Source organism: Xanthomonas sp. NCPPB 2586, from assembly GCF_041475775.2.
GTDB lineage: Bacteria > Pseudomonadota > Gammaproteobacteria > Xanthomonadales > Xanthomonadaceae > Xanthomonas > Xanthomonas campestris.
The window spans coordinates 2,248,632-2,304,717 of sequence record NZ_CM192981.1; the positions used below are offsets into that span (position 1 = coordinate 2,248,632).

The 56,086-nt window shown below is 66.3% G+C and carries 49 protein-coding genes, 1 other RNA gene and 3 pseudogenes (1 of these 53 running past the window's edge); 29 read left to right on the plus strand and 24 right to left on the minus strand.

The window, feature by feature from the left end; translation table 11 throughout:
• Positions 1–646, plus strand: partial view of a virulence factor gene (locus ACCQ09_RS09560; protein ID WP_228427817.1) — the 3' portion only. 608 nt of this gene lie to the left of the window's left edge; the window shows 646 of its 1,254 coding nt (coding positions 609–1,254); its start codon lies off the left edge, out of view; its stop codon occupies positions 644–646.
• Between the two features lie 48 nt (positions 647–694).
• Here the strand turns inward: ACCQ09_RS09560 and xseA are convergent, their stop codons facing one another.
• Both xseA and queG read right to left on the minus strand, forming a co-directional pair.
• Positions 695–2,035 carry an exodeoxyribonuclease VII large subunit gene (gene xseA, locus ACCQ09_RS09565; RefSeq protein WP_011037447.1) on the minus strand — a complete coding sequence of 447 codons (1,341 nt, stop codon included), beginning with the start codon at positions 2,033–2,035 and terminating at the stop codon, positions 695–697.
• Positions 2,036–2,152: 117 nt separating this feature from the next.
• Entirely contained in the window at positions 2,153–3,220 is a 1,068-nt protein-coding gene (queG, locus tag ACCQ09_RS09570; protein ID WP_040941196.1) for a tRNA epoxyqueuosine(34) reductase QueG, read from the minus strand.
• A 24-nt stretch (positions 3,221–3,244) separates the two neighbouring features.
• On the opposite strand from queG, the gene ACCQ09_RS09575 reads away from it, so the two are divergent.
• From ACCQ09_RS09575 to ACCQ09_RS09600, 6 genes are all read left to right on the plus strand, one after another.
• Entirely contained in the window at positions 3,245–4,732 is a 1,488-nt protein-coding gene (locus ACCQ09_RS09575; protein ID WP_040941197.1) for a bifunctional ADP-dependent NAD(P)H-hydrate dehydratase/NAD(P)H-hydrate epimerase, read from the plus strand.
• A complete protein-coding gene (gene tsaE, locus ACCQ09_RS09580; RefSeq protein WP_011037444.1) occupies positions 4,729–5,229 on the plus strand; it encodes a tRNA (adenosine(37)-N6)-threonylcarbamoyltransferase complex ATPase subunit type 1 TsaE in 501 nt (166 codons plus the stop codon). The genes ACCQ09_RS09575 and tsaE overlap by 4 nt, the downstream gene beginning before the upstream one ends.
• Before the next feature lie 70 nt (positions 5,230–5,299).
• On the plus strand, positions 5,300–6,973 hold the full coding sequence (locus tag ACCQ09_RS09585) for an N-acetylmuramoyl-L-alanine amidase (RefSeq protein ID WP_162866377.1): 1,674 nt from the start codon (positions 5,300–5,302) through the stop codon (positions 6,971–6,973).
• A 151-nt stretch (positions 6,974–7,124) separates the two neighbouring features.
• Entirely contained in the window at positions 7,125–8,999 is a 1,875-nt protein-coding gene (gene mutL / locus ACCQ09_RS09590) for a DNA mismatch repair endonuclease MutL (protein ID WP_011037442.1), read from the plus strand.
• Positions 8,999–9,937, plus strand: coding sequence for a DUF1684 domain-containing protein (locus tag ACCQ09_RS09595; protein WP_012438136.1), 939 nt, complete (start codon positions 8,999–9,001; stop codon positions 9,935–9,937). Before mutL ends, ACCQ09_RS09595 begins: the two co-directional genes overlap by 1 nt.
• A gap of 8 nt (positions 9,938–9,945) precedes the next feature.
• Positions 9,946–10,902, plus strand: a complete 957-nt coding sequence (locus ACCQ09_RS09600) for a TraB/GumN family protein (RefSeq protein ID WP_040941199.1) — start codon at positions 9,946–9,948, stop codon at positions 10,900–10,902.
• Between the two features lie 46 nt (positions 10,903–10,948).
• Here ACCQ09_RS09600 and phaR read toward each other — a convergent pair whose 3' ends face one another.
• The 3 genes from phaR to gluQRS all read right to left on the minus strand — a co-directional run bounded on the left by phaR (position 10,949) and on the right by gluQRS (position 13,395).
• Positions 10,949–11,512, minus strand: coding sequence for a polyhydroxyalkanoate synthesis repressor PhaR (phaR, locus tag ACCQ09_RS09605; RefSeq protein WP_040941200.1), 564 nt, complete (start codon positions 11,510–11,512; stop codon positions 10,949–10,951).
• Between the two features lie 159 nt (positions 11,513–11,671).
• Complete coding sequence (locus tag ACCQ09_RS09610) at positions 11,672–12,412, minus strand: beta-ketoacyl-ACP reductase (RefSeq protein WP_014507974.1); 741 nt, start codon at positions 12,410–12,412, stop codon at positions 11,672–11,674.
• A gap of 89 nt (positions 12,413–12,501) precedes the next feature.
• Positions 12,502–13,395 (minus strand): tRNA glutamyl-Q(34) synthetase GluQRS, encoded by an 894-nt coding sequence (gluQRS, locus tag ACCQ09_RS09615; RefSeq protein WP_040941201.1) that lies wholly within the window; start codon positions 13,393–13,395, stop codon positions 12,502–12,504.
• A gap of 100 nt (positions 13,396–13,495) precedes the next feature.
• Between gluQRS and htpX the strand changes: the two genes are divergently transcribed.
• Positions 13,496–14,374: a protease HtpX gene (gene htpX, locus ACCQ09_RS09620; protein WP_012438140.1), complete on the plus strand. Its 879-nt coding sequence runs from the start codon at positions 13,496–13,498 to the stop codon at positions 14,372–14,374.
• Between the two features lie 147 nt (positions 14,375–14,521).
• Here the strand turns inward: htpX and ACCQ09_RS09625 are convergent, their stop codons facing one another.
• The 4 genes and pseudogenes from ACCQ09_RS09625 to ACCQ09_RS09640 form a co-directional block, all read right to left on the minus strand.
• Positions 14,522–16,591, minus strand: coding sequence for an EAL domain-containing protein (locus ACCQ09_RS09625; RefSeq protein ID WP_011037435.1), 2,070 nt, complete (start codon positions 16,589–16,591; stop codon positions 14,522–14,524).
• 85 nt (positions 16,592–16,676) lie between these two features.
• Positions 16,677–17,858: a BaiN/RdsA family NAD(P)/FAD-dependent oxidoreductase gene (locus ACCQ09_RS09630; protein ID WP_012438142.1), complete on the minus strand. Its 1,182-nt coding sequence runs from the start codon at positions 17,856–17,858 to the stop codon at positions 16,677–16,679.
• On the minus strand, positions 17,855–18,403 hold the full coding sequence (locus ACCQ09_RS09635) for a YaeQ family protein (protein WP_011037433.1): 549 nt from the start codon (positions 18,401–18,403) through the stop codon (positions 17,855–17,857). The genes ACCQ09_RS09630 and ACCQ09_RS09635 overlap by 4 nt, the downstream gene beginning before the upstream one ends.
• A gap of 58 nt (positions 18,404–18,461) precedes the next feature.
• Positions 18,462–18,945 (minus strand): annotated as a pseudogene (locus tag ACCQ09_RS09640) (YaiI/YqxD family protein).
• 268 nt (positions 18,946–19,213) lie between these two features.
• Between ACCQ09_RS09640 and ACCQ09_RS09645 the strand changes: the two are divergent.
• Positions 19,214–19,423 (plus strand): cold-shock protein, encoded by a 210-nt coding sequence (locus tag ACCQ09_RS09645; protein WP_011037431.1) that lies wholly within the window; start codon positions 19,214–19,216, stop codon positions 19,421–19,423.
• A 200-nt stretch (positions 19,424–19,623) separates the two neighbouring features.
• Positions 19,624–20,322, plus strand: coding sequence for a glutathione S-transferase (locus ACCQ09_RS09650; protein WP_040941202.1), 699 nt, complete (start codon positions 19,624–19,626; stop codon positions 20,320–20,322).
• Between the two features lie 58 nt (positions 20,323–20,380).
• Here ACCQ09_RS09650 and ACCQ09_RS09655 read toward each other — a convergent pair whose 3' ends face one another.
• On the minus strand, positions 20,381–21,256 hold the full coding sequence (locus ACCQ09_RS09655; RefSeq protein WP_228427816.1) for an alpha/beta hydrolase: 876 nt from the start codon (positions 21,254–21,256) through the stop codon (positions 20,381–20,383).
• 161 nt (positions 21,257–21,417) lie between these two features.
• On the opposite strand from ACCQ09_RS09655, the pseudogene ACCQ09_RS09660 reads away from it, so the two are divergent.
• Together ACCQ09_RS09660 and ACCQ09_RS09665 are read left to right on the plus strand one after the other, a co-directional pair.
• Positions 21,418–22,974: pseudogene (locus ACCQ09_RS09660) on the plus strand (protein adenylyltransferase SelO).
• Between the two features lie 84 nt (positions 22,975–23,058).
• The gene (locus tag ACCQ09_RS09665) at positions 23,059–23,619 is read left to right on the plus strand and encodes an adenine phosphoribosyltransferase (RefSeq protein ID WP_040941204.1); all 561 of its coding nucleotides are present in this window, start codon (positions 23,059–23,061) and stop codon (positions 23,617–23,619) included.
• An 89-nt stretch (positions 23,620–23,708) separates the two neighbouring features.
• Here the strand turns inward: ACCQ09_RS09665 and dbpA are convergent, their stop codons facing one another.
• A complete protein-coding gene (gene dbpA / locus ACCQ09_RS09670; RefSeq protein WP_011037426.1) occupies positions 23,709–25,085 on the minus strand; it encodes an ATP-dependent RNA helicase DbpA in 1,377 nt (458 codons plus the stop codon).
• Between the two features lie 109 nt (positions 25,086–25,194).
• On the opposite strand from dbpA, the gene ACCQ09_RS09675 reads away from it, so the two are divergent.
• Positions 25,195–27,102, plus strand: coding sequence for an ATP-binding cassette domain-containing protein (locus ACCQ09_RS09675; protein ID WP_040941205.1), 1,908 nt, complete (start codon positions 25,195–25,197; stop codon positions 27,100–27,102).
• 66 nt (positions 27,103–27,168) lie between these two features.
• On the opposite strand, the gene ACCQ09_RS09680 is transcribed toward ACCQ09_RS09675, so the two are convergent.
• Both ACCQ09_RS09680 and ACCQ09_RS09685 read right to left on the minus strand, forming a co-directional pair.
• Entirely contained in the window at positions 27,169–27,594 is a 426-nt protein-coding gene (locus tag ACCQ09_RS09680) for a barstar family protein (protein WP_040941206.1), read from the minus strand.
• The gene (locus ACCQ09_RS09685; protein ID WP_011037423.1) at positions 27,591–28,040 is read right to left on the minus strand and encodes a ribonuclease; all 450 of its coding nucleotides are present in this window, start codon (positions 28,038–28,040) and stop codon (positions 27,591–27,593) included. Before ACCQ09_RS09685 ends, ACCQ09_RS09680 begins: the two co-directional genes overlap by 4 nt.
• A gap of 286 nt (positions 28,041–28,326) precedes the next feature.
• Here ACCQ09_RS09685 and ACCQ09_RS09690 point away from each other — a divergent pair, with 286 nt between their 5' ends.
• Entirely contained in the window at positions 28,327–28,938 is a 612-nt protein-coding gene (locus tag ACCQ09_RS09690; RefSeq protein WP_011037422.1) for a superoxide dismutase, read from the plus strand.
• 347 nt (positions 28,939–29,285) lie between these two features.
• Here the strand turns inward: ACCQ09_RS09690 and ACCQ09_RS09695 are convergent, their stop codons facing one another.
• Complete coding sequence (locus ACCQ09_RS09695) at positions 29,286–30,119, minus strand: inositol monophosphatase family protein (RefSeq protein ID WP_228427815.1); 834 nt, start codon at positions 30,117–30,119, stop codon at positions 29,286–29,288.
• A gap of 116 nt (positions 30,120–30,235) precedes the next feature.
• Here ACCQ09_RS09695 and ACCQ09_RS09700 point away from each other — a divergent pair, with 116 nt between their 5' ends.
• From ACCQ09_RS09700 to ACCQ09_RS09710, 3 genes are read left to right on the plus strand one after another with little or no spacing between them, the layout of a single operon-like run.
• Entirely contained in the window at positions 30,236–31,012 is a 777-nt protein-coding gene (locus ACCQ09_RS09700) for an RNA methyltransferase (protein ID WP_011037420.1), read from the plus strand.
• A gap of 60 nt (positions 31,013–31,072) precedes the next feature.
• On the plus strand, positions 31,073–31,990 hold the full coding sequence (locus tag ACCQ09_RS09705; RefSeq protein WP_011037419.1) for a phosphate/phosphite/phosphonate ABC transporter substrate-binding protein: 918 nt from the start codon (positions 31,073–31,075) through the stop codon (positions 31,988–31,990).
• Entirely contained in the window at positions 31,987–34,104 is a 2,118-nt protein-coding gene (locus ACCQ09_RS09710) for a putative bifunctional diguanylate cyclase/phosphodiesterase (RefSeq protein ID WP_070691231.1), read from the plus strand. Before ACCQ09_RS09705 ends, ACCQ09_RS09710 begins: the two co-directional genes overlap by 4 nt.
• Before the next feature lie 447 nt (positions 34,105–34,551).
• On the opposite strand, the gene epmB is transcribed toward ACCQ09_RS09710, so the two are convergent.
• Complete coding sequence (epmB, locus tag ACCQ09_RS09715; protein ID WP_011037417.1) at positions 34,552–35,580, minus strand: EF-P beta-lysylation protein EpmB; 1,029 nt, start codon at positions 35,578–35,580, stop codon at positions 34,552–34,554.
• Between the two features lie 101 nt (positions 35,581–35,681).
• On the opposite strand from epmB, the gene efp reads away from it, so the two are divergent.
• From efp to ACCQ09_RS09745, 6 genes are all read left to right on the plus strand, one after another.
• The gene (efp, locus tag ACCQ09_RS09720; RefSeq protein WP_011037416.1) at positions 35,682–36,248 is read left to right on the plus strand and encodes an elongation factor P; all 567 of its coding nucleotides are present in this window, start codon (positions 35,682–35,684) and stop codon (positions 36,246–36,248) included.
• A 5-nt stretch (positions 36,249–36,253) separates the two neighbouring features.
• The gene (locus ACCQ09_RS09725) at positions 36,254–37,099 is read left to right on the plus strand and encodes a PA3715 family protein (protein ID WP_011037415.1); all 846 of its coding nucleotides are present in this window, start codon (positions 36,254–36,256) and stop codon (positions 37,097–37,099) included.
• Between the two features lie 17 nt (positions 37,100–37,116).
• The gene (locus tag ACCQ09_RS09730; RefSeq protein WP_040942304.1) at positions 37,117–38,454 is read left to right on the plus strand and encodes a TRZ/ATZ family hydrolase; all 1,338 of its coding nucleotides are present in this window, start codon (positions 37,117–37,119) and stop codon (positions 38,452–38,454) included.
• A gap of 28 nt (positions 38,455–38,482) precedes the next feature.
• Entirely contained in the window at positions 38,483–39,202 is a 720-nt protein-coding gene (gene ubiG / locus ACCQ09_RS09735; RefSeq protein ID WP_016944066.1) for a bifunctional 2-polyprenyl-6-hydroxyphenol methylase/3-demethylubiquinol 3-O-methyltransferase UbiG, read from the plus strand.
• 112 nt (positions 39,203–39,314) lie between these two features.
• Positions 39,315–39,980: a phosphoglycolate phosphatase gene (locus tag ACCQ09_RS09740; protein WP_011037412.1), complete on the plus strand. Its 666-nt coding sequence runs from the start codon at positions 39,315–39,317 to the stop codon at positions 39,978–39,980.
• A gap of 28 nt (positions 39,981–40,008) precedes the next feature.
• Complete coding sequence (locus ACCQ09_RS09745) at positions 40,009–40,698, plus strand: isoprenoid biosynthesis enzyme family protein (RefSeq protein ID WP_011037411.1); 690 nt, start codon at positions 40,009–40,011, stop codon at positions 40,696–40,698.
• Positions 40,699–40,760: 62 nt separating this feature from the next.
• Here the strand turns inward: ACCQ09_RS09745 and ACCQ09_RS09750 are convergent, their stop codons facing one another.
• The gene (locus ACCQ09_RS09750; RefSeq protein ID WP_011037410.1) at positions 40,761–42,431 is read right to left on the minus strand and encodes a glycoside hydrolase family 28 protein; all 1,671 of its coding nucleotides are present in this window, start codon (positions 42,429–42,431) and stop codon (positions 40,761–40,763) included.
• Positions 42,432–43,192: 761 nt separating this feature from the next.
• Positions 43,193–44,331, minus strand: a pseudogene (locus tag ACCQ09_RS09755) (putative acyl-CoA thioester hydrolase).
• A gap of 475 nt (positions 44,332–44,806) precedes the next feature.
• On the opposite strand from ACCQ09_RS09755, the gene ACCQ09_RS09760 reads away from it, so the two are divergent.
• On the plus strand, positions 44,807–45,295 hold the full coding sequence (locus ACCQ09_RS09760; RefSeq protein WP_011037408.1) for a pyridoxamine 5'-phosphate oxidase family protein: 489 nt from the start codon (positions 44,807–44,809) through the stop codon (positions 45,293–45,295).
• 13 nt (positions 45,296–45,308) lie between these two features.
• On the opposite strand, the gene ACCQ09_RS09765 is transcribed toward ACCQ09_RS09760, so the two are convergent.
• Positions 45,309–45,382, minus strand: a non-coding RNA gene (locus tag ACCQ09_RS09765) — sX9 sRNA.
• A 179-nt stretch (positions 45,383–45,561) separates the two neighbouring features.
• Between ACCQ09_RS09765 and ACCQ09_RS09770 the strand changes: the two genes are divergently transcribed.
• Positions 45,562–46,437, plus strand: coding sequence for an MBL fold metallo-hydrolase (locus tag ACCQ09_RS09770; protein WP_040942305.1), 876 nt, complete (start codon positions 45,562–45,564; stop codon positions 46,435–46,437).
• 93 nt (positions 46,438–46,530) lie between these two features.
• Complete coding sequence (locus ACCQ09_RS09775) at positions 46,531–46,821, plus strand: hypothetical protein (protein ID WP_012438158.1); 291 nt, start codon at positions 46,531–46,533, stop codon at positions 46,819–46,821.
• 75 nt (positions 46,822–46,896) lie between these two features.
• On the opposite strand, the gene eutC is transcribed toward ACCQ09_RS09775, so the two are convergent.
• From eutC to yidD, 6 genes are all read right to left on the minus strand, one after another.
• Entirely contained in the window at positions 46,897–47,715 is an 819-nt protein-coding gene (gene eutC, locus ACCQ09_RS09780; RefSeq protein ID WP_011269658.1) for an ethanolamine ammonia-lyase subunit EutC, read from the minus strand.
• On the minus strand, positions 47,712–49,121 hold the full coding sequence (locus tag ACCQ09_RS09785; RefSeq protein ID WP_040941212.1) for an ethanolamine ammonia-lyase subunit EutB: 1,410 nt from the start codon (positions 49,119–49,121) through the stop codon (positions 47,712–47,714). Before ACCQ09_RS09785 ends, eutC begins: the two co-directional genes overlap by 4 nt.
• Positions 49,118–50,482: an ethanolamine permease gene (eat, locus tag ACCQ09_RS09790; protein WP_040941213.1), complete on the minus strand. Its 1,365-nt coding sequence runs from the start codon at positions 50,480–50,482 to the stop codon at positions 49,118–49,120. The genes ACCQ09_RS09785 and eat overlap by 4 nt, the downstream gene beginning before the upstream one ends.
• Before the next feature lie 819 nt (positions 50,483–51,301).
• The gene (locus ACCQ09_RS09795) at positions 51,302–52,147 is read right to left on the minus strand and encodes a M23 family metallopeptidase (RefSeq protein WP_012438160.1); all 846 of its coding nucleotides are present in this window, start codon (positions 52,145–52,147) and stop codon (positions 51,302–51,304) included.
• Positions 52,147–53,496, minus strand: a complete 1,350-nt coding sequence (locus ACCQ09_RS09800) for a dihydroorotase (RefSeq protein ID WP_116670768.1) — start codon at positions 53,494–53,496, stop codon at positions 52,147–52,149. The genes ACCQ09_RS09795 and ACCQ09_RS09800 overlap by 1 nt, the downstream gene beginning before the upstream one ends.
• The gene (gene yidD, locus ACCQ09_RS09805) at positions 53,493–53,774 is read right to left on the minus strand and encodes a membrane protein insertion efficiency factor YidD (RefSeq protein ID WP_011037400.1); all 282 of its coding nucleotides are present in this window, start codon (positions 53,772–53,774) and stop codon (positions 53,493–53,495) included. Before yidD ends, ACCQ09_RS09800 begins: the two co-directional genes overlap by 4 nt.
• 90 nt (positions 53,775–53,864) lie before the next feature.
• Here yidD and dksA point away from each other — a divergent pair, with 90 nt between their 5' ends.
• The 3 genes from dksA to ACCQ09_RS09820 are packed head-to-tail and all read left to right on the plus strand — an operon-like array spanning position 53,865 to position 55,805.
• Entirely contained in the window at positions 53,865–54,890 is a 1,026-nt protein-coding gene (gene dksA, locus ACCQ09_RS09810; RefSeq protein WP_011037399.1) for an RNA polymerase-binding protein DksA, read from the plus strand.
• 57 nt (positions 54,891–54,947) lie between these two features.
• Positions 54,948–55,193, plus strand: coding sequence for a hypothetical protein (locus ACCQ09_RS09815; protein ID WP_230433816.1), 246 nt, complete (start codon positions 54,948–54,950; stop codon positions 55,191–55,193).
• Positions 55,194–55,226: 33 nt separating this feature from the next.
• Positions 55,227–55,805, plus strand: a complete 579-nt coding sequence (locus tag ACCQ09_RS09820; RefSeq protein WP_228422154.1) for a S41 family peptidase — start codon at positions 55,227–55,229, stop codon at positions 55,803–55,805.
• The last annotated feature ends 281 nt before the right edge of the window (positions 55,806–56,086 follow it).

Here is a 56,086-nt window from a genome sequence, read left to right on the forward strand (position 1 = left end):
GGCGCAGGGCCTGGCCGACCTGCCGCTGGTGGAACTGCACGCGCCCGGCAGCGATCGTCTGGTCGTGCTGCTCTCCGGCGACGGCGGCTGGCGCGAGATGGACAAAGGCATCGCCGCACGCCTGCAGCAACAGGGCGTGTCGGTGGTCGGCTTCAACAGCCTGCGCTACTTCTGGGGCAGCCGCACGCCGCAGCAGGTGGGTGTGGATCTGGACCGGATCATCGCCACCTACCAGCAGCGCTGGCATGCGCATCACGTGGCCTTGGTGGGCTATTCGTTCGGTGCGGATGTGTTGCCGTTCGCATTTCCCGAACTGCCGGCGGCGCGCCGCGATGCGGTGCAGTTTGTCGGCTTGCTGGGCCTGGCCCATCAGGCCGACTTCAAGGTGCGGGTGGGCGGTTGGCTGGGCTGGCACAACGAGGCCGAGCGCCCGATCGCCCCCGCGCTGCAGGCGCTCGATGCGCATCGGCTGCAATGCATTTATGGCGAACAGGAGAAGGACACCTTGTGCCCGGAGCTGCGCGCGCGCGGCGTAGAGGTCATTGCACGTCCTGGCGGCCACCACTTCGACCGTGACCCGGGTGCGCTGGCCGACATCCTGCTGCAGGGCTGGCAGCGCGCAGCGCAACTGCCTGGGCATGCGTGACGCCCGCGCAGCGGCAGGCAGGTTGCACAGCGTGCCTGGATGAGCGCGTCAGCCGGTCTCGCTGGTGTCGACCACCACCGTCACGCTGCCATCGGCCAGTTGTGCGCGCAGGCGATCACCCTGGGTCAGTTCGGCGGCACTGCGCACCACGCTGCCATCGGCCTGGCGGGTGACGATGGCATAGCCGCGTGCCACCGTGGCCAGCGGGCTGACGGCTTCCAGCGAACGCACCAGGCCGCGCAGATGCAGGTGATCCTGTTGCAGGCGCCGCTGCATTGCCGCTTGCGGATGTGCAGCGCGCAGGCGTTGCTGCAGGGGTGCCAGGTGGCGCTGCGGGCTGTGTGACTGCACACCGGCCTGCGCGCGCTGCACACGTGCCTGTAGCCGCTCCAGGATATGCTGCATGCGCGCACGCAGATGCCGCGCGGCGTCTTCCTGGCGGCGTTGCAGCAGCTGCAGGCGTGCCTGCGGGCTGCGCGCGCGCAGGCGTAGCGCCAGCCGGTCCGCGTGTTGCATCGCCTGGCCAAGCGTGTGCTGCTGCAGCTGGCTGAGCCGGGCCTGCGCGCGCCGCACACGTGCCACCAGTTCGCGTTGATCGGGCACCAGCAACTCGGCGGCGACCGAGGGCGTGGGGGCGCGCACATCGGCGGCGAAGTCGCTCAGGCTGACATCGGTCTCGTGACCGACCGCCGACACCACGGGCGTGTGTGCTGCGGCGATCGCCCGCGCCAGGCGCTCGTCGTTGAACGCCCACAGGTCTTCCAGCGAACCGCCACCGCGGGTGATCAAAATGACGTCGTAGCGGCCGGAGGCATCGGCGCGTTGCAGCAGCGAAGTGATCTGCGCGGCCGCGCTGTCGCCTTGTACCAGCGACGGCAAAATATCCACCTCCAGCAGCGGGAAGCGACGCGCCAGCACGCTGAGCACGTCGCGCACGGCCGCACCGCTGGGCGAGGTGATCACCGCCAGGCGGCGCACATGCGCGGGCAGCGGCTGCTTGCGCTCTGCGTCGAACACGCCCTCGGCTGCCAGCCGCGCGCGCAGTTCCTCGAACGCGCGCCGCAACGCGCCTTCGCCGGCTTCTTCCATGTGGTCCAGCACCAGCTGGTAATCGCCACGTGCCTCGTACAAGGTGAGGCGCCCGCGCGCGAGCACGCGCAGCCCCTCGCGCGGCTGGAACTTCAGCCAGGTGCTCTTGGGCTTGAACATCGCGCAGCGGATCTGTGCACGCGCATCCTTGAGCGTGAAATACAGATGGCCGGAGGCGGGGCGGGTCACATTGCCCAGTTCGGCCTCCACCCACACCAGGGGGAAACTGCCTTCGAGCAGGTCGCGCGCCAGCGTGTTGAGCTGGCTGGGAGTGAGGATCTGTTCGGTGCGGTCGGCCATCGCCGCATTATCCCGCAGCGGGGCACGCAATGCGTGAGCGGTTGATGCGGCGAACGATCTGGTGTGGACGGTGAAGCAAGTGCGGCGCCCACGTGCAGCAGCGCTCCGCTGACGCAGCTACAGGCCGTGTTGCGCCAGCGCCCAGCCCACATGCTCGCGCACCAGGGCGGAGTCGTCATGGCGCCGTGACTCCAGCGCGGCGAGCACGTCTTCGCTGCCGGGGGCATTGCCCAGGCCAACGGCGATGTTGCGCAGCCAGCGTTCGTGGCCGCTGCGGCGGATCGGGCTGCCTTCGGTACGGCGCAGGAACTCGGCCTCGTCCCAGGCGAACAGCTGCGGCAGGGTCGCCACATCCAGATCGTTTCGCGCGCGGAAATCCGGCTCGTCAGTGCGCTGGGCAAACTTGTTCCAGGGGCAGATCAGCTGGCAGTCGTCGCAGCCGAAAATGCGGTTGCCGATCGGCTTGCGCATGTCTTCGGGAATTGCGCCGTCGTGCTCGATGGTGAGATAGGCAATGCAGCGGCGTGCATCCAGCCGGTGCGGCGCGATGATGGCCTGGGTCGGGCAGATGTCGATGCAGCGCGTGCAGGTGCCGCAATGCGCAGTGGCCGGCGTGTCGATGGGTAGCGGCAGGTCCAGGTAGATCTCGCCCAGGAAGAACCACGAGCCGCCGCGGCGGTCGATCAGGCAGGTGTGCTTGCCGATCCAACCCAGCCCGGCATTGCGGGCGAGGGCGCGTTCGAGCACCGGCGCCGAATCCACGAACACGCGGTAGCCGAACGGCCCGACCTCGGCCTGGATGCGCTCGGCCAGTTTCTGTAGCCGGTTGCGCATCAGCTTGTGGTAGTCACGCCCCAGCGCATAGCGCGCCACGTACGCGCGGCGGCCGTCGTGCAAGGTGTCCCAGGCCTCGGTGTCGTCCTCGCGGCCGTAGTCCATGCCCACCGACAGCACCCGCAAGGTGCCCGGCACCAGTTCCTGCGGACGCGAGCGCTTGTCGCCGTGCTGCGCCATCCAGTGCATGGTGCCGTACAGGCCTTCGGCCAGCCAGCTGCGCAAGTGCGCTTCGTCCTCGCCCAGCTCGATGCCGGTGATGCCGCAGCGCTGAAAGCCGGCCTCGCGCGCAAGCGTGCGGATGCGCGCAGCGGCATCGGTCGGGTCGGGGCGGGCAAGGACGGCGGACATGGCGACAAGTATAGAATTCCCGGCATGTATGCACCGCTCGCTCTTTACGACACCGCTGCCGCGCGCATGCTGGACGCGCAGGCCACCACGCTGCTCGGCGGCGACGGCTACACGCTGATGCAGCGCGCCGGGCAAGCCGCCTGGCAGTGGTTGCAGGAACGTTTGCCGCGCGCACGCCGCATCGTGGTGATGTGCGGCAGCGGCAACAATGGCGGCGACGGCTATGTGCTGGCGCGGTTGGCTCACCGGGCCGGGCGTCAGGTGCAGGTCGTGCATCTGCCCGAACAAGGGCCGGCCAGCGAACTGGCGCAGCGCGCCTGCACGGATTACCTGGCCGTGGGCGGCGCGATCACGCTGTTCCCGTGTGCGCTGGCGCATGCGGATGTGCTGGTGGATGCGGTGTTCGGTATCGGTCTCAATCGCGCGCCCGGTGCGCAGATGGACGCTTTGTTCGATGCCATCAACGCCGCCGGCGTGCCGGTCCTGGCGCTGGACGTGCCCAGTGGCATCGACGCCGATCGCGGCATCGCACCCGGCAGCGCCGTGCGTGCCAGCGCGACCTTGCAGTTCATCGTGCCGCACGTGGGCCTGTACACCGGCGATGCGCTGGAATACGCCGGCGAGCGCGACCTTGCCACGCTGGAGGTGCCGGGCTCGGCATTCGACGGCCTGGCACCGGTTGCGCAGCGCTGGGAGCGTGATGCACTGGCCGCGCATCTGCTGCCGCGCCGACGCAACACCCACAAGGGCGAATCCGGGCGTGTGCTGTGCGTTGGCGGCAATGCTGGCAGCGGCGGCGCCATCATGCTGACCACCGAAGCGGCACTGCGCAGCGGGTCGGGCCTGGTGCAGGTGGCAACCCGCGCCGAGCATGTGGCGCCGCTGCTGGCGCGCTGCCCGGAAGCGATGGTGCGCGGGGTGCAGGAAGACGCCGACATCACCGTGCTGGCCGAGGCCGCCGATGCGGTCGCGCTGGGCCCCGGGCTAGGCCAGGACAGCTGGGCGCGCGCCTTGTGGAGCGGTGTGCTGGCATCGGCCACGCCCACCGTCATCGACGCCGACGCCTTGAATCTGCTCGCATCCACTGCCGTGCCTGCGCGCGGCCCGCGCGTGCTCACGCCGCATCCGGGCGAAGCGGGGCGTTTGCTTGGTCAATCCACCGCACAGGTGCAGCGCGACCGCCTGGGCGCTGCGCATGCGCTGGCCACGCGCTTTGATGCGGTGGTGGTGCTCAAGGGCGCCGGCACCGTGGTGGCCGCGCCTGATCGCTTGCCGCGCCTGATCGACGCCGGCAATGCCGGCATGGCAGTGGGCGGCATGGGCGACCTGCTGACCGGCGTGATCGCCTCCTTGCTCGGCCAGGGCTGGGCGCCCTTCGAGGCCGCCAGCCTGGGCGCCTTGCTGCACGCCTGCGCCGGCGATGCCGCCGCCGCCGACGGCGAGCGCGGCCTGCTTCCCACCGACCTGCTGCCGGCGCTACGCCGTCTGGCCAACGCTGGAGCCATTGCATGACCACGCTGCACGCCTTTCTGGCCGACGTCGATGCCACCGAGCAGGTCGGGCAGGCCCTGGCGGCCACCCGGCCCGCCACCGCCGTGGTGCAGTTGCACGGCGACCTGGGCGCCGGCAAATCCACCCTGGCGCGTGCCTTGTTGCGTGCGCTCGGCGTCACCGGCCCCATTCGCAGCCCCACCTACACGCTTGTGGAACGGTATCCACTGACTGCCGGTGGCGAAGCCTGGCATCTGGATCTGTACCGCATCGGCCACGCGGGGGAGCTGGATTTTCTCGGACTGGACGAGGGCAGTGCCACCCTGTGGCTGGTCGAATGGCCGGAGCGCGGGGCTGGCGCTTTGCCGGCGGCGGATCTGGAGGTCGAATTGGCAGTGGCCGGGGAGGGACGCGCGCTGACCCTGCGCGGCGCGAGCCCAAGCGGGCAGGCATGGGTGAACGAGCTGGCAGCGCGGGACGAGTTGCGGGCGCTTTTTGCCGCCGAACAAGAGGAATGAACGCCAGGTTATGGATTATTAAGGGAAATTGCCTTGCAATTCGTGCGTTCGGGTGATTGAATCCGGCTCCATGACCAAGGGGAGCCACCATCGCTTTGCTTTCGCCCTGACCGCCGGCCTGAGCCTGGCGGTTTTTAGTGCGCGGGCAGGCGAAATCAAGCAAGTGGATGTCAGCACCGGGGCCACGGGCACGCGTGCAGAGATCCAGCTGGCCGGCAGCGGCGGGTTCAAGACCTTGTCGCTGGCCAATCCCAATCGACTGGTGGTGGATTTCCCGGCCTCCTCGGCAAAGAGCGGCTTGAAGCTGCCGGCCGCCGCCGGGCTGGTGACGTCGGTGCGCACCGGGCAACCGGTCCCGGGGACCTTCCGGGTGGTGTTCGAGCTGGCAACGCCAGTCACTGCGCTGAAGCCGCAGATGCAGACCCTGGGCAGCGCCTCGACGCTGGTGATCGAGTGGCCCGGCGATTTCGCGCCGGCCAAGCCGGTTGCTTCAACATCAAGCGCTGTGCCAGCAGCAACAACGCCGCCAGCCGCAGTGCCTGCCACACGTCCGCTGGATGCACAGACGGAAGCTGCACGTGCCACTGCGGCGCTCGCGGCCTCCGCACAGCGCGCCTCGGCGCTTCCGCCGCCAACCCCAGCGCCAGCGCCCACGCCGGTACCCGTGCCTGCATCGGCGATGCCGACAGTAACGCCTGCCCCGGTGCCCACGACGATCGCCACTGGCGTGCCGACTCCGCGTCCCGGGACGGTTGCCGCATCAGGCGCGCCCGCCACGACCGGCGGTACCCGCGCCGCGATCGCCACGGGCACGCCGTCGCCGGCGGTCATCTTGAACGGTGGCAACGTGGCGCAGGTCGCGCCGCAGGGCGCAGCCGTGACGTCGGCCGGTGTGGCTGCCGCCGATGCGCAAAATGACGATGTACCGCCGCGCCCGCTGCTGCCAAGCGAGGCATCGCGCGTCAAGATGGCACCCGGCATGCGTCCGCTGGTGGTGGCTATCGATCCCGGTCACGGCGGCCAGGACCCCGGCGCGATGGGTCCGACCGGCAAGCGCGAAAAAGACGTCACGCTGGCCATCGGCCGCGAGCTCGCACGCCAGATCAACGCCACGCAGGGCATGAAGGCGTACATGACCCGCGATACCGACGTGTTCATTCCGCTGCCGATGCGCGCGCAGAAGGCACGCTCGGCCAAGGCCGACATCTTCATCTCCATTCATGCCGACGCCGCGGAAAACCGCAGTGCCACCGGTTCATCGGTCTATGTGCTGTCGACCAAGGGCGCGTCGTCGCAGCGTGCACGCTGGCTGGCCGACAAGGAAAACGCCGCCGACCTCGTCGGTGGCGTGCGCCTGCAGCAGACCGAAAGCACGCTGGCCAACGTCTTGCTGGACCTGGCCCAGAGCGGCCACATGAAGGCATCCGAAGACGCCGCAGGCCATGTGCTGGGCGGTTTGAAGCGCATCGGCAACAATCACAAGCCGCAGCTGGAACGCGCCAATTTCGCGGTGCTGCGCACTTCCGACATGCCGGCGATGCTGGTGGAAACCGCCTTCATCTCCAACCCGGATGAAGAGCGCCGGCTGATCGACCCGGCGTATCAACGCAAGATCGCCTCCGCGGTGCTGGACGGTATCGATACGTTCTTCACCCGTCAGCCGCCCCCGGGCACCTTGTTCGCGGCACGTGCGCAGGCAGAGGCCGACGCCGCAGTCGGCACCGTGGCCGGCGGCAGCCGTTGAGCCGCTCGGCTATCATTCCGCACTGACTCCTCGATGACGGCGCCTGGCGCCGCCGGATGGCCGTGCCGACGTTTTTCCCCTTGATTTCATCATTCGCCCATGCGGGCAGCCACTGCGTGCGCGTAGCGCATCTGCCAGGGAGCGCCCGCTGATGGCGATCCGGCAATTGCCCGAGATCCTGATCAACCAGATCGCTGCCGGCGAGGTGGTCGAGCGCCCGGCATCGGTCGTCAAGGAACTGGTCGAAAACGCCCTCGATGCCGGCGCCACCCGCGTGGATATCGATCTGGAAGAGGGCGGCGTGCGGCTGATCCGCATCCGCGACAATGGCGGCGGCATTGCGCCGGAAGAGCTGCCGCTGGCGGTGTCGCGTCATGCCACCAGCAAGATCGCCTCGCTGGATGATCTGGAAACCGTCGCCACGCTGGGCTTCCGCGGCGAAGCGTTGCCGTCCATCGCCTCGGTCAGCCGCTTTACGCTGGCCTCGCGTCGCCCGGATGCCGAGCACGGCTCCGCGCTGCAGATCGAAGGCGGGCGCCTGGGCGAGGTGATGCCGCGTGCGCATGCGCCGGGCACCACCGTTGAGGTGCGCGAGCTGTTCTTCAACGTGCCGGCACGGCGCAAGTTCCTGCGCGCCGAGCGCACCGAGTTGGGCCATATCGAAGAGTGGCTGCGTTCGCTGGCACTGGCGCGCCCGGACGTGGAATTGCGCGTCTCGCATAACGGCAAACCGTCGCGGCGCTACAAGCCGGGCGATCTGTATTCGGACGCGCGGCTGGGCGAGACCTTGGGCGAGGATTTCGCGCGCCAGGCGCTGCGCGTGGACCACAGCGGTGCCGGCCTGCGCCTGCACGGCTGGGTGGCGCAGCCGCATTACTCGCGCGCCAGTACCGATCAGCAGTATCTCTACGTCAACGGCCGCTCGGTGCGGGATCGCAGCGTGGCGCATGCGGTGAAGATGGCCTACGGCGATGTGCTGTTCCACGGGCGCCAGCCGGCATATGTGCTGTTTCTCGAGCTGGACCCTGCGCGCGTGGACGTCAACGTGCACCCGGCCAAACACGAGGTGCGCTTCCGCGAGGCGCGGCTGATCCACGACTTCGTCTATCGCACTCTGCAGGACGCACTAGCGCAGACCCGTGCCGGCGCGCTGCCCGCTGATGTTGGGGTCGGGGGGGCGGCAGCCCTCGGTATCGGCGCCGTTGCCGCGCAGGGCGGCGGAAGCTACGTTGCTGACGCCGGTGCAGGGCATCCGGGCGCTGGCAGTGGCTCAGGCTATGCAAGCTGGGCGCCGTCGCAGGCGCCGCTGGGTTTGCGCGTGGACGAGGCGCGCGCCGCCTACGCCGCGTTGTATGCGCCTGCGGCCGGCAGCGCGTTGCGCGACGACGGGCAACCGGTGCTGTCCGGCACCGGCTTGCCGGCGACCGCGCACGACAGCGGAGTGCCGCCGCTGGGCTATGCGGTGGCGCAGTTGCACGGCATCTATATCCTCGCGGAAAACGCCGAAGGCCTGATCGTGGTCGACATGCATGCCGCGCATGAGCGTATCGGCTACGAACGCCTCAAGCAGGCGCACGACAGCATTGGCCTGCATGCGCAGCCGCTGCTGGTACCGATGACGCTGGCAGTGGGCGAGCGCGAGGCCGACACCGCCGAGCGCGAGGCCGATACGCTTGCCAGCCTGGGCTTCGAGATCACCCGCAGCGGCCCGCAATCGCTGCACGTGCGCAGCATTCCGGCGCTGCTCGCCAATGCCGACCCGGAAGCGTTGTTGCGCGATGTGCTCGGCGATCTGCGTGAGCACGGCCAGAGCCGGCGCATCGCCACCGCGCGTGACGAGTTGCTGTCCACCATGGCCTGCCACGGCGCGGTGCGTGCAAACCGCCGGCTCACCGTGCCGGAAATGAACGCCTTGCTGCGCGACATGGAGGCCACCGAGCGTTCGGGCCAATGCAACCATGGCCGGCCAACCTGGGCCCGGTTTACGCTGGGCGAAATCGATCGCTGGTTCCTGAGGGGACGTTGATGACAGTGCTGCACAGGGGGAGGGGCTGGCTGCTCGGCATGCTGGTAGCGGTAGGTGTGCTCGGCTGTGGCCGCGAGGCACCACCCGCGCCGGCGCCAGTGGCGCTGGACAAGACGTTTCTGGCCGATAACGCCGCCTGGCGCGAGGCGCGCCTGACCGAGCTACGGGCGCCCGATGGCTGGACCAGTCTGGTCGGCCTGCATTGGCTGTCGTTGAAGGCGCACTACATCGGCCGCAGTGCCGACAGCGGTATCCGCCTGGCCGTGGGGCCGCCCAAGATGGGCATGGTGTCCAGCGAGCGCGATGCGGTGTGGTTCGTGCCCGAGCGTGGTGCGGCACTGACCGTCGGTGGCAAACCGCTCACCGGCAAGATCCGCTTCCAGTCCGATGTCGATCCGCAGCCGACGCTGATCGGCTTCGACGACGGCAAGGGCGTGTTGAGCCTGATCCACCGCGGCGATCGCTACGCGCTGCGGGTCAAGCATGCCGATGCGCCGTCGCGCACCGGGTTTGCGGGGCTGGAGTACTGGCCCATCGATCCGTCCTGGCGCATCCAGGCGCGCTACGTGCCCAACAATGTCGGCAAGACCATTCCCATCGTAGATATCGTCGGCATCAGCAGCGAGCAGCCCAATGCCGGTGCGATCGAGTTCGAGCGCGATGGCAAGACCTATCGGCTGGAAGCCATTGGCGAGCCGGGTCGCCCGATGTTCGTGGTGTTCGCCGATCGCACCAGCGGCCACGGCAGTTATTCGGCCGGGCGCTTTCTCGATCTGGAAGCTCCGGATGCCTCCGGGCACGTGGTGGTGGACTTCAACCGCGCCATCAACCCGCCGTGCGCGTTCACGCCGTTTGCGACCTGCCCATTGCCACCGCCGGAAAATCGCATCGACCTAGCCGTATCGGCGGGCGAAAAAGCCTACAAGGCAGCGCATTGATGCGATGGATGACACGGACGCGTCGCGCGCTGCTGCCCGCCTGCGCAGGCCTGTTGGCGATCGCTGCATTGTGGGGCGGCACAGCGGCTGCCGCCTCGGCACCTGGCATCGCTGCTGCCGCCAGCCCGCCGGTGCCGCTGTTGTGGAAGGTCGATGGCAAAGGCGGCACGCTGTATCTGCTTGGCTCGTTCCATCTGCTCAAGCCCGACGACTACCCGCTGTCGCCGGATGTGCTGCAGGCCTTTGCGCAGGCCGACCGGCTCACCTTCGAACTGCCACCGGCCGATGTGCAGTCGCCCGAATTGGCGGCCAAGATGCTGCGTGCCGCCCGCCGCGGCGATGGCAAGCGCCTGCAGGATGCGCTTGACGCCCCGACCTGGCAGGCGCTCGCCACGCAGGCGCGCAAGCGCGGCATCCCGCTGGAGAGCCTGCAGCCGATGAAGCCGTGGTTTGTCGCCCTGACGCTCAGCCTGGCCGAGATGCGACGCCAGGGCATGCAGGCCGATGCGGGACTGGACAATTACCTGATGCAGCTGGCGCAGGCACGTGGCAAACCGGCCGATGGCCTGGAGCGCGCGGACGAACAGATCGCCCTGCTCGACAGCATGACTGCGACCGAACAACAGCAACTGCTGGCCGAAACCCTCGACGAGGCCGGTGCCGCCGATCAGGTCAACGCGCTGCACGACGCCTGGCGCCGTGGTGACGTCCATCTGCTGACCACGCAAATGGCCGAAGACATGCGCAAGCAGTATCCCGCGCTGTATCAAGACATCAACGTGGAGCGCAATGCGCGCTGGGTGCCGCGTCTGGAGCAGCGGCTGGGCAAGCAGGCCGGCACCACGCTGGTGGTGGTCGGTGCCTTGCACCTGCTGGGTCACGACGGGGTGGTGGAGCGTCTGCGTGCACGCGGGTATCGCGTGGAGCGGATCTGCACGGCCTGCGCGGAGCAGGCCGGCCACTGACGTGATGACCGGGCGGCGGCGCAGGTTGCGCCACGCCGGTCAGGGCTCAGCCGCGGTTGCGGGCCTTGCCGGTGGTGCCGGTCGCGTTGCCGCTGCTGGTTCCGCTGCCTAGCCCGCTGCCCATGCTGCTGCCGGGCGGGGTGGGCGGCGTACCAGGGCCACCCGGGCGGCCGAAGCCGGCGCCGAAGTTGCGCTGGAATTCCTGCCAGAGCTCGAGATTGCGCTCGGTGAGCTGATTCATCATCGCCCAGGGCGTCTGCCCGAGCAGGTTGCCCATCTGCTGGCGGAACTGCTGCTGCTGGTCCAGGAACACCTGCATGCTGCGCTCCAGGTAATTACCCATGAAGCCCTGCAGGGAGTCGCCGTAGAAACGGATGATCTGGCTCAGCAACTGGGTGGAGAGCATCGGCTCACCGTCCTGTTCCTGGTCGGCGATGATCTGCAGCAGCACGGCGCGGCTGAGGTCTTCGCCGCTTTTTGCATCGCGGACCTCGAACTCCTCGCCGTCGATGATCAGTTGGCGCACATCCTCGATGGTGATGTAGCTGGAAATTTCCGTGTCGTAGAGACGGCGGTTGGGGTACTTCTTGATGATGCGAAGTCCGGCCATGGAACGTTCACTCACAACGATAGTGCGCGCAGGATGGCGCACCGCAGCAGCGCTTGCAACAGCCAGAACGCCTTATTTTCTTAAGCAGACGGGAAAAAAATGCTGCGCAGCATGATTTGACACGGATTTCCATGCTGCACCGCTCATCTGCAGCAAACGTTACCAGCCCATGTGGTGGCCACCATTGATGTCCAGGTTGGAGCCGGTAATCCACGCCGCCTCTTCGGCCACCAGAAACGCCACCGCATAAGCGATTTCCTCCGGCCGCCCAAGCCGGCCGGTGGGGATATCGGCCACGATCTTGGCGCGCACTTCTTCCGGCACCGCCATCACCATGTCGGTGGCCACGTAACCCGGCGACACCGTGTTGACGGTGATGCCGAAGGCCGCATTTTCGCGCGCCAGCGAGATGGTGAAGCCATGCATGCCGGCCTTGGCCGCGGCGTAATTGGCTTGGCCGTACTGGCCTTTGAGCCCGTTGATGGAGCTGATCTGGATCACCCGGCCCCAGCCGCGCTTGCGCATGCCTTCGATCACCGGGCGGGTCACGTTGAACACCGAATTGAGATTGGTGTTGATGACGTCGTGCCACTGTTCGGCGGTCATGCGATGGAACGTGGTGTCGCGGGTAATGCCGGCGTTGTTGACCAGCACTTCGATCGGCCCGAGCGCGGCTTCCACGTCGTCCACCAGCGCGCGCGCATGGTCGGACGAGGCCACATCCCCACGAAACAGGGCGAATTCGTAGCCTTGGGCCTGCATGCGCTGCTGCCACTCGCGTGCTTTTTCTTCGTTGCGGAAATTGCTGGCGACCCGGTGACCCTGGTCGGCCAGGCGCTTGCAAATGGCGGTACCGATACCGCCGGTGCCGCCGGTGACCAACGCGACGCGAGATGTCATGCGCAACTCCAATAAGCAGATAGGGCTGGCGGCGCCCGCGACGCTGCGGAGGCGTCAGGGCGAAAGCCGGTGCTGGGTCGCAATTCTAGTCAAGCCGGGGCGTCGATGCGCGTGGCAGTGTCCAGGCTGGCAACGCGCGGCAGCCGCTGCGGCGAAAAATGCTGCACAGCATGCTGCAGCACACCGGCCACCGATGCGTGCGCGGGCAGGGCCGCCGGTGCCTGGCCCAGCGCCCGCCAGGCCGCGCGCAGCGCTGGCAGCGGGTCGCTGTCGTCCACTGGTTGCGCCGCATGCGACTTGGAGAGCTTGCGCCCGTCGGCGCCCAGGATCAGCGGCAGATGCAGATAGCGCGGCGGTGCCACGCCCAGGGCCTGCTGCAACACCAATTGGCGCGGGGTGGAGTCGAGCAGGTCCGCCCCGCGCACCACATCGGTAATGCCCTGCGCCGCATCGTCGACCACCACCGCCAGCTGGTAGGCCCAGTAGCCGTCGGCACGGCGCAGGACGACATCGCCTACCTCGGCGTACACATCCTGGGTGATGCGCCCCTGCAGCGCGTCCTGAAAGCTTGCCTGGGTGTTCGGCGGCACCCGCAGGCGCACTGCGCGGCGGATGCCCAGTGGCGCCACGCAGACGTGGTGGATGCCACCCATCGCGGCCAGCTCTGCGCGGCTGCAACTGCATTCGAACGCCGCACCGCTGCGCAGCAGCCGCGACAGTGCTGCCTCGTAATACGCATCGCGGTCGGACTGATACAGCACTGGCCCGTCAGGGTGCAGCCCGAACGCAGCCAGCGTATTTAACTGGCGCTGTGAGGCGCCTGGCTCGGCACGCGGCGGGTCGATGTCTTCGATTCGCACATGCCATTCGCCACCGGCATGGCGCGCGAGCAGCCAGCTGCCCAACGCAGCCAGGAGCGAGCCGAAGTGCAGGGGGCCGGTGGGCGAGGGCGCGAAGCGGCCGCGGTAGGGGAGTGAGGACATGGGCAGCTGAATCGTCGGTCAGGTGCTTGCTTGATTTCAACCCGCCACGTCCGCAGATCCGCAGCAGTTCATCCTCTTTGCGTGCGGAGCCACTGCCTCTATGTTCAACCGTGTCGTCCTGTTTCTCTTGACCAACTTTGCGGTGCTGATCCTGGCCGGCATTGTGATGTCGGTGCTGGGCGTCAATCCGGCACAGATGAGTGGGCTGCTGGTGATGGCCGCCATCTTCGGCTTCGGCGGCTCGTTCATTTCGTTGCTGCTGTCCAAGTTCATGGCCAAGCGCAGCACCGGTGCGCAGGTGATCACCGAGCCGCGGACGCAGACCGAGCGCTGGTTGGTGGACACGGTGCGCCGCCAGGCCCAGGCGGCCGGTATCGGCATGCCGGAAGTGGCCATCTACGACGGACCGGAAATCAACGCCTTCGCCACCGGGGCCAACCGCAACAATGCGCTGGTGGCGGTTTCCACGGGCTTGCTGCAGCACATGCGCGAAGACGAGGCCGAGGCCGTGCTGGGCCACGAGATTGCCCACATTGCCAATGGCGACATGGTCACCATGGCCTTGCTGCAGGGCGTGCTGAACACCTTCGTGATCGTGCTGGCGCGCGTGGTGGGCGGCATCATCGACAGCGCGCTGTCTGGCAATCGCGACAGCGGGCGTGGATTTGCCTACTACATCATTGTGTTCGTGCTGGAGATGGTGTTCGGCCTGTTCGCCACGATGATCGCGATGTGGTTCTCGCGCCGCCGCGAGTTCCGTGCCGATGCCGGTGGCGCGCAGCTGGCCGGGCGCAACAAGATGATCGCCGCATTGGAGCGCCTATCGCTCAATCACGGCCAGAACACCTTGCCCTCGCAGGTGCAGGCGTTCGGCATTTCCGGCGGTGTGGGTGAGGGCTTGCGTCGCCTGTTCCTGAGCCACCCGCCGCTGACCGAGCGCATTGCCGCCTTGCGTGCGTCCAACGGTACGGCGATGTAAGCCAGCGGTTTGCCTTTCAACAAAAAACCCGCGTCATGCGGGTTTTTTGTTGCGGCGTGTTTCCTTGATTCTCGGCAGCGCACCGTGGCGATAAACCGCACACGGCGCCAGCCAGCAGCATGGCGCCTTACGCGGGTGGCTATGGCCTCAGCCGAACTCGTAGTTCATCAGCGGGCCGGTGGGCGCAACAAAGTCGCCTTGCACGTAATCGACCCCCGCAGTGAAGAAGCTGCTCATCGACTGCGCATCGGCCACGAACTCGGCCACCGTGAGGATGCCGGTCGGCTGCGCCCGTGAGGTGATCTCGCGGATCTTTTCCTGGCTTTCGCGGGCAGAGGCAATGTCGCCGGTGATGCTGCGGTCGAGCTTGAGGAACGCGGGCTGGAAGTGTGCGAGCAGCTGGAACGAATCCAGGCCCGAACCGAACTGCTCCAGCCCTACCTTGCAGCCCATTGCCGAGACCGAAGCCAGGAATTGCTGGGCGTTGCGCAGGTGGGTGAATACCTTCGATTCCGGTGTCTGCAGCCACAACCGCTCGCCGGGCACGCCGTACACCGCCAGCTGTTCGCGGATGGTGTCGATCATCTGTGGGTCGGAGAACGAATTGGGCCCGATGCGCACCAGCAGGTGGGTCTTGTGCCCGGCGCGCTGGCGCTCGCCCAACTGGCGGATCGCACGTGCCACCACCCAGCGGTCGATCTCGGTGATCAGGTCATGTTCTTCGGCAATGGCCATGAACGCATTCGGCGACATCATCTCGCCATTGCGCTCCAGCCGCAGGAACGCCTGATACAGCTCCAGCGGCTCGCCCTGCAGGTTGAGCACGGGCTGGTAATGCAGCAGGAAGCCGTCGCCGATCAGCGCCTCGCGCAGCTGTTCCACCCAGCGCTCGATGCGTTCTTCCTCGGCGCGATCGGCCGCGGCCGGGTCGAAGATGCTGACCGCATTGCCACCGAGCTCGGCTGTGGTGCGCACCGCCTCGGTGCCGCGGTTGAGCACCTGCCCGATGCTGGCGATCTTTTCGCCGATCTGCACACCGCCGATGCTGACCGTGACCGTGGCCGAGCGTTCGCCCACACTGAACACGTGCTGCGCAAACGCGTCACGCACCAATTCGGCCAGCGCATGCGAGCGCGCATAGTTGCCGTCCATCAACAGCGCAAAGCTGTGCTCGCCGAAGCGCGCGGCCACCACGCTGTCATCCAGCACGCTGGCCAGGTGCGCCGCCAGTGAGGCGATCAGCGCATCCGCCGAATCCAGGCCGATCTCCGGCAGGATCCGCGCGTAATGATCCGGTTCGATCAACAGGAAGCCGGACTGGCCTTCGCTGCGGCCGGCCTGTGCCACCGCCTGTTCGAGCGCCACCATGAAGGTGGGGCGGTTGAGCAGGCCGGTGACCTGGTCGCGTTGGCGCAGGTCCTCGACCTCGCGCGCCAGTTCCGGGTCGAACTCTTCGCGGCGCCGGAACACCACCTGGATGCAGGGCTCGCCCTCATAGGTGGCGGTGGCAAATTCCATGGTCGCCGGAAAGGTGTCGCCCTCCAGCCGACGCGCGTCGACCTTGTACTGCGCCGGCGGCGGCTCGCCCTTGGACAGGGCCTTGAGCAGTTGCTTGAAATCGTCCACGTATTGCGCGGCGATCATGTCCAGCAGCGACACGCCTTCCACGTCCTCGAAGGATTCGAAACCGAACATCTCCAGATACGCCTCGTTGGCACGGATATGCATGCCTTCGTGGACGTAGGCGATCGGGTCGCGCGACGAGGCAATCAGCGCATCGCAGCGGCGCTCGGTTTCGCGCATCTGCGCTTCGATGCGACGCAAGCCGCGGCGCGCCTGCAGGTCGGCCCACTCCGAGCGCACCAATGCCAGCAGATGCTCGGTGCGATGGCGCAGCGCGATCGCGCGCACGCCATGCGCGGCGGCTTCGACCAATGCGTTCTCTTCGATGCGGTCGGCCAGCTGGATGATCGGGATGTCCTTGCCGCTGCCGGCAATCTGCTGCTGCAGGGCCGACATCGGAATCTGCTGCGCCTGGCCTTGCACCGCCAGGTCGATCTGCCCGGACAACATGCTGCCGAGCTCTTCCGGTGTCTGCGGGCGTGACGGCCGCACGGCGATGCCGCCGTTGCGCAGCGCGGTCACGATGGCCTCGGCACTCTCCACGCTGTCATCGACAATCATCAGGCGGAGGGTGAGATCTTTGCCTTTCTGCATGCGCGGCTCCCTAGAGACGGGCTTTAATACACGAAGGGGTTCGGCGCGTCCATGTATGTGGACGGGCGCGCAGCGACGGTGAGACCTAGGCCACGCTTCCGGCAGCATGCCCGGACGCCCAGGCCCATTGGAAGTTGTAGCCGCCCAGCCAACCGGTGACGTCGAGCACTTCGCCAACGAAGTACAGCCCGGCTACCAGGCGCGACTCCATCGTCGCACTGGACACCTGGTCGGTGTCCACGCCGCCCAGGGTGACCTCGGCGGTGCGATAGCCCTCGGTGCCGCTGGCCACCAGCGGCCAGCCACCGAGCAGGTCGGCGGCCGCGCGCAACTGGGGTGGATCGAGCTGGCGCACCGGCTTGTCTGGCAGCCACACCTCGCACAGTCGCTGCGCAAAGCGCCGTGGCAGGACCTCGCCCAGCACGTTGCGCAGCTCGGTGGCCCCGCGCAGTTGCTTTTGTTCGCGCAGCCAGGCCTCGGCGTCATGGCCTGGCAGCAGGTCCAGGCGCAGATCATCGCCGGGCTGCCAGAACGAGGAGATCTGCAGGATCGCCGGCCCGCTGACGCCACGGTGGGTGATCAGCATGAAGTTGCGGAAACTGGCGCCATTGCAGTGCGCTTCGACCGGCACGGCCAGGCCGGACAGATCCTGCAGGCGTTCCTGATGCTTGCCGCTGAGGGTGAGCGGCACCAGCCCGGCGCGGGTAGGCAGCAGCTGATGACCGAATTGCCTGGCCAGCGTGTAGCCGAAGCCGCTCGCGCCCATGCTAGGAATCGACAGCCCGCCGGTCGCCACGATCAGCGCCTGCGCCTGCACGCGGCCTTGGCTGGTGTCCACGCTGAAGCCGTCGCTGTCGCGGCGCACCGCCTGCACCTCGCATTGGGTGCGAATCTGCACGCCGGCCGCCTCGCATTCGTCCAGCAGCATGCGCACGATCTGCTTGGACGACACATCGCAGAACAACTGGCCCAGCTCTTTTTCGTGATAGGCGATGCCGTGCTGCTCCACCATTTCCACGAACGCGCCCGGGGTGTAGCGGGCGAGGGCGGACTTGCAGAAGTGCCGGTTGGCCGAAACAAAATTGGCCGGGGTGGTGCCGGTATTGGTGAAGTTGCAGCGCCCACCGCCGGACATCAGGATCTTCTTGCCCACCTTGTTGGCGTGGTCGATCACCAGCACCTGCCGCCCGCGGCGGCCGGCCGTGAAGGCGCTCATCAGCCCGGCAGCGCCGGCGCCGATGACCAACACATCGCAACGCGTGCTCATTCCGCCGGGGCTTGTCGCACGATGGGCGTGAGCGTGACGGTGCCCTGGTCGGCCAGCATCTGCACTTCGCCGTCCTGGATGATCACGTCAAAGCGCATGCCGCGCTGAATCAGCGCTCCAAGCGCCTCGGTGGCCTGCGATTCGAGCTCCAGCACGCGCAGGTTGCGGTGCCGGCCGAGTGCGTTGGCATGCTTCTTCCACCAGGTCTCGGTGGCCTGGCCGCCGTACCCGATGACCACGACTTCCCGCGACCGGTTGCAGGCCTTGCGGACGCGGCTCTCGTCGGGCTGGCCCAGGTCGATCCACAGGTCGGGGTCGCCGGTGTAGTCGCGCCGCCACAGATCCGGCTCGTCGTCATTGCTCAGCCCGCGGCCGAACTCCAGGCGGTCGTCGGCGAACAGGGCGAAGGCCAGCAGGCGCACCATCAGGCGTTCGTCGGTTTCGGAAGGGTGCTGGGCCAGGGTCAGCGAATGGTTGGCGTAGTAGCCGCGATCCATGTCGCTGATCTGCAGTTCCGCCCTGCGGACGGTGGCGGTGAGAGCCATCGGGAAACCAGTTGCAAAGGGCGGTCATGATACGCCTGCGGGCTCCGCGCGCGGGTCTTCAAGGCCGGGCGGGTTGCCGTGCCAGCCAGCGATCCAGCTGCGCCGCGAACGCCTGGCGGTCGCGTGCGTGCAGCGCAGGCGGCCCGCCGGTGGCCACGCCGGCGCCGCGCAATTCCTCCAGAAAACCACGCACCGACAGGCGCTCGGCGATGCTGTCGCTGCTGAACGGCTCCCCGCGCGGACTGACCGCTGCGGCGCCGCGTTCCAGTACGCGCGCCGCCAAAGGAATGTCCTGCGTCACTACCAGATCGCCAGCGTTGACCCGCTCGGCGATCGCGTCATCGGCCGCATCCGGGCCGCCGGGCACCTGCAGCGCCCGCACATGGGCCAGGGTTGGCGTGCGCAGGAAATGGTTGGCGACCAAAGGTGACAGGGATGCCGGTGCGCTGGGCGGCGCGGAACAAAATGTCGCGAATGACCGCCGGGCAGGCGTCGGCGTCGACCCAGATCTGCGCAAGACCTGGCGGGAGTGGCGTATTCATCTAGGAAATCGGGAGGGAAATGGCCTGACAGGGGGTCAGAATGCGCCCGACAGCAAAACTTTTGTCCGAAGGTGTCGCTTTTTGCATAAAACACGAGTACTGTGCACCCACTGTGTTTGCAAGGGTCACCGTGAATCGTGGCCTGGTGTAGCTAGATCTCATTCGATCCCGCTCCATCGTTCCGCTTTACCAACGCCTGCAACTCAGTCTCAGCGCCGGTTTTTCGGTTGCTGCGATTTATCCATCTAAAAGTTCAGGAGTTAGTAAAATGTCAGATCGTCAGAACGGTGTCGTGAAGTGGTTCAATGATGCCAAGGGCTTCGGCTTCATCACCCCGGAAAGCGGCCCGGACCTGTTCGTGCATTTCCGTGCCATCCAGGGCACCGGCTTCAAGTCGCTGCAGGAAGGCCAGAAGGTCTCCTTCGTCGCCGTGCAGGGCCAGAAGGGCATGCAGGCTGACCAGGTGCAGGCGGTCTAATCCGTCTGCAACCGTAAGGTTGCCAAAAACGCCGGGCGCGCAAGCGTCCGGCGTTTTTTATTGTCTGCGATTTGTCGCGTTGACCGGCCTGCGCGTCCTGCCCTCCCGTGTGCACACCGGTGCTGGCGTGACGGATGCAGTGAGCACGGCAATGACGTATGCCTGGGTAGGATGTGCGTTTTCCGCACGCCGGCTCTCCCATGCTTACTGTCCACCACCTCAATAATTCCCGCTCGCAACGCGTGCTCTGGTTGCTGGAAGAACTGGCGTTGCCGTACCAGATCGTGCGCCACGAGCGCGACCCAAAGACCATGCTGGCGCCTCCGGCGTTGCGCGCGATCCATCCGCTGGGCAAGTCGCCGGTGGTGGTCGATGGTGGGCTGACCATTGCCGAGTCCGGCGCGATCCTGGAATACCTCACCGAGCGCTACGACACCGAATGCGCGCTGTCGCCGTCGGCGCGTCCAGCGGAGTCTGCCGAGCGCCTGCAATTTCGGTACTGGATGCATTACGCCGAAGGCTCGGCCATGCCGCCATTGCTGATGACGCTGATCTTTGGGCGCATCCGCTCAGCCCCGATGCCCTTTTTCGCCAAGCCCATAGCGCGCGCGATCGTCGATAAAGCGATGTCTGGCTTCGTCGGGCCGCAACTCAAGTTGCATATGGACTGGATGGAGCAATCGCTGAGCGATAGCGGCTGGTTCGCGGGTGAGCGCTTTACTGCGGCCGACATTCAGATGAGTTTCCCGGTGCAGGCGGCGGCTGCGCGGGGCGGCGGGCTGGAGGCCTACCCCAAGCTGCGCAGCTTTATCGAGCGCATTGAGGCGCGCCCGGGATATCAGGCTGCACTGAAGAAGGGCGGGCCGTTCGAGCTGCAGCGGGCCAAGCCCGCCACCTGAGTCGTTCGCAGCTAACCGGCTGACTTAGGTGTGCTGCCCGATTAGGCGGGCTCTCCCCTTAAGGAGCCTTGCAGTTACGCAGGAACTGCAGGGTGTCGCGCAGGGTTGGCGAATCGGCCGGATTTTTGCGCAGCGACAGCATCAGGCCCATGTGCCCCATGCCGGGATAAAACGTGGTGTTTGCCTGGACGCCGACGCGCCGTTCGGCAGCGGCCAGCGAGGTGCTGTTGCGTGGCTCCACGACGCGGTCGTCTTGTCCATGCAGCAGCAACATCGGCGGCTCGTCGCCGTCTGTGTGAACCACAGGCTGCGACGCGGCTTGCTGTGCAGGTGAGGTGCCGAAGACCTCGATGAGTTCGGGTTCGGTCATGGGTGAGAAATCATACGGACCGGCAAGTCCGACGAAACCGCACAGTTGTTGCGGACGCAGGCCCTGCGCCTGAAGCCACCTGCGATCCGTCACCAGCAGTCCGGCAATATGCGCGCCTGCCGAATGCCCCATCACCGCCACGCGTGTCGGGTCGCCGCCATAGGCCTGCGCATGTTGATAGCCCCATGCCGTTGCCTTTGCGGCATCGGTCATGAAGCCGTCCAGCCCGACCTGCGGATACTTGCGGTAATCGGCGACCAGCGCGACCACGCCCTGGCGCGCGAGCGAGCGGCCGACCCAGCTGTAGTTCTGGCGCGTGCCGCGCTTCCAGGTGCCGCCATAGAAGAACACCACCACCGGCGCATTGAGTGCGTTGCGCGGTTGATAAACGTCCAGCGCCAGCCCGAGGGCCGGGTCGAACACCTCGTTGCGGTGCTCGATCACACCCTCGCGACTGGTGGAGGCATTGATGCCGCTGAAGAACACGCTGCTGCAGGCGCTCAAGGTCAGCGAACCAAGTAGCACGAGGGCGGGGCGGAACCAGCGGGAAGCGCGTGAGGGCATGGGCGGTGTCGCTCAAAGAGAGTGTGCTGGGCGCGTGGTGACTGCAGGCAGGCCGAGCCTGCTTGGCAACGGTGCAGCAGGTGAAGATACGATGCCGGCGCGCGCTTGGATGCGCGCTGCGCGCATGCGAAGTTCATCGCCAGTGCCCTAGGCTTGCACGCATGACGCATCTTCAATTCGATAACCGTTTGCGCGCCCAGTTGCCGGGCGACCCGGAACAAGGCCCACGCCGCCGCGAAGTGCTGGCAGCCTGGTCTGCGGTGCGGCCGACGCCGGTCGCTGCGCCCACACTGCTGGCGTATTCGGCCGATGTGGCGCAGCGCCTGGGCCTGCGTGCCGAGGATCTTGCCAGCCCACAGTTTGCCGAGGTGTTTGGCGGCAATGCCTTGTATCCGGGAATGCAGCCGTGGGCGGTCAACTACGGTGGCCACCAGTTCGGGCATTAGGCAGGGCAGCTGGGCGATGGCCGCGCGATCTCATTGGGCGAGGCCATCGGGGTCGATGGCGGGCGCTACGAGCTGCAGCTCAAGGGTGCCGGGCCGACGCCGTATTCGCGTGGAGCGGATGGCCGTGCCGTGCTGCGTTCGTCGATCCGCGAATTCCTGTGCAGCGAGGCGATGCATTACCTGGGCGTGCCGACCACTCGCGCGTTGAGCCTGGTGGGCACCGGTGATGCAGTGGTGCGCGACATGTTCTACGACGGGCATCCGCGCCGCGAGCCGGGCGCGATCGTGTGCCGCGTGGCGCCCTCGTTCATTCGATTCGGCAATTTCGAACTGCCCGCCGCACGTGGCGACGTCGATCTGCTAAGGCAGTGGGTGGACTTCACCCTGGCGCGCGATTTCCCTGACTTGCCGGGCAGCGGTGAAGACCGTGTTGCCGCCTGGTTCGGCCACGTGTGCGAGCGCACTGCGGTGATGGTCGCGCACTGGATGCGCGTGGGCTTCGTGCATGGGGTGATGAATACCGACAACATGTCCATCCTGGGACTCACCATCGACTACGGCCCCTACGGCTGGGTGGACGATTACGACCCGGATTGGACGCCCAACACCACCGATGCGCAGGGTCGCCGTTATCGCTTCGGCACCCAGCCGCAGGTGGCGTACTGGAATCTGGGGCGGCTGGCCCAGGCGCTGTCGCCGCTGTTCGGCGATGCGGCGCCCTTGCACGCCGGGCTGGACCAGTTTCGTGACACCTACCTGGCCTGTGACCGGCGCGATACCGCGGCCAAGCTGGGGCTGGCCGAGTGCCAGGACGAGGATCTGCAGCTGATCGACGACCTGCGTGCGCTGATGCGCGAAGCGGAGATGGACATGACGCTGACCTTCCGTGGCCTGGTGGATCTGTCGCCGCAGCAGCCGGATGCTTCTGTGCTGCGTGAGGCCTTCTACGACGAGACCAAGCGTGCTGCGCAGGCGCCAGCGCTGGGCGCCTGGCTGCAGCGGTATGCCGCACGTTGCCTGCAGGACGGCGCGTCAGATGCGGTTCGCGCTTCGCGGATGCGGGCGGCCAACCCGCGCTACGTGCTGCGCAATTATCTGGCGCAGCAGGCGATCGACCAGGCCGAGCAGGGCGATCTGTCGGGCGTGCACGCGCTGCTGGAGGTCATGCAGCGCCCGTACGACGACCAGCCCAGGCGCGAGTCATTCGCAGCTAAGCGCCCGGACTGGGCGCGGGACCGCGCGGGATGCTCGATGTTGTCCTGCAGTTCCTGACGCGCTCATGTCGGCAGCGGTCGTCGGCGCCGCACAGTCGGTCCGCTCGCCTAGAATAGAGCGCTCCCACTGGCCACGACCGCCATGAACGACTGCAGCCGCTGCGCCGGTTCCACCTCTTCCGGACCGGCCCACTGGTCGGGCCGGATCCGCGACATCGCCGATTTTCCCAAGCCGGGTATCGTGTTCAAGGACATCACACCGCTGCTGTCCGATGGCCCGGATTTCGCTTCTGCGCTGGATGAAATGGCGCAGCCCTGGCGCACCACGCCGCTGGATGCGGTGCTGGGCATCGAGGCGCGGGGCTTCATTCTGGGCGCGGCGTTGGCGCGCGAGCTGCGCACTGGCTTCGTGCCGGTGCGCAAACCGGGCAAATTACCCGGGCGCACGTTGATCCAGGAATACGCGCTGGAATACGGCACCGATCGCATCGAGATGCATGAGGATGCGCTGCCGCGTGGTGCACGGGTCTTGATTGTCGACGACGTGCTCGCCACCGGCGGCACCCTGCGTGCGGCCTTGGGCCTGGCCGCGCAGCTGGAGCTGGAAATCGTCGGCGCGGCGGTGCTGGTCGAGCTGCAGGCCCTGCAGGGCCGCAGCAAATGGCTCAACGATGTGCCGCTGCTGGCGACGCTGAGCTACTGAGCAAGGGATCGCTGTACCGGTGCAGCGGCCACGCCGCTGCGCCGTCGAGCCCACCTGCGTGGGCTCCCTGATTCGGCTAGACGCGCTGCCTAGAGCTTGGTGACCCGGAAGCGGCGGCCCTTGATCTTGCCGGCCTGCAGATGGGTCAGTGCACGAGCGACCTGCGCCCGCGCAATCGCCACGTACGAGCGGGTGGGGTAGATGGCGATCTTGCCGATCGCCGCGCCTGACAACCCTGCTTCGCCGGTCAATGCGCCCAGAATGTCGCCGGCGCGCAGTTTGTCGGTCTTGCCGCCGTCGATGCGCAGCGTGGTCATCGCCGCCAGCGGCAACTGCGCCGGGCGTGCGGTGGCCAGCGGTGCGCGCGACCACTTGAGCGGCTGGCCGTGCTCGGCCTCCAGTGCCTGCGCACGGGCGCTTTCGCGCGGCGCCACCAGGCTGAGTGCCAGGCCATGTTTGCCGGCGCGCGCAGTCCGGCCGATGCGGTGGCGGTAGGTTTCGGTGTCGGTGGGCAGCTCGTAATTCACCACCGCCGCGAGGTCTTCCACATCCAGGCCGCGCGCGGCCACGTCACTGGCAACCAGTACGTTGCAGCTGCGATTGACGAAGCGCACCAGCACCTCGTCGCGGTCGCGTTGCTCCATGTCGCCATGCAATGCCAGCGCGGAGAACCCGAACTCCTGCAGCGAGCCGGCCACTTCGTCCACTTCCTTGCGGGTATTGCAGAACACCACGCTGGATTCGGGATTGAAGCGCAGCAGCAGCCCGGCCACCGCCTTCTGCCGATAAGTGGGGTCCACTTCGAAGAACTGCTGGTCGATCTCCGGTGCGTTGTCCGCACCTTCCACGGTGATTTCCACCGGGTCCTTCAACAGCTCGCGCGCCAGTGTGCGGATGATGTCGGGGAAGGTCGCCGAGAACAGCAGGCTCTGGCGGTGTTTGTCGCAGCGGCTGGCGATCTCGCGGATGGGTTCTTCAAAGCCCATGTCGAGCATGCGGTCGGCCTCGTCCAGCACCAGCGTGCGCACGCCGCCCAGATGCAGGGCGCGTTTGCGCGCCAGTTCCTGGATGCGGCCGGGCGTGCCGACCACGACCTGCGGGTCGTGCGCTTCGAGCGATGCCAGCTGCGGACCAAGCGGCATGCCGCCGGTGAGCACCAGCAACTTCATGTTGGGAATGCCGGTGGCCAGCTTGCGCAGTTGCTTGCCGACCTGGTCTGCCAATTCGCGCGTGGGGCACAGCACCAGCGCTTGCGCACGGGTCAGTGCCGGGTCGAGCTTTTGCAGCAGACCCAGCCCGAACGCGGCGGTCTTGCCGCTGCCGGTGGGCGCCTGGGCAATCACATCCAGCCCCTGGAGGATCGGCGGCAGGCTCTGCGCCTGGATCGGCGTGAGGGTGGTGTAGCCCAGGGCATCGATGCCGGGGGCCAAGGCTGGCGAGAGCGGCAGCGCGGAGAATTCGTTCATGGCGCATTTTAGCCCGGGATTGGGCATTAGGGATTTGGGATTCGTCACCGCGACAGCCGCGCTCTTGCCAATCCCGAATCCCCAATCACCAATCCCGTACAATTGCGCCATGCCTTTAATCACTCTGCAAAGCGTCGACTACAGCGTCGGCGGCCCGTTGTTGCTGGAAAAAACCGACCTGACGATCGAGCCGGGCGAGCGTATCGCCCTGATCGGCCGCAACGGTGCCGGCAAATCGACCCTGATGAAATTGATTGCCGGCGAGCTCAAGCCCGATGACGGCGAAGTGCGCGTGCAGCAGGGCGTGCGGATCGCGCGGTTGGAGCAGGAGGTTCCGCAGGGAACCGGCGGCAGCGTGTTCGACGTGGTAGCCGACGGGCTGGGTGAACTGGGTCACTGGCTGGCCGAGTTCCATCAACTCAGCCACGCCGAGGTCTTCGATGCCGAAGCCTTCGGCAAGGTGCAGGCCAAGATCGATGCGGCCGAGGGCTGGGCGCTGGATCAGCGCGTCAGCGAAACGTTGACCAAGCTCGATCTTGACGGCGATGCGGAGTTCGCGCGGCTGTCCGGCGGCATGAAGCGGCGCGTGCTGCTGGCACGCTCGCTGGTGGCTTCGCCGGACGTGCTGCTGCTCGACGAGCCGACCAACCACCTGGATATCGAAGCCATCGATTGGCTGGAAACCTTCCTCAGGGGCTGGAACGGCAGCGTGCTGTTCGTTACCCATGACCGGCGCTTTCTGCGCGCGTTGGCCACGCGCATCGTCGAGATCGATCGCGGCCAGGTCACCAGCTGGCCGGGCGACTGGGCCAATTACGAGCGCCGGCGCGAAGAGCGGCTCAATGCGCAGGCGCAGGAAAATGCGCGCTTCGACAAGATGCTTGCGCAGGAAGAGATCTGGATCCGTCAGGGCATCAAGGCGCGCCGCACGCGCGACGAAGGCCGCGTGCGACGGCTGGAATCGATGCGCAACGAGCGCGTGCAGCGCCGCGATCTCACCGGCAATGTGCGCATGGAAGTCTCGCAGGGCGAGTCGTCCGGCAAGAAGGTGATCGAAGCCAAGGAAGTCACCTTTGCGTTCGGCGCGCGCACGATGGTCAAGGACTTCTCCAGCATCATCCAGCGTGGCGACCGCATCGGCCTGATCGGCCCTAACGGTAGCGGCAAGACCACCTTGCTCAAGCTGCTGCTGGGTGACCTGCAGCCGCAGCAGGGCGAGATCCGCATCGGTACCAATCTGCAGATTGCTTATTTCGACCAGTACCGCGCCACCTTGCGCGAGGACTGGAGCGCGATCGAAAACGTGGCCGAAGGGCGCGACTTCATCGAGATCAACGGCAAGCGCAAGCACGTGCACGCGTATCTGCAGGATTTCCTGTTCACGCCCGAGCGTGCACGTGCGCCGATCACGCGCCTGTCCGGTGGTGAGCGCAATCGCTTGCTGCTGGCGCGCCTGTTCGCGCAGCCGTCTAACCTGCTGGTAATGGACGAACCGACCAACGACCTGGACGTGGAAACGCTGGAGCTGCTGGAAGAGCTGCTCGGCGAATACACCGGCACCTTGCTGTTGGTCAGCCATGACCGCGACTTCCTCGACAACGTGGTCACCTCCACGCTGGTGATGGAAGGCGATGGCCTGATCGGCGATTACGTCGGCGGATACAGCGATTCGCTGCGCCAGCGGCGCACCGCGCCCGCCAATGCGATGGCGGTGGCCAAGGCCTCGGCAACTGCAGCGGCGACCACGCCGGTGGCCGCTGCTGCACCGGTGCCGGCTGTAGCCGAGGAGGCTGCGCCCAAGCGCAAACTCAGCTACAAGGAAGCGCGCGAGCTGGAGCAACTGCCGGCGCTGATCGAGACCCTGGAGCAGCAGGTCGCCGCATTGACCGACGCCATGAACGACCCGGCGTTCTATCAGCGCGACAGCGCAGCGATGACCGCACACACTGCCGCCCTCAACGATGCGCAAGCGCAGCTGGATGCGGCCTACGCACGCTGGAGCGAGCTGGATCGCTGAACAAGTGTGCGGGGCAGGTGACGCCGATACGCACGAGCTGCGTCGGCGTAGCAGCTGTCTTGAACGTCAGTCGCAGGCGCTTGCCGGCGCGACGAAGGCGGCAAAGCTGCGTCCGCGCGCCGCCCAGGTGGTGGCAGCTTCGTCGAGGATGTCGAGCAGGCTGTCGCGGTCGGCCGGTGCGTGGGTGGCCAATGCATCGGCACCATCGAGCAACAGCGCGTAGCCGCGTGGTGCCGGCAGCCAGCTGAGATCGCGCAGGGCATCGCTCAACGCGTCCCAATTACGACCGAAGCCAGGCGGGAAATCGAGCTGGATTGCCAGGCGCATCAGCAGGGTGCGTTTGTCGGCGCAGGCCGCCAAATCCACCCGCAGGATGCGCAGCCCGGCATCGCGTGCCAGGGCGGCCATGGTGTCCAGGTCCTGGGTCTGCGCCTTATACACGCCGGACTGCTGTGGGTCGGATAGATCCAGCGCAAAGTCGCCTGCACTCATGGTGCCTGCTCCGGGGTGGGGCCCTGGAAGGATTTGAAATTGGCGTAGTGATCGTCGCTGTAGTACCAGCTCTGCGGCGGCGTGCCGCCGGTGACGATCCGGCGTGCGCCGCGATCTGCGCTGCCGGGCGTGTCCACGGTGTACTCGTGGTAATAGCCGCGCGGCCGTTCCGGCAGCCGCTGCTCACGATTGCCGAACACCGCGCCGTCCTGCGGATACGGAAACGGCCCGCCGCGTTGTATCAACACGATGGTTGCCATGGCTTCGGTCGGCAGGAATGCCGGCAGCCGCGGCACCTGGCGCGCCGACGTTACGGCTGGTGCGGCAGCCACAGGTGCCGACAGTTGCGGGGCGAACTGCGGCTTGGGCGTCTGCACGACACGCATGACCCAGAGCCCGGCCACAAGCAGGACGATGGCGACGATCAGCAAGGCGGGTTTGCGCATGGGTGGTCCGAAGCGAAAGAGGCAACCGCAGCCATGGCGGATGAGAGACCAAGTATGCCGTCGCGCGACTGTGTCGACTTTGAACGTGGCGGCGGGGAAGGGCACGCCCGGTTCACGCCGAAGTAACCGGGGCATGGTGCAAGGTGTGCAGCCGAGGAACTGCGGCACTGCGCAGGTGATGGGATGAAGTTTCCCTCGCCTCACCCTTGGTAAGCGCAGTCCAGGTCCTTACCATCTACCCCGCAACGCCCGGTCTTTTGCCGGGCGGCAAGTCCAGGAGACCCTCATGGCTTATACCCTTCCGCAGTTGCCCTACGCTTACGACGCGCTGGAACCGAACATCGATGCGCAGACGATGGAAATCCATCACACCAAGCATCACCAGACCTACATCAACAACGTCAATGCGGCGCTGGAAGGGACCGAGTACGCCGACCTGCCGGTTGAGGAGCTGGTCTCCAAGTTGAAGAGCCTGCCGGAAAACCTGCAGGGCCCGGTGCGTAACAACGGTGGTGGCCATGCCAACCATTCGCTGTTCTGGACCGTGATGTCCCCCAACGGCGGCGGCGAGCCCAAGGGCGAGGTCGCCAAGGCGATCGACAAGGACATCGGCGGTTTCGAGAAGTTCAAGGAAGCCTTCACCAAGGCCGCGCTGAGCCGTTTCGGTTCGGGCTGGGCATGGTTGAGCGTCACCCCGGACAAGAAGGTCGTGGTCGAAAGCACCGCCAACCAGGACAGCCCGCTGTTCGAAGGCAACACGCCGATCCTGGGCCTGGACGTGTGGGAACACGCCTATTACCTGAAGTATCAGAACCGTCGCCCGGACTACATCGGCGCGTTCTACAACGTGGTGAACTGGGACGAAGTCGAGCGCCGTTACCACGCCGCGATCGCCTGAGTCTGCGCTGATGCTGTAACGCAAGAAGGCCAGGAGCGATCCTGGCCTTCTTCGTTTATTGCGGTCTGTCGTGTAGGAGCGACCTTGGTCGCGAGGAGGCGTTACTCCGGGGAGGCTCCATCGCGCGCGAGCGCGCTCCTACGATTGCCGGAGCGCTGATTAAAATGTGTTGGCGAATGTAGGTGAGTAGCCAGCGTTCACGCTGTAACGCAAGAAGGCCGGGAGCGATCCCGGCCTTCTTCGTTTATTGCGGTCTGTCGTGTAGGAGCGACCTTGGTCGCGAGGAGGCGTTACTCGGGAAAGCTCCGTCGCGCGCGAGCGCGCTCCTACGATTGCCCGGGTGCCGGTCAGAACTTCGAATCGAATTCGCGTGCGTAGCCGGTGTTGACGATCACCTTCTGCAGTGCGTCGCTGATCTTGATGTTGCCCGCCACGATCTGCTGCGTTTCCGGGCCCATGTTGTCCATGCGCGGCGGGGTGGCGCCCTTGTAGTCGCAAACGCGGCCACCGGCTTCGCGCACCAGCAGCACGCCGGCCGCGATGTCCCAGGCTTTGACGCCGGCTTCGAAATACGCATCGGCACGGCCGCAGGCGACATAGGCCAGGTCCAGCGCGGCCGAGCCGGTACGGCGCACGTCTTCTGCCTGCACCAGCAGCGCGTCCACGCACTTGAGCTGGGCGCTGGCGCGTGCGCGCTCGCGCGGCGGGAAACCGGTGTGGACCATCGCGCCTTCCAGATCCTTGCGCTCGGCAATGCGAATACGGCGATCGTTGAGCACTGCGCCTGCGCCACGGTTGGCAGTGAACAGCTCGTTGCGCAACGGGTCGAAGATCACCGCGTCGGTCGGCTCGCCATTTTCCACCAGCGCAATCGACACGCAGTAATGCGGGAAGCCGCGCAGGTAGTTGCTGGTGCCGTCGAGCGGGTCGATGACCCAGGTGTAGCGGCCACTCTTGCCGCCCTGCACGCCGCCTTCTTCGCCAAACACGGCGTACTCGGGGTAGCCGCGCTTGAGTTCCTTGATGATGACCTTCTCGGCGTCGGCATCGACTTCGCTGGCGTAGTCCATGCGGCCCTTCTGCACCACGTTGAGGGCATCGAGCTTGTTGATACCGCGCAACAGCACATTGCCGGCGAGGCGGGCGGCTTTGACCATGACGGTGACGGCGGGTTTCTGCATGGTTAAAGCTCCCGTGAAGGCAGAATCGGAAATGGCGAAGGTAAAAGAGCGGTCCGGCGCGAAAGCCGGCTGCGCAGTTTACCATCTACGGTCGAACTGCTCCCCAATCTCCGTTCATGTCCGTCAGTCAGCGCATCCGTTTTGTTCTCGTCGGTACCCAGCATCCAGGCAACATCGGCGCCGCCGCGCGCGCGATGAAGACCATGGGGCTGACGCGCCTGGTGTTGGTCGCACCGGAAAAGGCACTCGATGAAGATGCCTACCGCCGCTCTGCTGGCGCCGAAGACGTGCTCAGCGATGCACCGATCTTCGAGACGCTGGCCGAGGCGGTGGCGGACTGCACGCTGGTGATCGGCTGCACGGCGCGCGCGCGCCGGGTAGCGCTGGAAGAGTTGGCGCCGGACGTGGGCGCGGGCCGCGCCTGGGCCAAGGCGGCCGAACCGGCCGAGGTGGCGATCGTGTTCGGGCGCGAGCGCACCGGGCTGACCAATGACGAATTGCAGCTCTGCCATGCGGCCGTGCATATCCCCTCCGACCCGCAGTTCAGTTCGCTCAACCTGGCTTCGGCGGTGCAGGTGCTGGCTTACGAGATGCGCCTGGCACAGCTTGCGGCAGAGGCCACGCCCGCCGCACCGGCCGCGCCGGCCGCGGACAGCGCTGGCCCACGTGAGCTGCCGGCCAGCCATGCGCAGATGGAAGGGTTGTTCGGCCAACTGGGCCAGACCCTGGACGAGATCGACTTCCATAAGGGCCGTGCGCCGGATTCGGCAATGCGCAAGTTGCGTCGGCTGCTGCTGCGCGCGGAAATGACCGAGCAGGAAGTGCGTCTGCTGCGCGGCATCCTGGCCGATGCCCAGCGCATGGCGGGGCTGGCGCGCCAGGCCGGAACCTGACGGCTGTCACAACCTGGAAGATTCGGCTAAGGTGTCGGCGACTCTAGGGGAGTAGCTGGTTTGCGCGGTCTACGATGCTGTCTGATTGCGTGGCTGCTGGCCTGCGCAAGTTTCGCCGCGACGGCTGCGGCAGCGCCTTCTTCGGTCCTGGTTCTGGGGCGTATCAGCGATGATCCGGCCACCCATTACGATCAACTCAAGCCGCTGCTGGACTATGTGGTGCCGCGCATGCGCGGGGTCGGCATCCGCAGTGGCGAGATCCTGATGGCGCCGGATGCGCGCCAGATGGCCAGTTACCTGCGCCGTGGCCGGGTGGACTGGGTCAGCGAAACCGCCGGTGCGGCGATGCTGCTGGAGCAGCGCGGCAGCGCACATCCATTGTTGATGACCGAACGTAGCGGGGTGCGCGACTTCCACACCGTGTTTTTCGTGCGGCGCGACAGCCCGATCCGTTCGCTGGCGCAGTTGCGTGGCCACACCCTGGCGCTGCAGAACGCCTCGTCCACCAGTGGCTACCTGGTGCCGATGCTGGAGCTGGTGCGCAATGGCCTGGCCTGCGATGTGCTGCTGTCGCCCGACGATACCCAGGTGCTCGGTTCGGTGGGTTACCTGTTGGTCGGCTCGAAGTTGAACATCGCCGCCTTTGTGCACAAACGGCTGATCGACGCCGGCGCTTTCAGTAACCTCGATTGGGACGACGAGCGCCACCTGCCGCCCACGTTCAAGCGTGAGTTCCGCATCGTGCACCGCAGTGCGCCGGTGCCGCGCGCGGTGGAGATGGTGCGTACCGGCATCGATCCGGCGGTGGAGAGGCGCCTGCGCGCGGTGCTGCTGCAGGCCGCCGCCGACCCACAGGCCGGCCCGGCGTTGAAGCGCTTTTTCGGCACCACGGCGTTCCATCCCGTGGACGCGCCCAGCCGCGCGCGCCTGGAGGCGTTGCGCAACGGGCTGCAACAGGTCAGGACGCAGGTGGAATGACGCAGGTGCGCTTTGGATTGCAGGCCCGGTTCCTGCTGGTGATGGCGCTGACGCTGTTGTTGGTCGGCGCCATCCTGGCTTCGCTGTTGCAGCGGCAAAGTTCGATGCAGCGCGAGGTGCGCAGCCTGAGTGCGCAGATCCTGCATGAGTTGTTCGACCGCAGCCTGCGCACGCGTGGCGAGACCCTGGCCACCGAGCTGGCCTCGGGCCTGGCCAACCCGCTGTACTACTCGGATCTGGCGGCGGTGGGCGCGCTGGTGCGCAACGCCTCGCGCCAGCAGGTGGTGAGCTACGTGCTGGTGTTCGACCGCCGCGGCCGGCTGGTGCACGACGGCAGCGCCACGCTGCAGGGCTATGGCCAGCCCATGCAGGACCCGCTCGCTGCCAAGGCGATCGCCGCGCCGGCCCTGCTGTTGCAGTCTTCGCCGGAAGTGCTGGATGTGACGGTGCCGATCAAGGTCGGCGACCAGCGCATCGGCGGCGTACGGGTGGGCATGTCGCGCGAGCGCGTGCGCAAGATCGAATCCAGCGCCAACCTCACCCTGGTGCAGAATCTCAATGCGATCGGCAAGCGCGATCTGGGCTGGCTGCTGGTACTGCTGGCAGCGCTGGTGGCGCTGGGCATCCTGCTGGCCATCTATGTGCAACGCACGCTGGTGGCACCGGTGCGCCTGCTGGCGGCGGCGGCGCGGCAGATCGAACGTGGCGACTATCTGGTGCAGCTGCCGCCGCATCCGCGCAATGACGAAATCGGCGAGTTGATTTCCGCGTTCGGGCGCATGAGCGAAAGCATTGCCCGGCACGATCGCGAGGTGCGCCACATGGCCTACACCGACGCGCTGACCGGGCTGACCAACCGCCTGGGCTTCCGCGAAGGCCTGGACCATCTGCTGCACACCGCACGCAGTACCGACAGCAAGCTGGCGCTGTTGTTCGCCGACATCGACGACTTCAAACGGGTCAACGACACCCTGGGCCACGAGGCCGGGGACGAAGCGCTGCTGCAGTTCTCCAGCCGCATCAGCCGTGCGGTGGCGGCACTGGGCGGCGATGACGCGATCCTGGCGCGGTTCGGCGGCGATGAGTTCGTGATCCTGCTGCAGAGTGGCGATGTGACCTTGCTCGCCGCGCAGCTGGCCGACCGCCTGGTGCATGAGTTGAGCCGCCCGTTGAACGTGCAGGGACGCGAGGTGTTTTTGGGCACGTCGATCGGCATCACCTTGTTCCCGGACGATGCCAACGACGCCACGGCGCTGCTGAAGAATGGCGACATTGCGATGTACCAGGCCAAGGTGGCCGGCAAGAATTGCCACCGGTTCTACAGCCGCGCAGCCGACCATGCGGTGGAGCGCCGCGTGCACATGGAGCACGAGTTGCGGGGTGCCTGGGAGCGTGATGAGTTGCGGTTGGTCTATCAGCCGATCTACCGCACCAGCGACCGCGTGCTGGTGGGTGTGGAGGTGTTGTTGCGCTGGCAGCACCCGGCGTTGGGCACGATTCCGCCGTCCACCTTCATCGACATCGCCGAGCAGAGTGGGTTGATCGAGGTGATCGGCCCCAAGGTGCTGCGTGCGGCCTGCCTGGAAGCGGCCAAATGGCCGGTGGTGGGCGAGGGCTTGTTCATTTCGGTCAATGTTTCGCCGCGGCAGCTGCGCAGTGGCGACCTGATCGACACCGTGGCCGAGTGCCTGGCCGAATCCGGCCTGCCGGCCGCGCGCCTGCATCTGGAGCTCACCGAGACCGCGGTGATCGGCGACGAGATGATGGCCGCAAGCCTGCTCGATCAATTGCACCGCACCGGGGTGAAGGTGTGGCTGGACGATTTCGGCACCGGCTTTTCCGGCCTGAGCCATCTGCGCCAGGTGCCGGTGGATGGCGTCAAGATCGACAAGAGCTTCATCGCCGATCTGCAGCGCGACCCCGACGACCTCGCCCTGACCACGGCCATCATCGGCATGGCGCATTCGCTGGGGATCACCGTGGTGGCCGAGGGCATCGAGCAGGAAGCGCAGTTCAACCTGTTGCGCGACCGCGGCTGCGACCTGGGCCAGGGCTACTGGTTCAGCCGCCCGTTGAGCCCGGCCGACATGGTCAAGCTGATCGCGGCGGGCTGACGAGTGCCTCAACCGGCTTGATGACAGCGTCTGTGCTTGGTGTCGCCTAACCGACTGCTGAGCAGTGCGGCTAGCCACGTAGGAGCGCACCTGTGCGCGATGGGGCTTTCACGGTAACGCCGGTCGCGCCCAAGCGCGCTCCTAGGGGATGGAGGGTGCCCGGTCGCACCCGGATGCGCTCCCACGAGATGGTGGTTTGGTTTATTTCCGTGCAGGCGAGCGAGTGCGCTCAACCGATGGGATTGCGCCGCATCTTGTCGGCGTTACCTAATCGATTGCAGAGCAGCGCGGCTAGCTACGTAGGAGCGCACCTGTGCGCGATGGGGCGTTCCCGGTAACGCCGGTCGCGCTCAAGTGCGCTCCTACGGGATGTGGGGGTGGTTTGTTTCCCCGCAGGCGAGCGGAAAGCTGCGCTCTACATGCCACTCCCATGCGCCACCGAGGTATTTACAGTGGCCGCTTTCCCGTATCGCCGGGAATCTCGCGCACCAGGCGCGGCACCAGATAGCCGGACAGGCGCGTTGCCAGCTCGGCATGCAGCGCACGGGCGCGTGCGTCGTCGACTTCGAAATGCGCCACGCCGGCCACGCGGTCCAGCTGATGCAGGTAGTACGGCAGCACGCCGGCGGCGAAGCTGCGCTCGCTCAGCGCCGCTAGTGCGTCCACGCTGTCGTTGACGCCGCGCAGCAGCACCGCCTGGTTGAGCAGCTGTGCGCCGGCACCACGCAGCGCGTGCAGTGCGGCGTCGACCTCGGCATCGAATTCATTGGCGTGGTTGGCGTGGATCACGAAGGCCACCGGCCACGGCAGGCTGCGCAGCCACGCCAGCAGCGGCGCATCCACGCGTTCGGGCAACACCACCGGCAGCCGGCTGTGGATGCGCAGGCGCTTGAGATGCGGGATGGCGGCCAAGGCGTCGGTGAGCTCGGCCAGCTTGGGCGTGGTCAGCGACAACGGGTCACCGCCGGAGAGCAGTACCTCGTCGATGTCCGGATCGGCGGCGATCGCCGCCACGGCCTCGCGCCAGCCATCGCGGGCGGCGGTTTCCTCGGCGTAGGGGAAATGGCGGCGGAAGCAGTACCGGCAATGCACCGCGCAGCTGCCGGTGGCGATCAGCAGAGCCCGGCCGCGGTATTTCTGGATCACCCCGGTGGTGGTGCGGGCGGCGCCATCGCCCACCGCGTCGAGCGCAAAGCCAGGCACCACGCGCATCTCCGCATCCAGCGGCAATACCTGGCGCAACAGCGGGTCGGTCAGGTCTCCCGGGCGCATGCGCGCCACGAAGCTGCGCGGCACACGCACGGCGAACTGGGCCGCGGCGTCCTCGCTGATGCCCGCCGCCTGCGCGTCCAGCCCCAGCAGCGCCAGCAGCTCACGCGGGTCGCGCACGGCCTGCCGCCACAGCTGTTGCCAGCGCGGGGGCTGCAGGGCGGGCGGTGTGGATGGCTGTAAGGCGAGAGGGGCTGCGGTTATCATGTGCGGTCACAAAAGCAATGCCCGCCGGTTGCGGCGGGCGCCCCATTCTAATCCGGCCGGCCAGGAAGTGGCGGGCCGTCGCCTTATCGAGGAGCTGCACCATGGCCACTGTTGGCATGAACGACGTCAAGAACGGCATGAAGATCCTGGTCAACAACGAACCGGCGGTCATCACCGAGACCGAATACGTCAAGCCGGGCAAGGGCCAGGCCTTTACCCGCATGAAGTACCGCTTCATCAAGTCCGGCCGCGTGGTGGAAATGACCATGAAGGCCACCGATGACGTGGAAGTGGCCGACGTGGTCGATACCGACATGCGTTACCTGTACACCGATGGCGAGTACTGGCACTTCATGGACCCGGAATCCTTCGAGCAGGTGCAGGCCGACAAGGCCGGCATGGGCGGCGCGGAGAAGTGGCTCAAGGGCGAAGAAGACTGCATCGTGACCTTGTGGAACGGCGCCCCGATCTGGGTGCAGCCGCCGAACTTCGTCGAGCTGAAGATCACCGAGACCGACCCGGGCGTGCGTGGCGATACCTCTGGCGGCGGCGGCAAGCCGGCCACCCTGGAAACCGGTGCGGTGGTGCGCGTGCCGCTGTTCGTCAACCAGGACGAAGTGATCAAGGTCGACACCCGCTCGGGCGAGTACTCGGCGCGCGTCAAGTAATCCCGATGCACCTGGGACGCCGGTCCGGCCGAGCAGTACGCAGTGCCAGTGTCCTGATGGTGCTGAGTGGCACGCTTGCGGCGTGCCCGGTGTTTGCGCAAACGGTAGCAACCGCCTGCGATGCGCAGAGCGTAGCGGCGGTGGCCGCGGTTGCCGCCTCCGGTGTGGTGGGTGGCGCTGCAGCGGCGGTGCCGGCGGAACGTGCCGTGGCGCAGACCTGCAAGCCGTGGCCGTACGATCCCTCCATCCGCTTGGCGGCAATCGCGTTTGCTGGCGATGCCACTACCCCGGCTGGCGAGCGCGACCTGGAGTTGCGTATTGCAATGCTCGATGCCGGTAGTGGCGAGGTGGTGGCGTTGTATGCCCAGGCAATGGGCGAGGATGCCAGCCTGGAACTTGCGGCCGATAGCCTGCGCCTGGATACCGCGCGCTATGACCTGGCCAAAGGCGTGCGCGCGTTTGGTGTCGTGGTGCACAGCGTCGCGCGTGGCGCCAGTTGCCCGGATTTCGACAGCGACGACGCATTGACCTTGCTGGTCCGCGAAGGGCGCCGGCTACGCCCGGTGCTGCAGCAGAACCTGACTGTCTGGCGACAGGTACAAGGCGAGCTATGCAACTGGGGGAAGGCAGGCGTGGTGACCGAGCGCGGCACCTTGACGCTGTCGATGGACACGCCGGTCCACGCCGGCTACTCCGACATCGCGCTGACCGCAAACGTGGTGACCTCCACCACGGTTGAGGGCGCACAAGACACCGAACGCACGCGCCGCCAACGCCAAGTGTTGCGCTACGACGGCATGCGCTACGTGCCTGTGTCACGCTCCACCGACTCCTGGCCGTTCGGCAACTAACTTCAATGGATCCGCTCATGACCAACGCCCCGCCCGAACCCTGCGACCTGCTGATCGAGGCCGGCTATGTGGTGCCGATCGAACCGCATGCGGTGGTGCTTGAAGACCACGCGGTGGCGGTCAGCAACGGTGTCATCGTTGCCGTGCTGCCAACGGCCGACGCACGCGTGCGTTTCGCGCCGGCACGCACCGTGTCGCGCCCCGACGCGGCGCTGATGCCCGGCCTGGTCAACGCGCACACGCACAACCCGATGACGCTGCTGCGCGGCGTGGCCGACGATCTGCCGCTGATGGTGTGGCTGCAGCAGCACATCTGGCCGGTGGAAGCGGCAGTGATCGGCCCGGAATTCGTCGCCGATGGCACCACCCTGGCGATCGCCGAGATGCTGCGCGGCGGCACCACCTGCGTCAACGAGAACTACTTCTTTGCCGACGTGCAGGCCGCTGTCTACAAGCAGCATGGCTTCCGTGCGCTGGTGGGCGCGGTGATCATCGATTTCCCCACCGCCTGGGCCTCGTCGGACGACGAATACTTCGCACGTGCCGGCGAGCTGCACGACCAGTGGCGCGACGACCCGCTGATCAGCACCGCGTTTGCACCGCATGCGCCGTACACGGTGAACGATGCCAACTTCGAGCGCGTACGCATGCTGGCCGACCAGCTGGACATGCCGGTGCATCTGCACACGCACGAAACCGCGCAGGAAGTGGCTGATTCGGTGGCGCAGTATGGCCAGCGCCCGCTGGCACGGCTGGATCGTCTGGGCCTGGTCAACGACCGCCTGATTGCGGTGCACATGACCCAGCTCACCGAGGCCGAAATCCACCTGTGCGCCGAGCGCGGTGTCAGCGTGGTGCACTGCCCCGAATCCAATCTCAAGCTGGCCTCGGGCTTTTGCCCGGCGTGCGCGCTGCAACGCGCCAGCGTGAATCTGGCGATCGGCACCGACGGCTGCGCCAGCAACAATGACCTGGACATGTTCAGCGAGAACCGCACCGCGGCGATCCTGGCCAAGGCAGTGGCCAACGATGCCACCGCGCTGGATGCGGCCACCACCTTGCGCGCCGCCACCTTGGGGGGCGCACGCGCACTCGGCTTTGGCGACCGCATCGGCTCGATCGAGGTGGGCAAGCAGGCCGACCTGGTTTGCGTGGATCTGTCCGCGCTGGAAACCCAGCCGCTGCATCACGTGTTGTCGCAGCTGATCTATGCCGCCGGCCGCCACCAGGTGACCGATGTGTGGATCGCCGGCAAGCCCAAGCTGGTGCAACGCGAGCTCATCGACATGGATACCGCTGCCCTGGTCGCCAACGCGCGCCAGTGGCGCGACCGTATCCGCACCGTCCGCGCCTGAGCGCGGCCATCGCATCACGGAGAGCCACATGAATCCGAACCCGCAATCCACATCGTCCAATTTCCACCAGACCGAGCTGGACAAGTTCGCTGCGCTGGCCAACCGCTGGTGGGATGTCGACGGCCCGCAGAAGCCGCTGCATGCGCTCAATCCGGTGCGGCTGGACTACGTGGCCGCGCGGGTTGCGCTGCCAGGCGCACGCGTGCTCGACGTCGGCTGCGGTGGCGGCCTGCTCAGTGAAGCGATGGCGCGCCTGGGCGCGCAGGTCACCGCGATCGACCTGGCGCCGGAGCTGGTGAAAGTGGCGCGCCTGCACAGCCTGGAATCGGGCGTGCAGGTGGACTACCGCGTGCAGTCGGTGGAAGACCTGGCTGCCGAGCAGCCGGGCAGCTTCGATGCGGTGACCTGCATGGAAATGCTGGAGCACGTGCCAGACCCGCTGGCGATCATCCGCGCCTGCGCAAGCCTGCTCAAGCCGGGCGGCACGCTGTTCCTGTCTACACTCAATCGCACGCCGGCAGCGTTTGCGCTGGCGGTAGTAGGCGCCGAATACATCGCGCGGTTGCTGCCCAAGGGCACGCATCACTACAAGGATTTCATCAAGCCGTCCGAACTGGCCGCCTGGCTGCGCACTGCCGAGCTGCAGCTGCAAGACGTCAGCGGCATGCTGTACGAGCCGTGGCGCAACCGCGCGCGGTTGTCTTCGCGCACCGAAGTGAACTATCTGGCGTGTGCGGTGAAGCCGTGACGAGCGGGGAATGGGCAATCGGGAGTTGGGAATCGCAACCGCGGTTGATTGCGGTCTTGATGTCGACCGGTTCCTGCCTGATGGCCGACCGCGCTGGGATGGCGGTGCGTCTGTGAGGTTTCCGCGTGCGGTGTTGTTCGACCTGGATGGCACCTTGCTCGACAGTGCGCCGGACATGCTGGCCACCGTCAACGCGATGCTGAGCGAGCGTGGGCTGCCGTGCATCACGCTGGCGCAGCTGCGACCGGTGGTGTCGAAAGGGTCACGCGCCATGCTCGCTGTGGCCTTCGCGCATCTGGATGCGGCCGCGCGCGAGGCGTTGGTGCCGGAGTTTCTCAAGCGCTATGAAGCGCTGCTCGGCACGCAGGCACAGCTGTTCGACGGAGTCGAGGTCATGCTGCAGCGCCTGGAGCAGGCCGGCTGTGTCTGGGGCATTGTCACCAACAAGCCCGAATACCTTGCGCAACTCATCCTGCCGCAGCTGGGCTGGCAGCAGCGCTGCGCGGTGCTGATCGGCGGCGATACGCTGGCCGAGCGCAAGCCGCATCCGCTGCCGTTGCTGGTGGCGGCCGATCGCATCGGCGTCGCCGCCACGCAGTGCGTCTATGTGGGTGACGACGAGCGCGACATCCTGGCCGCACGTGCGGCCGGCATGCCGTCGGTGGCTGCGTTATGGGGTTACCGGCTGGGCGATGACGACCCGCTGAGCTGGCAGGCCGACGTGCTGGTGGAACAGCCGCCGCAGTTGTGGGAGCCGGCCGCCTGGCCGCAGCCCTGATCTTTTCTTTCGCTTTTCTGGACCCGCCATGAGCCAATCCAGCGCCCTGGACAGTTTTCTCGACAAGTGGCGCAGCCGCTGGCCGGAATGGTCGGTGGCCGAGCCCTTCATTCCCGAACCGCAGCGTCGCCTGGCCGCGGCCTGGTTCGCATTGCTGCAGGAATGGGAGGACATCATGAACATCGCCGGCGACCCGTTGCCGGCAGACGCCAAGCTGGCCTGGTGGCAGCAGGAATTGAACGACTGGTCGAACCAGCGCTCGCGTCATCCATTGGGGCGCGTGCTTGAACCGGTGCGCGCACCCTGGGCGCAGTTGGCGCAGACCTTGCCGGCGATGCAGGCCGCACGTGCGCAGCCGGACGACCTGGCGCAGGCCATGGCGCGGCTGCAGGCATTTGCCGAAGCGGTGGTGGCGGTGGAAGCGGTGGTCTTCGCACGCACACGCAGCAGCGATGCCACGGCCGTGGTGGTGCAATGGCTGGATGCGCGCCAGCGTGTGGCCGGCGACAGTGCCGCGCCGGGTGGCGTCGGTGCGCCGGCCTGGCGTGCGCAGCTGTTGCGCGCGTGGCCACGCAAGGCGGCGCTGGCCAGGCCACATCGGGTCTGGTCGCGTCTGGCGCGGCTGCGCCTGCAGCGCGAGTTGGCCGGTCGCACGGCCTATGCGCCACCGATGCAGCAGCTCTGGCACAGCTGGCGCGCAGCCAGCGGCGCCGAATGAATAACCGCTGCTGCGGCCAGGCCGGCCACAGCAGCGCCACAGGCATGCAGACACCGCGTTGCTTAGATCGGTGAGTCGGGCAGCACGCTGTGGTACGCAATGAAGGCATCGTCGCATTGCAACGGCGCGCCCGGCCCGGGCCGGCCCTGCAACTGCACATCGTTGGCCGCCGACTCGGTGAGCTGATCAAAGAAGCTCACCGGCCCGCCTTTGAAGGTGAAGTGCACCGCGCCCGGGTTGCTGGCCGGTCCACCAAAATGCGGCTGCGCAAAGGCGACCGGGCCGCCGTCGAGCACCACGTTGTCCAGCGACATGGTGATGGGCAGGGTGGTGGTCGCATCGCGATAGCCGTAGAAGCTCAATTCGCCGCCACCGAAGGCCTTGGAACCCAGGGAGTGCACATTGGTCAGTGCAATGCCGCTGAACCGCGGCAACTGGTCGCGTGTGGCCGGGTTGGCGTAGTTGGCGTCGAATACCAGCGGCCGCGCAACCCCGCGCATGCAGATGTTCTCGAATCTGATGTCGTAGACCTGGCCGCCGCGCGAAGCATCGGACTTGATACGCAGGCCATTGGCCGAGTAGGGATCGCGCTGCACGTCGTTGGCGTTGAAGCCGTCGATGCTCAAGCCGCGCACGGCGATATGGCGCATCCCCGAATCGGTTTCGCTGCCGAGCGAAAAACCGTGCGTGTAGTAGAACTGGTTGTAGGCGAACAGCATGTTTTCCGAGGCGATGCTGCGCTTGTTTTTGGCATGCGCCTTGATCGCCACGCCGTCATCGCCGGTACCGATATACGAGTACGCCAGCAGCACGTTCTTGGATTGGCCAGGGTCGAAGCCGTCGGTGTTCTTGGCGGTTTCCGGGGTGAAGCAGCTGGCGTGCGGATTGACGTCCGGGGTGCTGCCGGCAGGGCAGTGGTAGCCGGGGCGCGAATACACCAGGCTAGGTGCCAGGATCTTGATGCCCCAGGCGGTCAGGCCCACCACGTTGTCGGTGGTGACGTGGAAATTGGGCGAGTTTTCCAGGGTGATGTCGTACAGCGTGAAGTCGGTGCTGTCATCGATCTGCAGCAGCCGTGGCACGTGCTGGCTCAGGCCCTTGGTGACGTTGAGATAGGCCAGATCCCACCAGCTGGCCTTGCCGGCATTCGGTCCCGCGGTGAGCGTGCTGCCACCGCGGCCGTCGATCTTGCCGGCGCCCACGATGGCGCTCTTGGCAGTGTCGGCGACGTGGATCAACGGGTTGCAGGACTTGGCCTTGTCGGTGGTGGCGGTGCCGCAGGTGCCCAGGCCATTGTCGTAATCCTGCGGATTGCGCGAGCCGAACAAGGTCACGCCGCGATCGATCCACAACGTCACGCCGCTCTTGATGGTGAGCGGGCCGCTCAACAGGCCGGATTCTCCGCCATCGCCGACCACCAGACGCACCGCGCTGCCGGCAGGGCAATCGTCGATGGCGGCCTGCAGGCGTGCGGTGTCGCGTTTGGATTGGGTGGGATCCTGGTCGAGCGCATCCAGCGAGCCGGCAACCGGCACCAGCGCAGCCTTGAGCGTTGTGCAGACCTGGCTGGGGAGCGCGGGCTGCTGCACGACACCCCAACTGGTGGAGATGCTGTGCGCGGTATCGGCAACGTCTAGCCCATGCGGGCGTGCTGCGCTGGCCTGAAACGTGGCAAGGCCGAGGAGTGCGAGCGAGAGTGGCGCGAGCGCGGGAAGGCGAGGGTGCGGTTGCATCGGCGGTTCCGGGGGGAGGGAAGTGGGAGAGAGGTGACAAAAGGGATGCGATGCGTGCTGCAAGGAATAAGCGCAGGTCGCTGCGATGGCACGCCACGCTGGATTTGCGCAGTGCACTGCTCACCTCATGCGAGAGATGCACAGTGCAGCGCGGATGCGAGTCGCATGATTGATCGTATGCATGACTGGTCGGATGGCACGTCACCATCGCGCGTTTGTCTGGCGCTCGGAAACCGGCAGGCGAAGTCGGCACCGCCAAGCCGAAGTGAGTGCCAGGTCTGATGAGGTGTTGGCGTGGAGGCGGCAGCCTGCGTGCCGAGCTGATGCTTAGACGTGCGCGCAGTTGCCGGCCGCGGCGCTGCCAGTCCTGCGCTACGGATGGCTTACCGCGGAGAGCGCTGCGAGATCTATCTCACCACACGCATGGAGGTGCACGACGTCTCGATGTCTGCGAAGCGCTAAACGCAAAAGCGCATGGCGCGTTGCGGTCACGCTGCCGCCATCTGGCTGTCATCCTGGCGCGGCATCAACGGCTGGCGCTAAGGCAACAAGCCGTACTCATTGCAGCGGTTCTCCACATAACAGTAGCCCGGCGCCGTTATGTGAGTTCAGTACCCGCTTCGATATTCGTTGCACTCGCCGCGTAATCACAGCGAGGCAGATCACCTGTTAGCGAAGCAGATCCACTGCGCTGGCGCCGCCGCCGGCATGCGCAAACACGCGTGCCGGCCCGACGCTGCTATCGCACGCTGCGGTCTGGATCAGTCGGCACTGCCAGCACCACTGTTGCCGTATTCAAAAAGCGGTTGGCCGAGTTGGTGCAATTGCTGCTGCAGAACGGGAGGCTGGCGGTGGAGGCATTCCATGGCGCGGTCTTGCGGATGTGGCTGCCCAGTGTGGAATCGCGGATGGTCACCTGGCCATTGGGTGAGGTGCCGTTGACGTACGCGGACAGGCCACTGACGCCTTCGTCCCATGCGCGCCCGAGGTAGGTTTGATTGTCCGGCGATCCGGAGCCCGCCACGAAGCGGCTGTTGATCGCCAGAAAGCCGTAGCCGCTGCCCGGGCGCGTGCTTGGCGCGAAGATGTAGCCACCAAGGCTGCTGCCCAGGCGCGCGCCGGCCGAGCGAATGATTGCGTTGTCGAACACGCCGATGCCGGACCCGAAGATGAAGTCGACATCGCCTTCGATCGTGCTGCTCTTGAAATACGCGCGGATCACGTTGGCGGCGTTGGTCGCGCTGATCAGCAAGGTGTCCTGGTTGCCGGTGACCAGCACGTCCTCGAAGCTGGCCTGATCGCCGCGCACGGCCAGTGCCACTGCCGATTGATCGTTGTCGGCGTAAGTGCCGTCGACATAGTTATTGTCAAAGCGCAGATGCCGTGCCTGGAAGCCGCTGGCACGTACGGTAACCGTCGCGCTATTGGAGGTGCCCACCGTGGCGGCTGACGTATTGCTGGCGCAGGGGTGACTTGCGGTGCCGGTTGGCTTGGGCGTGGGGTTGGCATTGTTGTAGCGGATGACGGTGTCGGCCGTGGCGCTGCCAAGCCCGAACAGGGTCAGTGGCGGTGCACCGCTCGGCACGCACACCAGCTCGGTGTAGGTGCCGGCCTTGACGCTGATGTAGCGGCGCGTGCTGCCACCGGCGGCCACTGCTGCATCGATTGCCGATTGCACCGTGCGATAACGGGTGGAGCCGTCGGCGGCAACTGCAAAGTCGGCGGTCAGCAGCGCCACGCCGGCGGTGGGGTTCCAGTTGTCGGTCACCAACGCTGTGATCGGGCCGGCTTTGGCGAGCGCCTTGCTGATCGTATACGTGCCTGCTTCGCTGCTGGTGAGTTGCGGGCGGCTGGCGGTGCCGGTGAGGGCAGCAGCATCAAGGCTGATCAGGCTCAGCAGCGCGGTGGCGAGGCAGGTGGTGCGGATATGCGATGCAGACATGGGATGACGCTCTCCGGAGAGGATGCGCTTGCCGGATGGCAAACGCCAAACGCCAAACACCAAACACCAAACACCAAACACCAACGGTGCGCCGCGTGCTGGCAAAGCAGACGCAGGCGGGGCACACCGTGGCTTGCGAAGCAAACGTGCTGGCACCGCATGCGCGGTGCGGCGATGCTACTGCCGCGGCCGCTTGGCGGCGGCGTGCAGCAGCGGCAATGTGCAAGAGCTTCGCCGGGGTCATGCTTTGCACTGTGCGCGCGTCGCAACAACGCACTGCTGGGCAACGCGAATATGCGTTTGCACAACGGCAGTGCCACGCAACCATGCAGGCCCACGCGGCATGCAATGGCGCACGTCGTCACATGCCGTGGGCATGCCGGCTTCCAGACTGACGCACCCGCAGAGACATGCGCCTAGTCAGGAATCGAAGATGGCAGATCCCAAAGAACTGCAAGACAAATTCTGGAAAGCCCTCAAGTCCGATCGCACCGTGATGCTCGGCCTGGATGGCGTCGAAGACGGCCATGCGCGCCCGATGACCGCGCAGATCGAAGGCGACAGTGGTGGCCCGATCTGGTTCTTTACTTCCAAGGACAATGCCTTGATTGCGATGCTGGGCCAGGGCCGGCGCGTGATCGGCGCGTTCAGCAGCAAGGGGCATGACCTGTTCGCCAGCATCAGTGGTTCGCTGCGCGAAGACACCGACCCAGCCGTAGTCGATCGCCTGTGGAACCCGTACGTCGCGGCCTGGTACGAAGGCGGCAAGGACGATCCCAAGCTGGCGCTGCTGCGCCTGGACGCCGATCACGCGCAAATCTGGCTCAACGGCTCCAGCCTGCTGGCCGGCATCAAGGTGCTGCTCGGCGTGGACCCGAAGAAGGACTACCAGGACAAGGTGGCGGACGTCCCGCTGCGCTGAGGTGCCCTGGAGCGCCTAACGAAACGTAGCGAGCAGTCGTCAGGTGGATGCGGCCGCGTGGAGGAATCGGAGTGTACGTGGGTATATACCAACTCCGAGCATCGGCCGCGCCCGCCTGGCAGCTGCGCAGTCGTTTTGATCGCTGCTCTTGGCACGCACACACAGCCGTCAAAGCAGTGTGTGCGTGGCGGCCGTCGTCGCTGCATCGCTCACCGATGAGCGACGACGTCCTTGCAATGCTGGCCCGCCAAGCGCGGAGCGTGCCGATGCGCGTGCACCAACTCAACTGCATCTCCACCTGCCCGCTGGGCGGCCACCTGATGGATGGACGCACGCACGGCGTGCTTGAGCGCGGCCACCTGAGCTGCCATTGCCTGTTGGTGGAAACCAATGCCGGTCTGGTCCTGATTGACACCGGCTTCGGGCTGCGGGATGTCGCCGAGCCACGTGCGCGGCTAAGCGCGTTCTTTCTGGCGTTGGTGAAACCGGACCTGCGCGAAGACATGACGGCGATCCGGCAGATCCAGCGCTTGGGTTTCGACCCGCGCGATGTGCGGCATATCGTGCTCACCCATCTGGATTTCGACCATGCCGGCGGGCTGGATGATTTTCCGCATGCGCGCGTGCATCTGATGACGCGTGAGCGTGATGCCGCGCTGGCGCAGCACACCTGGATGGACCGGCAACGCTTTCGCCCGCAGCAATGGTCCACACGGGGGCAATGGCGCACCTATGACAGCACCGCCGGCGCGGCCTGGATGGGCCTGGAGTGCGTGCACGATTTGCACGGGCTGCCGCCAGAGATCCTGCTGGTGCCGCTCCCCGGCCACACGTTCGGGCATGCCGCCGTTGCGGTGCGCACCCCTGAGCGTTGGCTGCTGCTCGCCGGCGATGCGTATTTCTATCACCGCGAAATGGACCCGCAGCCTTATTGCACGCCCGGGCTGCGTTTCTATCAATGGATGCTGGAAAAGGACCGCACTGCAAGGCTGCATAACCAGCAACGGTTGCGCGCACTGCGGCAACAGCACGGTGCGGAGGTGGAGGTGTTTTGTTCGCACGATGTCGTGGAATTCGAGCGCGTCGCCGGGCTGCCCGCACACTTGCCTGCGGGCGCGTTGCAACACGCGCCCACGGCGTGAGCACGTGCGCTTCACTTCGCCAGAACGTGCCGCAGCGCGATCATGCGCCACCAGTGCCGCAGCAGCCAGGCGGTGCGCTACAGGAGAAGCACGATGCAGCAGATTGAAGTAGGCCAGATGGTGTTCTTGCGCGATGGCGAAGTGGGCGTTGGCGCGGTGCGCGAAGTGCGCAGCAACGGGGCCGAGTTGGTGATCAATATCGAAAACGGTGGCGACGTCACCGTGGCCACCTCGGTGGTGCGCGATGTGCATTCTGGCAAGGTGATGCTGGACGTGGAACAGCTCCCCGAAGCAGTGCGCGACGCGCTGCGCAAACCGCACGAGAACGAATTGCCCACCAGCACCTATGCGGCCAGCGATCCGCAGGATGGCGCGCTCAAGTAAGCGCGCGTATCAGCTTGGTGATTTGGAAACGAGCGCATGGCGCCGCCGATTCAGGCAGCGCCATGCGCTCTTCGTTTATTCAGGCAGCAGGAAGTTGCGCGGCGCCGCTTGCGATGCGGTATCGGTGCCCAGCAATGGGCGATCCGCTTCGTCCTTGAGCTGCACGCCAGAGAGTTTGCGTCTGAACGCCTCGCGCAGCAGGTACCCGAGCTTGTGGCCAGCCTCGGCATAGCTCAGGCCTTCGCCACGGATATTGGAAATGCAGTTGCGTGCCGCATCGGTATGGCCAACACGCGGCGCATAGGTGAGATACAGCCCCAGGCTGTCCGGCGAGCTGAGCCCCGGGCGCTCGCCAATCAGCACGATCACCGCTTGCGCCTGCAGCAGTTCGCCCACCTCATCGCCAATCGCCACGCGGCCTTGCGCAATCAGGGTCACCGGCGCCAACGACCATCCTTCGTGCGCAGCCAGCGCATCGATGTGCTCCAGCATCGCGCCTGCATGCCGATGCACCGCCAGTGCAGACAGGCCGTCTGCCACCACCACCGCCAGATCCGCGCCACCGCCATGCACGGCGGTCGTGCCACGCAGCTGTTCGGCCGCCTCATCGCTCAGGCGGCGGCCCAGGTCGGGCCGTTGCAGATACAGATGACGGTCGGAGGCCGCGCTATGCAGCAACACGCTGCGGCGGCCGCGCTGCTGCAGCACCGCCTGCAACGGCGCAGGATCGAACGCCAGGTGCACGGCATCGCGCGCCTGCGCATGCGCAAGCTGGAACTCCAGATGCGAAGCGGTCGGCAGGCTGGTACCGGCTCGCCCCAACGCGATGCGAGCCGGTGTCAGCGCTCGCAAGCGTGCCCACGCATCGCGAGGTGGTGTGGTTGGCGTGCTCATCCGCGTTGCTCCGCATCCAGCTGTGACAGCGCCTTGCGAAACGGCGCCGGCATCTCACTGCCCAATTCGAACCGGCCATCGCGCAGGCGCAGGATGCCTTGCGTGTCCAGCCAGTGTTCGAACTCCGGCGCGGGGCGCAGGCCCAACGCCTGCCGCGCGTACAGCGCGTCGTGGAAGGAGGTGGTCTGGTAGTTGAGCATCACATCGTCCGAGCCCGGAATGCCCATGATGAAGTTGATGCCGGCGGTGCCGAGCAGGGTCAGCAGCATGTCCATGTCGTCCTGATCGGCTTCGGCATGGTTGGTGTAGCAGATGTTGCAGCCCATCGGCACGCCAAGCAGCTTGCCGCAGAAATGGTCCTCCAGTCCCGCACGGATGATCTGTTTGCCGTCGTAGAGATATTCCGGGCCGATGAAGCCCACCACGGTATTGACCAGCAGCGGGTTGAACTGGCGCGCCACTGCGTAGGCACGCACCTCGCAGGTCTGTTGATCCACGCCATGATGCGCATTGGCCGACAGCGCGCTGCCCTGGCCGGTTTCGAAATACATCACGTTGTTGCCCACGCTGCCGCGCTGTTGCGACAGGCCCGCGTCCAGCCCTTCCTGCAGCAACGCCAGGTTGATGCCGAAGCTGGTGTTGGCCGCTTCGGTGCCGGCAATGGACTGGAACACCAGGTCCACCGGCACGCCGCGGTTGATCGCATCGATGGTGGTGGTGATGTGCGCGAGCACGCACGCCTGGGTGGGGATGCCGTAGCCAGTGATCACCGCATCGAGCATGCGCAGCAGCGCGGTGGTTGCGGCCAGGCTGTCGCTGGCCGGGTTGATGCCGATCACCGCATCGCCGTTCCCGTACAGCAGGCCATCCAGCACGCTGGCGGCAATGCCGGTGGCATCGTCGGTGGGATGGTTGGGCTGCAGGCGCGTGGACAGGCGGCCACGCAAACCCAGCGTGTTGCGGAAGCGGGTGACCACGCGGGTTTTCTGCGCGACCAGGATCAAGTCCTGCACCCGCATCAGCTTGGAGACGGCGGCCACCATTTCCGGCATCAGCCCCGGTGCCAGTGCCGCCAGCGCGGCTTCGTCGGCTTGCGCGCCCAGCAGCCAATCGCGAAACCCGCCAACGGTAAGGTGGGCCACCGGCGCGAACGCGGCAGCATCGTGCTGATCGACGATCAGGCGCGTGACTTCATCACTTTCATGCGGCACCACCGCCTCGTCGAGGAAATGCCGCAGCGGCAGCTCCGCCAGCGCCATCTGTGCGGCAACACGCTGCAACTCGGAGTGGGCCGCCAGCCCGGCCAGCTGATCGCCCGAGCGCGCGGGCGTGGCCTTGGCCAGCAGGTCCTTCAGATCGGCGAAGCGGAAGCGCTCGCCGCCGGCACTGAAGGCAAATCCACTCATCCCGCGATACCCCCGGCGTTGGCGCGGCCACGCAAGCTCAGCAGGCAACACACCGCACCGAACAGCAGCAGGCCGACGAAGACCAACGCCACCAGCGGGTTGAACCAGACCATCGCCACCAGGCACACCAGCGCCAGCAGCAAGGCGATCGCCGGCACCACCGGGTAGCCGGGTGCACGGAAGCTGCGCTCCAGCGTGGGTTCGGCGCGGCGCAATTTGAACAGGCTGAGCATGCTCATCACATACATCACGATGGCGCCGAACACGGACATGGTGATCATGGCCGCGGTCAGCGACATGCCCTGAATCTTCACCACGCTGTCGCTGCAGATGGCCGCAATGCCGATCACGCCACCGGCGAGGATGGCCCGGTGCGGCGTGCGGAAGCGCGACAACTTCGCCAGCCCGTGCGGCAGGAAGCCGGCGCGTGCCAGCGCGAAGAACTGCCGCGAATAGCCCAGGATGATGCCGTGGAAACTGGCCACCAGGCCGAACAGGCCAATCCACACCAGCATGTGCAACCACGTCGAGCTGTTGCCCACCACCGCCTTCATTGCCTGCGGCAGCGGGTCGTTGATGTTGGACAGCTGGCGCCAGTCACCGACGCCGCCGGCAAACACCATCACACCCAGCGCCAGCACCACCAGGGTAAGAATGCCGGCGATGTAGGCGCGTGGAATGGTTCGTTTCGGGTCCTTGGCTTCTTCGGCGGCCATCGCCGCGCCCTCGATCGCCAGGAAGAACCAGATCGCAAACGGGATCGCGGCGAAGATGCCCGAGATCGCCGCCGGCCCGAACTGATTGCTGCCGGCCCAGCCGTTGGCGGCAAAGCGCGCCACGCTGAAACCCGGCGCCACCACGCCCATGAACACCAGCAGCTCGATCACCGCCAGCAAGGTCACGATCAACTCGAACGTGGCCGCGATCGCCACACCCACGATGTTCAAGCTCATGAAGATCACGTACGCCCCGATCGCGGCGACGCGTGGGTCCAGTGTGGGGAACTGCACATTGAGATACGCACCGATTGCCATGGCAATGGCCGGCGGCGCGAACACGAATTCGATCAAGGTCGCCAGCCCGGCGAGCATGCCGCCATAGGTGCCGAACGCGCGCAGGCTGTAGGCGAACGGGCCGCCCGCATTGGGGATGGCCGTGGTCAGTTCGGTGAAACTGAAAATGAAGCAGGTGTACATCACCGCCACCAGCACCGTGGTGACCAGAAAGCCAAGCGTGCCGGCGGTGCCCCAGCCGTAACTCCAGCCGAAGTATTCGCCGGAGATCACCAGGCCCACCGCAATTCCCCACAGTTGCCAGGTACCGAGTGTGGGCTTGAGTTGCTCGTTGCGCATGTCGCACATCTCCTGCAGTCGGGGGAGGGGAGATGAAGCGCGTCGGTTGCCAGGACTGGGCCGCGACACGGACTGACCGTCGCTGGCTGATCGGCCGCTGTCACCGGCAATGATCGACGCTCTCCCGGTTATACCCCAAAGCCCGGCGACGGACACAAGCGCAGCGGGTAGGTGTGGTGCAACGTGGTGGCGTTGCGATCTTTATTAACTTTCCTGATGCTTGACCTCAGGTTCCAGAGAGACAGGCCCAGCTCCCGGTTCCCGGTCTGGTCTGGTCTGCGAGTTCAGCATGTCTGCCCTGTGCTCGCGCAGTGGCACTAGCGTGTCGTTGGCTCACGCTTTTAGTGCCGCATAGCCTCGCACGCGCAGCAAATCCATTCGATCAACCGACAATTGGGTGGAATCACCGACAGGCCGCTGTGCGGCCGCAATTGCTGAAAGCCCCTCTCCCTGCGGGAGAGGGTTGGGGTGAGGGTACGGTTGCTTAGTTAACCAGCAGCCGGCGCGCCCTCATCCGGCGCTACGCGCCACCTTCGCCCGGTGGGAGAAGGGAGGTGTCCACGGGTGGCTGTGAGCGTGCACGGGTTGAGCGCTTGCTGCGCAAACTGGCATTGCCACAGCCCACAGCCCAGGCATTCGATCAATCAACAATTGTACGCAATCGTCGACGACACGCTTCGCTGCCGGCAAGTGAAAGCCCCTTTCCCCCCGGGAGAGGGGTTGGGGTGAGGGTACGGTTACTCAGTTAACCAGTAGCAGCCGCACCCTCATCCGGCGCTACGCGCCACCTTCTCCCGAGGGGAGAAGGGAAAAGCCGCCCACTGGCACTTACTTCCCGCGCTCAAGCACCAACAAGGGATCAATCCGCACATCGAACCAATTCATCCCCCAATGCAGATGCGGCCCGGTAGCGCGCCCGGTGGCGCCCACCGCGGCGATGACCTGCCCCTGCTCCACGCGATCGCCTACCTTCACGTCGATCCGCGACAGGTGCAGGAAGTTCGAACTGATGCCGAAGCCGTGGTCGAGCAGTAGCGTGCCGCCGGTCAGGTACAGATCCGGTGCCGCAAAGGTCACCACGCCAGCGGCGGGCGCCTTGACCGGCGTGCCGGTGGGCACGGCGATATCCATGCCCGAATGACCGGCGCCAGGCTGGCCGTTGTATACGCGCGCATTGCCGAAGCGGCCGCTGATGCGGCCCTGGACCGGCCACACGAAGGGCTGCGCAAAATCGGCGCGTGGGTCGTCGCGATCGCGTGCGGCAGTGACCTGCGCCTGCTCGCGCTTGATGCGCTCGGCAATGGCCGGTGGTGGGTTGACGGTCTTTGGCGGCACGCCGTTGACGCGCTCCACCGGCCAGTCGCGCGGAGTGACCGCGATGGTTGCGGTCTCCTTTCCACCATCGGCGCGGGTGATCTGCACCTGCAACGGGCCGGTGGCGTCACGGCCGATGCCGAACACCACGCTGCCGTAACCACTCACGCGCAGCGCGCGGCCGGCGTACTCGACCCGGCTGCCCGCCGGCACTTTGCCGATCACCATCGCCCCTTGCGAGGCGCTGGCCGGAAACACCACGCGCCCGTCTGCAGCGGCGGGCTCCTGCGCAGACACCGGCACCGTGAGCAATGTGCACGGCGCCAGCGCAAGCGCCGCGCCCATCAGCAGTGCACGCATCAGCGGTCGAAGGTCAGGCGCTGGCCGGCGGCACTGCCCACCAGCTGTTCGCCATCCCACACCTGCTGGCCGTTGACCCAGGTTGCAGCGATGCGTGAGCGGAAGGTGGTGCCTTCGAACGGCGACCAGCCGCACTTGGACAACACCTGTTCGCGCTTGACGGTGAACGGCCTGTTGTCGATCAGCACCAGGTCGGCGAAGTAGCCTTCGCGCAGGAAGCCGCGTTGCTCCACGTCGAACAACTGCGCCGGCGCATGCGCAAACTTCTGCACGATACGGGTGATCGGCAGCTTGCCTTCATGCACGAGCTCCAGCGCGGCGACCAGCGCGTATTGCACCAGCGGCAAGCCCGAGGGTGCCTGCGCATACGGCTTCTGCTTTTCGTCCCAGGTATGCGGGGCATGATCGGTGGCGAGCACGTCGATGACGTCTTCGGCCAAGGCCTCGATCAATGCCAGGCGGTCCTCGGGATCCTTGATCGCGGGATTGCATTTGATCAGGTTGCCCAGGCGCGCGTAATCGCTGCGGTCAAAGCGCAGGAAATGGATGCAGGTCTCGGCGGTGATGCGCTTGCGCACCTTGCCATCGGCATCCACCAGCGGGCCGGCTTCGAACAGCATCAATTCATCGGCGGTGGAGATGTGCAGCACGTGCAGGCGGGTGTTGTGCTTGCGCGCCAGCGACACCGCCAGCTGCGAGGACTTCAGGCAGGCTTCGCGCGAGCGGATGTCCGGATGCATCTCGGCAGTCAATGCGTCGCCGTACTTTTCCTTGTAGGCGGCCATCGTGGCATCGATGGTGGGGGTGTCTTCGCAGTGGGTGATGATCGGCGTGGGGGCGTCGCGGAAGATCGCATCCAGCGTCTCGGGGTTGTCCACCAGCATGTTGCCAGTGGAGGCGCCCATGAACACCTTGATGCCGGGTGCGGTCTTGGGGTCCAGCGACTGGATGTGGGCCAGGTTGTCGTTGCTGGCGCCCATGTAGAAGCCGTAGTTGGCCCAGGCGCGCCCGGCGGCCGCATCGTACTTGGCCTGCAGCGCGTCGGCGTTCAGGGTCGGCGGATTGGTGTTGGGCATGTCCATGAAGCTGGTCAGGCCACCGGCCACCGCGGCACCGGATTCGGTGGCGATGTCGCCCTTGTGGGTCAGGCCCGGCTCGCGGAAGTGCACCTGGTCATCGATCATCCCGGGCAGCAGCCAGCGGCCGGCCGCATCCACCACGGTGTCGCCGGCAGCCGGTGCGATATGGCTGTCGATGCGGGCGATGCGGCCGCCTTCGATCAGGAGATCGGCGTCGAACTCCTTGCCTTCATTGACCAGGCGGGCGTTGACGATGACGGTTCGGCTCATGGATGGGGTCCTTTGCAGCGGCAGGAAGAGGGGGAAGATGTGGGCGCATCGGGAACGGGGTCGAACCCGCCCGGATGGAACGGATGGCAGCGGCCCAAGCGGCGTGCAGCCAGCCAGCTGCCGCGGAGCGGACCGAAGCGGGCGATGGCAGTCATCGCATACTCCGAGCAGCTGGGCGCAAAACGGCAGCGCGGTCCCAGCAGGGGGCTGATGAACCGCTTGTAGAAGCGCAGCAGCGCGATGAGCAGGCGTCCGATCACTTGCCAATGATATGCCACTTGGATTAATACGTGGTTGCCGGGGGTCTGTGGGGTAGGCTATAAAGGCCCGCTTTCCCGGGCCCCGGGGGAACCAAGGAAGAGCGTTTCGTGGCTGCTAAAAAAACTGCACAAAAGGCCGTCCAGGCCGCCAAGAAGTCCGCCAAGCCTGTTGCCAAGAAGGCCGCGGCGCCTGCCGCTGCCAAGCCGGCCGCCAAGAAGGCGACCCCGGCCGCCAAGCAACCGGTTGCCAAGAAGGCACCTGCGACCAAGACCGCTGCCAAGCCGGCGCCGGCCTCGAAACCCGCAGCGCCCAAGCCCGTGAAACCCGTCGCCAAGAGTGCTGCCAAGCCGGCGGCGAGCAAGGCAGCTCCGGCTGCCGCCAAGCCGGTCACCAAGCCGGTGGCCACCAAGTCCGTACCGAAGCCGGCCACCACGCCGGCTCCGGCCAAGTCAGTCCCGGTCAAGGCTGCCAAGCCCGCGCCCGCACCGGCCTCCAAGGCCGTCCCTGCGAAGCCGGCGAAGTCTGCGACCCCGTCATCCAAGAATCCCGTGCCCGTTTCGAAATCCTCAGCAAAAACGCCAACCAAAACCGAAGCCCCCGCCAAGCCCGCCGCGACCCGTCCGGTCGGCAAGGTGGCTGTGGCCGTGACCTCCAAACCGTCGGGCTCGACCCCGAAGGCCAAGTACAAGGTCGTCGACTACAAGACCGACGAAACCACCGGCCGCCCGATCCTGCCGCAGGGCTACAAGCCCTCCGCGGACGAGGAGTACATGAGCAAGCTGCAGCAGGAGTACTTCCGTCAGCGCCTGCAGCGTTGGCGCAACGAGATGGTGGAAGAGTCCAAGCAGACCATCGAGAACCTGCGCGAAGAAGTGCGTGACATCGGCGACGAAGCCGAACGTGCCACCCGCGAAACCGAGAACTCGCTCGAGTTGCGCGCGCGCGACCGTGCACGCAAGTTGATCTCCAAGATCGACAGCACGCTCAAGCGTCTGGAAGACGGCGACTACGGCTATTGCGTGGACACCGGCGAAGAGATCGGCCTGGACCGCCTGGAGGCGCGCCTGACCGCCGAGCGCACCATCGACGCCCAGGAGCGTTGGGAACACCTGCAGAAGCAGCAGGGCGACTGATCACCCGTTAGGGCGGTTGTCTACTATTGCGACCAAGCCCCGCCTAGTGCGGGGCTTTTGTCGTGGGCTACGCGCCCGGCGGTGGTCAAGGGCAACTTCGCATTCGACAAGGTCCAGCGCCTGCCCGGCAACATCGGCTACGAGAAGTTCCGCCTCTTCGCCTACCCGTACCTGGCCGCAGCGACCGCGAGTTCGGCGACGGACTTCGTCGCTAATACCGATGCGCTGATCATTGACCTGCGCGATAACGGTGGCGGCGACCCGGCGACCCGGCGACCCGGCGACCCGGCGATGGTGGCGTAGCTGGCCAGCTATCGGTTCGACACGCGCGTGCGCTTGCACGACATCGTGACCCGCAAGGGCGGAGTGATCGAGCAAGCCTGGACCACGCCGGGTCTGCCAGGGCAGGCTTTTGGTGGCAGCAAACCGGTGTACCTCCTGAGCAGCCAGCAGACCTTTTTGGCAGCCGAAGACGTTGCGTATGCGCTGCAGGCGCTGGCGCGCGCCACGGTGGTGGGCGAGGTCACCGCTTGCGGTGCGCATCCAAGCCGCGGCTTCAAGATCAGTAACCAGGTTGTTGCGGTGGTGCCCTACGCCCGGTTAGTGAGCCCGATCACCCGCGGCAATTTGGAGCGCAGTGGCGTGATCCCCGACGTGGCGGTGCCGGCCGCACAGACGCAGCAGACGGCCTACCGATCAGGCGTGCAGGCGCTGATCGCTAGGGCTGCCAATGAAGGCGAGGCCGCGGGTTTGCGGGCGTTGCTGGAGGACCCAGCCAGTAGTTGTGTCGCGGTTGCGCGCGCATCGAAGCTTCACAACCAAAAGCAACGCACTTGTAGGAGCGCGCTTGCGCGCGAGAGGCGTTCCCGGGAATGCCCTCGCGCGCAAGCGCGCTCCTACGTGGGCATGCGTTGATCGAAACGTCAGCTTAATGTATGGATCGCCAAGAAGCGGGGGCGGTAGTTCGCGCCACGCTGTGATCGCGGCGGCTGTCCAGGCGGCCGTGTATGTGCCGCCTACTTCCGCGATCGGCGGCGCACACTCTCGACCCTATTGCGTGCGCGGACTGCAGCGGCTACTGCAAGCACGACCCAGAGGCGGATGTGCAGCGCGTTGTGCAGCAGTCGCACACGCAACGCCTCACACGCGACAGCAATGCCCTTGTAGGAGCGCGCTTGCGCGCGAGAGGCGTTCCC

Bases quoted from the DNA above. Each gene is read 5' to 3' on its own strand.
- ACCQ09_RS09770 (WP_040942305.1), top strand. From the start codon at position 45,562: ATGCGCGTGCACCAACTCAACTGCATCTCCACCTGCCCGCTGGGCGGC.
- ACCQ09_RS09700 (WP_011037420.1), top strand. From the start codon at position 30,236: ATGTCCGTCAGTCAGCGCATCCGTTTTGTTCTCGTCGGTACCCAGCAT.
- htpX (WP_012438140.1), top strand. From the start codon at position 13,496: ATGTTCAACCGTGTCGTCCTGTTTCTCTTGACCAACTTTGCGGTGCTG.
- ACCQ09_RS09745 (WP_011037411.1), top strand. From the start codon at position 40,009: ATGAGCCAATCCAGCGCCCTGGACAGTTTTCTCGACAAGTGGCGCAGC.
- xseA (WP_011037447.1), bottom strand. From the start codon at position 2,035: ATGGCCGACCGCACCGAACAGATCCTCACTCCCAGCCAGCTCAACACG.
- ACCQ09_RS09665 (WP_040941204.1), top strand. From the start codon at position 23,059: ATGAACGACTGCAGCCGCTGCGCCGGTTCCACCTCTTCCGGACCGGCC.
- ACCQ09_RS09585 (WP_162866377.1), top strand. From the start codon at position 5,300: ATGACCAAGGGGAGCCACCATCGCTTTGCTTTCGCCCTGACCGCCGGC.
- dbpA (WP_011037426.1), bottom strand. From the start codon at position 25,085: ATGAACGAATTCTCCGCGCTGCCGCTCTCGCCAGCCTTGGCCCCCGGC.
- ACCQ09_RS09600 (WP_040941199.1), top strand. From the start codon at position 9,946: ATGACACGGACGCGTCGCGCGCTGCTGCCCGCCTGCGCAGGCCTGTTG.
- ACCQ09_RS09775 (WP_012438158.1), top strand. From the start codon at position 46,531: ATGCAGCAGATTGAAGTAGGCCAGATGGTGTTCTTGCGCGATGGCGAA.
- ubiG (WP_016944066.1), top strand. From the start codon at position 38,483: ATGAATCCGAACCCGCAATCCACATCGTCCAATTTCCACCAGACCGAG.
- gluQRS (WP_040941201.1), bottom strand. From the start codon at position 13,395: ATGTCCTCACTCCCCTACCGCGGCCGCTTCGCGCCCTCGCCCACCGGC.
- eutC (WP_011269658.1), bottom strand. From the start codon at position 47,715: ATGAGCACGCCAACCACACCACCTCGCGATGCGTGGGCACGCTTGCGA.
- ACCQ09_RS09760 (WP_011037408.1), top strand. From the start codon at position 44,807: ATGGCAGATCCCAAAGAACTGCAAGACAAATTCTGGAAAGCCCTCAAG.
- ACCQ09_RS09630 (WP_012438142.1), bottom strand. From the start codon at position 17,858: ATGAGCACGCGTTGCGATGTGTTGGTCATCGGCGCCGGCGCTGCCGGG.
- ACCQ09_RS09635 (WP_011037433.1), bottom strand. From the start codon at position 18,403: ATGGCTCTCACCGCCACCGTCCGCAGGGCGGAACTGCAGATCAGCGAC.
- ACCQ09_RS09575 (WP_040941197.1), top strand. From the start codon at position 3,245: ATGTATGCACCGCTCGCTCTTTACGACACCGCTGCCGCGCGCATGCTG.
- ACCQ09_RS09730 (WP_040942304.1), top strand. From the start codon at position 37,117: ATGACCAACGCCCCGCCCGAACCCTGCGACCTGCTGATCGAGGCCGGC.
- ACCQ09_RS09645 (WP_011037431.1), top strand. From the start codon at position 19,214: ATGTCAGATCGTCAGAACGGTGTCGTGAAGTGGTTCAATGATGCCAAG.
- ACCQ09_RS09750 (WP_011037410.1), bottom strand. From the start codon at position 42,431: ATGCAACCGCACCCTCGCCTTCCCGCGCTCGCGCCACTCTCGCTCGCA.
- ACCQ09_RS09710 (WP_070691231.1), top strand. From the start codon at position 31,987: ATGACGCAGGTGCGCTTTGGATTGCAGGCCCGGTTCCTGCTGGTGATG.
- ACCQ09_RS09675 (WP_040941205.1), top strand. From the start codon at position 25,195: ATGCCTTTAATCACTCTGCAAAGCGTCGACTACAGCGTCGGCGGCCCG.
- phaR (WP_040941200.1), bottom strand. From the start codon at position 11,512: ATGGCCGGACTTCGCATCATCAAGAAGTACCCCAACCGCCGTCTCTAC.
- ACCQ09_RS09685 (WP_011037423.1), bottom strand. From the start codon at position 28,040: ATGCGCAAACCCGCCTTGCTGATCGTCGCCATCGTCCTGCTTGTGGCC.
- ACCQ09_RS09725 (WP_011037415.1), top strand. From the start codon at position 36,254: ATGCACCTGGGACGCCGGTCCGGCCGAGCAGTACGCAGTGCCAGTGTC.
- ACCQ09_RS09800 (WP_116670768.1), bottom strand. From the start codon at position 53,496: ATGAGCCGAACCGTCATCGTCAACGCCCGCCTGGTCAATGAAGGCAAG.
- queG (WP_040941196.1), bottom strand. From the start codon at position 3,220: ATGTCCGCCGTCCTTGCCCGCCCCGACCCGACCGATGCCGCTGCGCGC.
- ACCQ09_RS09650 (WP_040941202.1), top strand. From the start codon at position 19,624: ATGCTTACTGTCCACCACCTCAATAATTCCCGCTCGCAACGCGTGCTC.
- ACCQ09_RS09625 (WP_011037435.1), bottom strand. From the start codon at position 16,591: ATGCAGAAAGGCAAAGATCTCACCCTCCGCCTGATGATTGTCGATGAC.
- ACCQ09_RS09695 (WP_228427815.1), bottom strand. From the start codon at position 30,119: ATGCAGAAACCCGCCGTCACCGTCATGGTCAAAGCCGCCCGCCTCGCC.
- ACCQ09_RS09610 (WP_014507974.1), bottom strand. From the start codon at position 12,412: ATGACATCTCGCGTCGCGTTGGTCACCGGCGGCACCGGCGGTATCGGT.
- ACCQ09_RS09595 (WP_012438136.1), top strand. From the start codon at position 8,999: ATGACAGTGCTGCACAGGGGGAGGGGCTGGCTGCTCGGCATGCTGGTA.
- ACCQ09_RS09795 (WP_012438160.1), bottom strand. From the start codon at position 52,147: ATGCGTGCACTGCTGATGGGCGCGGCGCTTGCGCTGGCGCCGTGCACA.
- ACCQ09_RS09680 (WP_040941206.1), bottom strand. From the start codon at position 27,594: ATGAGTGCAGGCGACTTTGCGCTGGATCTATCCGACCCACAGCAGTCC.
- ACCQ09_RS09655 (WP_228427816.1), bottom strand. From the start codon at position 21,256: ATGCCCTCACGCGCTTCCCGCTGGTTCCGCCCCGCCCTCGTGCTACTT.
- tsaE (WP_011037444.1), top strand. From the start codon at position 4,729: ATGACCACGCTGCACGCCTTTCTGGCCGACGTCGATGCCACCGAGCAG.
- epmB (WP_011037417.1), bottom strand. From the start codon at position 35,580: ATGATAACCGCAGCCCCTCTCGCCTTACAGCCATCCACACCGCCCGCC.
- ACCQ09_RS09785 (WP_040941212.1), bottom strand. From the start codon at position 49,121: ATGAGTGGATTTGCCTTCAGTGCCGGCGGCGAGCGCTTCCGCTTCGCC.
- eat (WP_040941213.1), bottom strand. From the start codon at position 50,482: ATGTGCGACATGCGCAACGAGCAACTCAAGCCCACACTCGGTACCTGG.
- mutL (WP_011037442.1), top strand. From the start codon at position 7,125: ATGGCGATCCGGCAATTGCCCGAGATCCTGATCAACCAGATCGCTGCC.
- efp (WP_011037416.1), top strand. From the start codon at position 35,682: ATGGCCACTGTTGGCATGAACGACGTCAAGAACGGCATGAAGATCCTG.
- ACCQ09_RS09690 (WP_011037422.1), top strand. From the start codon at position 28,327: ATGGCTTATACCCTTCCGCAGTTGCCCTACGCTTACGACGCGCTGGAA.